Source organism: Mesorhizobium sp. WSM2561, from assembly GCF_000513915.1.
GTDB classification, from domain to species: domain Bacteria; phylum Pseudomonadota; class Alphaproteobacteria; order Rhizobiales; family Rhizobiaceae; genus Mesorhizobium; species Mesorhizobium muleiense.
Map to the genome: position 1 here is coordinate 169868 of NZ_AZUX01000004.1, position 55825 is coordinate 225692.

Sequence of the window (55825 nt, forward strand, 5' to 3'; positions counted from 1 at the left end):
GGTGCCGTCGAAATTCGACGGCTGGAGCGCCATCGATTTCGAGAAGGCAGGTTTCCGCGCCGTGCCGTCGTCGATCGTGCGGCGCTCCGCCTACGTCGCGCCAGGTGCCGTGCTGATGCCGTCCTTCGTCAATGTCGGAGCCTATGTCGACAGCGGCACCATGGTCGACACATGGGCCTCGGTCGGCTCCTGTGCCCAGATCGGCAAGAATGTGCATCTGTCGGGCGGCGTCGGCATCGGCGGCGTGCTGGAACCGATGCAGGCCGGCCCCACCATCATCGAGGACAATTGCTTCGTCGGCGCACGTTCCGAAGTGGTCGAAGGCTGCATCGTGCGCGAGGGCTCGGTGCTCGGCATGGGTGTGTTCATCGGCCAGTCGACCAAGATCGTCGACCGCGCCACCGGGGAAATTTTCTACGGCGAAGTGCCGGCCAATTCCGTCGTCGTCGCCGGCTCGATGCCCGGCAAGCCTTTGCCCAATGGCGAGGCCGGTCCGAGCCTCTACTGCGCCGTCATCGTCAAGCGGGTCGATGCCAGGACCCGTTCCAAAACCTCGATCAATGAACTACTTCGCGATTGATCTTTTCAAAAAACGGACGTGCCCGCTTGCTCGACAGACCTCGATTTCTTTGGCTTTTCTTCAGCCTTTCCGGGCGAGTGAACCCCAGCGCCTATGTTTTGGCGGGTCTTCTGCCGCTCCTCACTCAGCTTTTCCTGCTCTACCAGTTCTCGCGAACGCCGTTGGGCACTGCTGCAAGTCAGTACTGGGCGCTCGCCTGGTGGATCGCTGTGGTTGTCTCGACATGGTCGACCTTTGCGCTAACGGCGAAGCGGTTCCATGATTTCGGCAAGCCCACCTACTACGCATTGATCTCTCTCATCGTCGGCGCCATTCTCCTTGTCATTCTGGCCTTTTTCAAAAGTGATCCCGGACCCAACCGCTACGGCAAACGCACCAATGCGCCGGCCGAATCCTGAGCGCCGGGCGGGTATCTAGCCATGCGCTACCGCACGCTTGATGCGAAACTGATCATCGAAACCGCCGAGCGACTGGAAAAACGCGTCGCCGAACGGTTTCCCGATGCCGGCTTGCGTGGCGTCGCCATCGAACTTGTGTCGCTGTCACGTGATCTGGCCAAGGCGGCGAAGGCGCTGGAAGCGCCGATCTGGTGGCTGCGCGGCGTCGTCATCACGGCCATTGCCGCCGGCGCGCTGATGTTCCTGTTCGTCGGCACCATCCTGCCGCTCGGCCGCATCTCGGGAACCCACGACGCCATCCAGTCGGTGCAAGGCATCGAATCCTTGATCAACATGATCATCCTCGCGATGCTCGGCTTTCTGGCCTTGATCCGGACCGAGGAGCGCATCAAGCGCAAGCAGGTGTTTCGCAAGCTTCATGGCTTGCGATCGTTGATACATGTCATCGACATGCATCAGCTGACCAAGGATCCGGCAGCGCTTTCAACCGATTTCAAGCCGACATCGCATTCACCGGCACGCATAACCGACCGTGCCGATCTCGCGCGCTACCCCGACTATTGCTCCGAAATGCTGTCGATCACCGGCAAGATCGCCGCGCTGTTCGCGCAATCGGTCAACGACGATGTGGTCGTCGATGGCGTCAACGATATCGAGTCCCTGGGCTCCAATCTGTCGCGAAAGATCTGGCAAAAGATCACGCTGATCGACGGTCCATTGCGGTCGGCTCGTCCAGGTACCTAAGCTAATCTTAATCACCTTGATCCAGCATGCCCTGTGAAGACTGTGTCGACCGGCACGGAGCACTCGACTGGCACACGACGAACCCCTGGCCAACCCGAAAACGCGCGGAAAGCGAAGCGCCGGCGCGCGGCTGTTCGCCCGGTTTTCTTCACCGATCAGAGCGGAACCGGAAGCTGTCCGCGCGCGGCTTCTCGACACCACTTTCGAGGCAAATTCGCTGTCCTGTTCGGCACCATCAGTGTCCTGGTGCTGGCAGTCGGCGCCACTGTCTTCACCGGCGACCGGTGGCCTTACGCCTGGATGGCGGCCGACCTCATTCTGTTTGCCGTCCGCTTCCTGCTGATGCGGGAATGTGAGCGGACCCGCATGCGCGGGGGAACGGGGCCGCTGGCAGGCCTTATGGCCGCCGGTGGGTCATGGTCGGTGATTTTCGGCCTCGGCTGCTATGGCTGCGTCGTCAGCGGGGATATGGCGCTTGCCGTGCTGGCTGCCTTGAACGTCGCAGGCGTCGTCGGCGTGGTGTCGTCGCGCAACGCAGCGACCCCGCGCTACGCCATATTCGTCATGCTGGCGGTAAGCCTGCCTTTCCTAGTTGGCGCGCTGTTATCTCCGGCGCCCGGAATGTCGATCGTCGGATTTCAAGTGCCTTTCTATGTGGCCGGCGTCATCATCGTGCTGCTTCAAAATCATGCGATCAACGCCCGCATGATCCGCGCCGAACTGGACAATCGCGATCTGGCGATCAAGGACGCGCTGACCGACCTGCCCAACCGCATCTTCCTTCAGGAGAAACTGCGCGGCATGTGCAGCGAGCTTGCGGCGCCGGCAGCAAACGGCGGCAGGCCGTTTGCCGTTCTCAGCATGGACCTCGACGGCTTCAAACACGTCAATGACCGCTTCGGCCACGCGGTCGGCGACATGCTGCTGCGCAAGGTGGCCGAACGATTGAAGCGCGCTTTCCGACCCGGGGATATGGTCTTTCGCATCGGCGGTGACGAATTCGTGATCCTGCTGCCCGACACATCCGAGATCGAAGCCACCCTCCTGGCAAAGCGCGCCATTGAGAAGATTTCGGTACCTTTCAACCTTGGCGTGGGCACCGCAATACCCATCGGGTTGAGCATTGGAAGTGCCTTCGCGCCTGCCGACGGCGGCGAGCCGGAACTTCTTCTCACCTGCTCCGATCACGCGCTCTATGAAGCCAAACGCACCGGAAAGGGCCGTTACCGGGCGCATGTGCGGGCCGCGAACTGACCACAGCGATTATTTGGGCCTTTTGTCGCTCAGTCCATGCAATATCTCGTATCCCGCCTAAGTGCGTCGCGTCTGAAGCGACTCCTGCGACGCACTTTAAGCCTTTGTTTGTTTTATGCGCATTTGCCCAAAACCGCTGCGCCCGCACCGGTCAAGCCCAGGGCCATGCCTTTTGGGCGACATGCATCAGGCCTGCGACAATACGCCATGAAAACCATAGTGTCGGCGGGATGGCTGGCCCTTATGTCTGGCCGTGACAGGCCTTGCGCTTTCGACTAACGCTTTTGCCCATGACGTTGCCGACCGATCCCGCTGGAAATCTCGCCGCCCTCATCCGCTGCCCCTCCGTGACACCTATCGAGGGCGGGGCACTGAGCACGCTGGAAACAATGCTGAAACCACTCGGCTTTTCCGTCGAGCGCCCGGTGTTCTCGGAGGACGGCACGCCCGATATCGAAAATCTCTATGCGCGGCGCTCCGGCAACGGTCCGCACCTGATGTTCGCCGGGCATACCGACGTGGTGCCGGTCGGCGACGAGACCTCATGGACGCATCCGCCTTTCGCTGCCGAGATCGCCAAGGGCGAGATGTTCGGTCGCGGTGCCGTCGACATGAAGGGGGGCATCGCCTGTTTCATCGCCGCCGTGGCGCGCCATCTCGAGTCGAAAGGCGGCCTGAAAGGCTCGGTCTCGCTGCTGATCACCGGCGACGAAGAAGGGCCGGCCATCAACGGCACGACAAAGCTGCTCGAATGGGCGGTCGCCAAGGGCGAGAAATGGGATGCGTCGATCGTCGGCGAGCCGACCAATCCCGATGCGCTGGGCGACATGATCAAGATCGGCCGGCGCGGCTCTTTGTCCGGCTGCATCATCGTCAACGGCCGCCAAGGCCACGCCGCCTATCCGCAGCTTGCCGACAATCCGGTGCGCGGCCTGATGACGCTGGTCGAAGCCTTGCTGCACCCAGTCTTCGACAAGGGCACCAAGGACTTCCAGCCGACCAATCTGGAGGTAACCTCGATCGACGTCGGCAATCCGGCCACCAATGTTATTCCGGCAAAGGCGACCGCCGCCTTCAACATCCGCTTCAACGACACATGGACCGCCGAGACCATCCAGGCGGAAATCCACAACCGTCTCGACAAGGCGGCGAAGCGAAAGAAATACCGGGCCGGCAAGACGACACCGGTCGATTACGAACTCGCCTGGCGCGACCGGCCGAGCCACGTCTTCCTCACCCGCGACGAGCGGCTGATCGAAGCGCTCAGCGGTTCGGTCAAGGCGGTGATCGGCAGGAAGCCGGCGCTTTCCACCTCCGGCGGCACCTCCGACGCACGCTTCATCAAGGATTATTGTCCGGTGGTCGAGTTCGGGCTGGTCGGCAAGACCATGCACATGGTCGATGAACGCGTCGCACTTGCCGACCTCGAGACGCTGACGCAGATTTATCTGCGCTTCATCGAAGACTGGTTCGAGCAAGGCGCATCGTAATCATGCTTTCGTCGGATGAAACCTATGCTTCGCTCAACGGCGCCTGGCGACTGATGCTCGGCAAGGCCGATGGGCTGCGCCAGTTCGACCTTTCGGCCGACGGTTTCTGGAATTCCTTCTTCGCCATCGTCGTCGCGGCACCGGCGCTGATCGTCGGTTGGGTCGGCCTCGCCAACGAGATCGGCGATCCGAATGCATTCGCCGGACGCTTCAGCATGCTGATCCGTCTGGCGACAGTCGACATCGGCGTCTGGGTGTTGCCGCTTGTCGGCCTTGCCCTCGTCGCGCCGCGCGCCGGCATCGGCGGGCGCTTCGTCCACTATGTCGTCGCCAGCAACTGGGCGTCGGCGATCATCGCCTGGATGATGCTGCCAGCGGCGTTGATCAGGCTTTTCCTGCCGTCCACCAACGAGTTCGCCGTACTGGCGTCGCTGCTTTTGTTCGCGCTGTCGATGATCCTGACCTGGCGGATGACAAACGTTGCCATCGGCAGGGGCGCGGCTGTCGGCAGCGCTGTCTTCGCCGGAATGTTCGTGGCGTCGCTGGTCGTTCTGTTCGCGCTGCAGGCCCTGCTCGGCATCGGTGCGCCGAGCGGAACCGGGACTTGAATAGCTTCGCATCATCGGATTCACACGCCGCGTCACCATCGCCTTCATTGTAGAGTCCGAGCGCGTGGTGATTGTGCGCGTGTTCTACGGCTGGGCCGATTGGCAGGACGACCTAGCCTAGTGACGCTGACTGATCGGCACATCTAGCCGCGTCATCGGGACGCCTTCGGATAATCTACCCCAACGAGAAAAAGCCCATCGGGCGGCGCCACCTGGCCACAGGCTGCACGGTCGCGCGCGTCGAGCGCCGCCTTCAGATCGGCAATTGTCCAGCCGCCTTCGCCGACGCGCTTCAGCGAGCCGACCATCGAGCGCACCTGATTGTGCAGGAACGAGCGCGCCGAGGCTCGCACTTCGATCATGTCACCCAGCCGACTGACATCCAGCCGGTCGAGCGTCCGGACCGGGTTGTCGGCCTGGCACTGGGTCGAGCGGAACGTGGTGAAATCATGCCGCCCCAGCAGCACCTTTGCCGCTTCGTGCATGGCCTCGGCGTCGAGCCGCTTCGGCACCCACCAGATCTTGCCCTTGTCGAGCGCCGCCGGCGCGCGCCGGTTGACGATGCGGTAGAGATAGTGGCGGCCGATCGCCGAGAAACGCGCATCGAAGCTATCCGGCACCACAGCCGCCTTGAGGATGGCGATGCGCGCCTTGGCCGTTTGCAGGTGGGCGTTGACGGCATCGCGAACCTTGTCATCAGGCCACGCCCTGACGAGATCGACATGCGCCACCTGACCGGTCGCGTGGACGCCGGCATCGGTGCGGCCGGCGCCGCGCAGCGAGACCTGTTCGCCGCAGAATTTCTCGATCGCCTGTTCGATCGCCTGCTGCACCGAAGGCTGGTCTGCCTGGCGCTGCCAGCCGGCATAGAGGCTGCCGTCATATTCGATGTCGAGGCGAAAACGCGGCATTCCTAAGAAGGATGAGGTTAGGCGGCGAGCGCGGTGCCGAAAGCCGAAGCGTAGACCAGCTTGCCGGTCTCAGGCGCTTCGCCCCAGACCAGCGCCTGCATCGCTTCGCCCTGGAACTCGCTTTCGAATTTTTCGGCGCGCGCGTGACTGTAGCCGAAGCGGCCATAATATGCGGGATCGCCAAGCACCACCGCCAGCACCTCGCCGGCATCCTTCAGGCGGATATGCGCCTCGCGGACCAGCGCACCGCCGATGCCGGTGCCATGGAATGACGGCTCGACCGCCAGAGGCGCCAGCGCCACTGCCGGAAAGCTCTTGCCGCCGTTCTGCACGTAAAGCCGCGAAAACAGAATATGGCCGACCACCTGTCCATCTTCTTCCGCCACCAGTTCGACGACGGCATCGCCGCCGCTGACCAGCGCGTCGACCAGTCCGGCCTCCGCCTGCTGGCCGAATGCGTGTTCCTCGACCAGGCGGATCGCCTCGCGGTCCCGCGGCGTCGCCGCGCGTATCGACATCATGCTCATGAGAATTTCATTCCTTTTTCGAGCTTGGCCCCGCGCAGAAATTCCTGCGCGGCAATGGGCCTTCCGCCCGCACGTTGAACTTCGACCAACCTGATCGCGCCTGATCCGCAGGCGACCGTCAGCCGGTCGTCGAGAATTCCTCCCGGCTCGCCCGCGCCTTGCGAAAGCGTCGAGCGAAGCAGTTTCAGCCGCTCCAGGCGGCCGCCAATTTCGATCTCGCACCATGCGCCGGGAAAGGGCGACAGGCCGCGAATATGATCGTGGACTTCGCCAGCAGGCCGCGTCCAGTCCACGCGCGTCTCCGCTTTATCGATCTTTTTGGCATAGGTCACCCCCTCCGTCGCCTGTGCGGTAAAAGTCAGGGCATCCCGTTCCAGACGAGCCAGCGCTTCCGCCATCAGCGCGGCGCCAATGTGCATCAACCGATCATGCAGTTCGCCGGCCGTCATATCGGGGCCGATGGCGCATTTTTCGGCCATCGCCACCGGGCCGGTGTCCAGGCCCTCTTCCATCCGCATCACCATCATGCCTGTCTCGGTATCGCCGGCCATGATGGCGCGCTGGATAGGGGCGGCGCCGCGCCAGCGTGGCAACAGCGACGCGTGACCATTGAGGCAGCCGAGCCGCGGCGCCTCGAGAATGGGTTTGGGCAACAGCAATCCATAGGCGGCGACGACGGCGACATCGGCCCGCAAGGCGCGGAACGCCTGCTGCTCGGTCTCGTTCTTCAGCGACACCGGCGTCCGCACCTCGAGGCCCAGCCGCTCGGCCTCGCGCTGCACCGGCGACGGCGTCAGTTCCAGCCCCCGGCGACCGGCGGCGCGCGGCGGCTGAGTGTAGACGGCTCCAATCTCATGTCCGGCATCCGCGATCGCCCGCAGCGTCGGCACCGAGAATTCGGGCGTACCCATGAAGATGACGCGCAAGGGCATTTTGTTCCGGGTCCGGTCTTCGTCTGGCCGTTAAGTCGGCTCAGTCGAAGTCGCGAACTTTGCGGGTCGGCGACCGAAGTCGCGTTTCCTTTCTGCTTCGATTTCGTTCATGATCTTGGCGAATTCATCGCCAATTGCGTTTTCAGCAGCGAAAGTGGCGCGAATAGCGTCCCATGCCGAAAGACCCGGCTCCAGCCTGGCTTGCCTTTCGGCGACCATGCCTTCGGGCAGAAGAGCTATCGCCTTGCCCGACAGGCTCTGGCCGCTCTTACGCGCCGCCTGCTCGATTTCCCGCTTCAAGGGTTCGGGAATATTTCTGATCAGCATGTCGCTCATAGGCGTCTCCATTTCCTGATCTGGAACAGGGTAGAGGGGCGCTGTCCCGCCAACATCTTCGAAAGGTTCAGCATCAAACTGCGCGAGTATCGCCCTATCCCACTAACTTACCCGGCGCCTTGCTGCCTGATGGTTTGTCCCTGGCGAGCTTCTTGAACTTCTTCACCACCATGTCGCGCTTCAGCTTCGAGATGTGGTCGATGAACAGAACGCCGTTGAGATGGTCGATTTCGTGCTGCAGGCAAGTCGCCATCAGCCCTTCGGCCTCGATCTCCTGCAGCTTGCCGTCGCGATCGAGATATTTCACCTGCACGGCGGCAGGGCGCTCGACCTCGGCATAGTAATCCGGGATCGACAGGCACCCCTCCTCGTAGACCGAGCGCTGATCGGCGCTCTCAAGAATCTCGGGATTGATGAAGACATGCGGCGCCGGCGGCTCGTCTTCCTTGGCGAGGTCGATCACCAGCATGCGCAGCGGTTCGCCGATCTGGATCGCCGCCAGACCAATGCCCGGCGCATCATACATCGTGTCCAGCATATCGTCGGCCAGTTTGCGCAAGGCGCCGTCGACGCGCTCGACCGGTTTCGAAACCTGGCGCAGGACGGGATCGGGAAGGATGATGAGCGGCTTGATCGACATGGCGTCTCACCTAAGACCTCGCACGAAAAGCGTCAACCGGGGCATTTGCAGCGGCGTTCACGTTTTGATCTGTGTCGTCAGGCCGAATCATCTATGCTGTCCGATATGAACGACCTGACCACCATCCTGTCCGAACCGATCGCCCGGCTCGGCGCCACCACGATCACGCTCGGCCACGTGCTGGCATTCGGCGCGGTCCTGTTCCTGGGCCTGTTCGTGGCGCTCGTCGTCGCGCTCTGGCGCTCGGCCAAGGCGCGTGCGGTGGCTGCCGCGGAAGCCGCCGACCACGCCCGCGACGCCGAGGCGCGGATGGCCGGCATCCTGGCAAGCCAGGCCGAGATGCAGGGCCGCATGGGCGCCATCGCCGAAGTGTTCGGGGCGCGGCAGGCCGAACTCACGCAGTCGATCGGCCAGCGTCTCGACGCGATGACCGGCCGTCTCGGCCAGACCATGACCGAGCAGACGAAATCGACGCATGAAAGCCTCGCCAAACTGCAGGAGCGGCTGGCGGTCATCGATACAGCGCAAGGCAACATCCAGTCGCTCGCCAGCCAGGTCGTGCAACTTCAGGCAATCCTCTCCAACAAACAGACGCGCGGCGCCTTCGGCCAGTCGCGCATGGAGGCGATCGTCGCCGACGGCCTGCCGCACGGCGCCTATGAATTCCAGGCGACCCTGTCGAACGGCAGCCGGCCCGACTGCCTGGTGAAGATGCCGAACGGCGCGCCTGCACTCGCCATCGACGCCAAGTTTCCGCTGGAAGCCTGGAATGCCATCCGTGCCGCCGAAGGCGTCGATTTGCAGAAGGTCGCCGCACAAGCGTTTCGGCGTGATATCGAGGTGCATGTCCGCGATATTTCCGACAAATACCTGATCCAGGGCGAGACGCAGGACACCGCCTTCATGTTCGTGCCGTCGGAATCGGTATTCGCCGAGATCCACGAGAATTTCGAGGGGATTGTCCACAAGGCGCACCGCGCTCGCATCGTCATCGTCTCGCCGTCGCTGCTGATGCTGTCGATTCAGGTCATCCAGGCGATTCTCAAGGACGCCCGCATGCGCGAGCAGGCGCATTTGATCCAGGGCGAAGTCATCCGGCTGATGGAGGATGTCTCGCGCCTTGACGAGCGGGTGCGCAAGCTGCAGAGCCATTTCGGCCAGTCGGCCAAGGATATCGACGATATTCTCGTCTCGACGTCGAAGGTGACCAAGCGCGGCCAGAAGATCGAGGCGCTGGAGTTCGGCGCGCAGCCGGCGGAAGGCGACGCCGGATCGGCGGCCAACGCGAAGACCGAAGCGGGTGCGCGCGTCGCCGACTCCAAGACCGGCCAATTGAGGCTAAGGGTGGTCGAAGGCGACGACTGAGAGGCTACTGCTCCTCGACGATCATTGTGCCTTCGAACTCCGGCAGCCAATGCAGCGCCGAGCGGTGCCAGATCTGCTTTCTCGGGATCAGTTGTTCGCGCTGCCGCGCCGTGCCGACCCTGATGCCATAGACTTTCGGCCCGTCGCCAACCGACGTGGCATAGAGGTGCGTACCGCACTCGCCGCAAAAGGCCTGGGCGCGCCTGGCGCCGCTCGCTGCGGTCTTGATGTAGATCTTCGGCGTGCCCTTGGTGATCCGGTAGCGCTCCTCCGGCGCCGGCACGGTCACCCGAAACGCTGTTCCGGTCAGCTGCTGACAATCGATGCAGTGACAAATACTGGTGTTGTCCGGATCGACCTCCGCCTCGTAGGTAATGGCGCCGCAATGGCACCCGCCGTCGATTTTCATCTTCGTTCCTCCCTTCAGCCGCGCCTCGACGTGTTGGAGCTTAACGGCGCAGCCGCCGAAGCTCCACACAGGCATTCACAACGCGGCAAACCATCCGCTGGTTCAAGGCTGCTGCGTCGACGCCTGTTCGATGACTTCCTCCGTCCAGACCTTGAAACCGGCCAGCGTGCCCGGCCCGAAAATATGGGTCAGCGGCACATCGGCTGCGTCGCGGCCGGAGGCGATCAGGATGCGGCCGATGCGCGGCGCATTGTTGCGCGGATCGAAGGCATGCCAGCGACCGCCGAGGTAGACCTCCATCCAGGCGGCGAAGTCCATGTCCGACCAAGGCTTCGGCAGGCCGATGTCGCTGATGTAGCCGGTGCAATAGCGCGTCGGGATGTTCAAGGCGCGGCAGAAGGCGACGGCGAGATGGGCAAAGTCGCGGCAAACGCCGCTTTGCTCTCGATAGGCCTCTGTCGCCGTGCGCGTCGGCCGCGCGTTGCCGTAGTTGAAGATGATGTGGTTGTGGACGAAATCGCAGACCGCCTGCACGCGTGGAATACCGAGCGGTGAGTGGCCGAACAGCCGCCACGCCTCGCTCGCCAGCACGTCGCTCTCGCAATAGCGGCTCGGCAGCAGGAACAGCAATGTCTCCGACGGCAGGTCGCGCACCTCGTGCTGCCACGCCACCAGATCGCCGATCTCGAAGGTTCCGGGATCGCGGATCACGGCGTCCGTGCCGAAGGTGAAGCGACCGGGCGGGGCGACAAGACGATTGCACCAATTGCCGAAACTGTCGCGGTAGCTCTCGATCGGCACCGGTGGGTTCGAAGTCAGGAAATCCGGCCGCTCGAGATCGGACGCGCGGGAATAGTGGACGTTGAGCATCGCGATCAGCGGCGTTTCCTGCGGAAAGTCGAAGCTCATCTCGCAGCCGATATGAATTCGCATTGTCGTCCTGACCGTCCTGCCGGATCACCACCCGGCGAAGGCACGGGCCGTTGCTGCAGTGCAAAAAGATCATCGCACGGACCAGCGTGGTTTACGAGCGAATTAGAAACGGTTGACAGCCGACGGCTGGCGCCGGCGCCAGATTATGCCTCTTGCGGTCGGGCGCTTCTCTTGGTTCATTTCGCTTGCCACAATTGGAGGAAACGAATCATGGCTAAAGGTGCGATGAAGGCGGGCAAAGAAGCCCGCAAGCCGAAGAAGGACGCGAAGAAACCTGCCGCTGCCCCGACCCTGAAAGCGCCGCCCGTCAAGGCGACCAAACTCAAGGACAAGTAAGCCTCGGCGTTTCGGCGCAGTCATGACCGACGGCATTTCAGGACCATCGACATTCAGCGACTGGTCCTGAAGTGTTGTCGGCGCTGCTGTTGATTGGGCATTTCTAAATCAATGCGGCGAAGACGACTTCGCGCTTTCCGAAAAGACCGGGACGACCCGCAATCCAATGGAGCGTTCCGATGTCGTGGATTCTTCTCTTCTTCGCTGGCCTGTTCGAGATCGGCTGGGCTATTGGCCTCAAATACACTGATGGCTTTTCGAAGCCGCTTCCGACCATCCTGACGGTTGCCTCGATGGTCGTCAGTCTCGCCTTGCTCGGACTGGCGCTGAAGACCCTGCCGGTCGGCACGGCTTACGCGGTGTGGACCGGCATCGGCACCGTCGGCACGGCGCTGCTTGGCATCTGGCTGCTCGGTGAGCCTGCGACCGCGATCAGGCTGGCCTGCATCGCACTCATCGTCTGCGGCATCATAGGATTGAAACTCGCGACCTAGGTTTGCAGCAAGGCCGCAGCACAAACGCCTTCAGGGCCGCTGCAAGGCGGCCCTGAATTTGATTGGTGAAATCGCGCTGTAGGAGCGCTAGCGAGCGGAAAAGCCCGGAGGCGTCCTGCCGGTGCGCTGCTTGCGCGCCGCATAGCGCGCGTCGCGCTTGGCTTTGCGCTCAGCCTCGTCGGCAAGCAAACGAGCGATGCGCTCGTTCTCTTCGGCTTCCCGGATCTTCGCTTCCGCCTGCGCCGCTTCTTCAGCAGCGATACGCGCCGCTTCGGCAGCAGCTTCGCGCTCGGCCTTTTCGGCCGCTTCGCGCGCCAGCTTCTCCTGCTTCAGCCTGGCCTTTTCGGCCTCGCGTATCGCACGGGCTTCGAGGATCGCCTTGCGTTCGGCCTGTCGTGCCAGCACCGCTGGATCGTCCGCTGCCGGCTTTGCCTTGAAGCGCTCGAGAAGCGCCTTCTTTGCCTCGTTTGCGGCATTGCGCCGCTCGAAAACGTCTTTTTCCCTATAGATAGCCAAGTCCACTTCCCTGGAGTCAATTTGCGAGGCTTACATACGCGTGAAAACCCAGAGTTCAAGCGCCAAAACGGTATGCCAGCCATGAAATTCTGAGCTGTTGCAGCCGGGAGACGCCTTTTCGGCTGAATTCGGCTGAAACGGACATGCACTGTTCACCATCCGACCCTCTGGCGGCGCGGCGGACTGGTCGCTACCTGTAGCGCGAAAACAAAACACCAGAACAAAACACCAGGATGACAGATGATGGAACTCGGTCTCTACACCTTCGCCGACGTCAGCCCGGAATCAGGCCCAGGCGCCATCGGTGCGCATGAGCGGCTGCGCAACCTGATCGAGGAGATCGAGCTGGCCGACCAGGTCGGCCTCGACGTGTTTGGGTTGGGCGAGCATCACCGTCCCGATTATGCGGCTTCAGCGCCGATCGTAGCCCTGGCCGCAGCCGCCGAACGCACCAGGCGCATAAAGCTGACCAGCGCGGTCACTGTACTGTCCTCCGACGATCCGGTCCGTGTCTTCCAGCAGTTTGCAACGCTCGACCTTCTATCCAGCGGCCGGGCCGAGATTATGGCTGGGCGCGGCTCGTTCATCGAATCCTTTCCGCTGTTCGGCTACGATCTTGAGGACTATGACGAGCTCTTTGCCGAAAAGCTCGATCTGCTGCTTGCCGTCCGCGATCATGTCAAGGTGAGCTGGTCGGGCAGGCTGCGCGCTCCGATCAACGATCGCGGCGTCTACCCCCGCCCGTTCCAGGACAGATTGCCGATCTGGATCGCGATCGGCGGCACGCCGCAATCCGCCGCGCGGGCCGGTGCGCTCGGCCTGCCGCTGGCGCTTGCCATCATCGGCGGCGAGCCGGCGCGGTTCGCGCCGCTGTTCGATATTTACAGGGAAGCGGCCAAACGGGCCGGCAACGATCCGGCTGATCTGGCCACCAGCCTGAACGTGCACGGCTTCATTGCCGCGACCACCGACCAGGCGGCCGACGATTTTTATGGGCCGCAGGCCGAGGTGATGAACCGCATCGGTCGCGAGCGCGGCTGGGGTCCGACGTCAAGAGCACATTTCGACCAGTCGCGCGGCCCGGACGGCGCGCTGTTCGTCGGCAACCCCGAACAGGTGGCCGAAAAGATCGTTGCCCAGCACAGGATATTCGGCAACGACCGCTTCCTGCTGCAAATGGCGATCGGCACCATGGCGCACGCCAAGATCATGAAGGCGATCGAACTCTACGGCACCAAGGTGGCACCGATCGTGCGCAAGGAGACGGCGAAGGCGATCCCTGCTGTGGCCGCGCCGGCCGCCTGATTCGCCGGCCAGGTAGGGCCCAAGGTCATCGTCAGCGCCGGCTAAACGCATCGGCCGAAAATCGGAATCGATTTTCGGGCCGATGGTAGATTCAAAGCGTTGGAGCGTACTTTGAGCGTCCAAGTGGACGCACGTCGCTCCAACGGAACTTTGAAGCCGCAAAGGCGTTTCCGCCAACAGCGTACACCAATCGCAGTGTGCCGCCGAGGGCCAGAATGAAAGCCGAACCCGCCGCTTCGGGCGCTGCCGAGAGCCCCGATCCGCGCGTCGAGGCGCGTGCGGACATGCACCTGATACGTTCGCTGCTAGTCGGCATCTTCATCCTTATGGCGATCTACTCGCTCTCCTTCGCCCGTGCCTTCTTCATGCCGGTCATCCTGGCTTTCCTGCTGGCGCTGACGCTGACGCCGATCGTCCGCTTCCTGCGCAAGCACGGCATGCCCGATGCGATATCGGCGACACTGCTGGTGGTGCTGTCGGTCAGCATCCTTGCCGTGGCCGGCTATCTGCTTAGCGGCCCGGTCATCGACCTCATCAACAACACCTCGGTGATTGGCCAGCAGCTGACCGAACGTCTCGCGCAACTGCGGCGTCCTTTCGAAAGGATCATGGAGATTTCGCGGCAGATAGAGGGACTGACGCAGACCTCCCAAGGGCCGGGCGTCCAGAGGGTAGCCATGGCGCAATCGGGCATCCTCTCGCAAGCCGCCGGCAATTTGCTGTCGGCGGGCACCAGCCTCATCATCGTCTTCGTCCTGTCGCTGTTCCTGCTCGCCTCCGGCACGATGTTTTATGAGAAGATCGTCGAATCCTTCCCCAGTCTCAGCGAAAAGAAGCGGGCACTGCGCGTCGTCTATGACGTCGAACGTGAAATCTCGCACTATCTGCTTACCGTCGCCGTCATCAATACATGCCTGGGCGTGGTCATCGGACTCGGCCTCTGGGCACTCGGCATGCCCAACTCGCAGGTCTGGGGCGCAGCAGCGGCTCTGCTTAATTTCCTGCCCTATATCGGGGCGCTGATTACCATCACGCTGGTCACGATCATCGCGCTGATCAGCTTCGACAGCATCTCCTACGCGCTGCTGGCGCCGGCCTTCGTGCTGTTGTGCGATACCGTCGAAGGCCAATTCGTGACGCCGACGGTGGTTGGCCGGCGCCTAGAGATCAACGCCGTGGCGATCCTCATCGCCATTGCCTTCTGGTCCTGGCTGTGGGGTTTCGTCGGCGCGCTGATGGCGGTGCCGCTGCTGGTCGTCATCAAGGTGTTCTGCGATCATTTCGACGAGCTCAGCCATGTCGGCAATTTCCTGGCGGCGCAACATACGGCGGTTGAGGACGAAGAGATTTCAGAAACCGACACGGCCGCGGGCGCATGATCCGAGAAGCGGGATAAGCTGCGGCAGGGAACCGTGGATTGTAAATTCCAGAGCGCCCCTTTTTGCTTGGGTGGACTCATGAGCGTCAGTTCAATTTTTTAAATTTGCGGCCGTCGCGGTCGGTTCCTACATCCCTCCCGTCCACACAGGATCCCCGCCCATGACCGCTCTTTCCGTTCTCGACCTGTCGCCGATCGTCGAAGGCAGCAACGCTTCGCAATCGCTCGCCAATTCGCTCGATCTCGCCCGCCAGGCCGAGCGGCTGGGATACAGGCGCTATTGGCTGGCCGAGCATCATAATATGCCGGGCATCGCCAGCGCCGCCACCTCCGTCGTCATTGCCCATGTCGCCGGCGGCACCACAACGATACGCGTCGGAGCCGGCGGCATCATGCTGCCCAATCATTCGCCGCTGGTCATTGCCGAACAGTTCGGCACACTCAACGCGTTGCATCCAGGCCGCATCGACCTCGGCCTCGGCCGGGCGCCGGGCACCGACATGGGCACGGCGCGTGCGCTGCGCCGCAACCTCGAGGCCGGCGCCGACAGTTTTCCGCAGGATGTCGTCGAGCTGATGGGCTATTTTCAGCCGGCCGAAGACGGTCAGCGTGTCCGCGCCGTGCCCGGCGAGGGCGAGCAGGTGCCGATCTGGATTCTGGGCTCGAGCCTCTATGGCGCGCAACTAGCCGCCATGCTCGGCCTGCCCTACGCCTTCGCCTCGCATTTCGCACCGGCCGAACTCGACCACGCATTGGAGATCTATCGCTCGCGCTTCCAGCCGTCGAAACAGCTCGACAAGCCCTATGTCATGCTCGGCCTCAACGTGTTCGCTGCACCCTCCGACGCCGAGGCGCGGCTGTTGTTCACCTCGCTGCAGCAGGCCTTCGTCAATCTGCGCACCGGCCGGCCCGGCCGCTTGCCGCCGCCGGTCGACGGCTATGAGCGCGACCTCGACCCGATGGCCAAAACCATGCTTGGCCAGGCGCTGTCATGCGCCGTCGTCGGCGCCCCGGAAACGGTCAGGCAAGGCATCGAGGCGTTCGTGCAGCGCACCGGCGCCGACGAGCTGATGGTTACCGCGCAGATTTTCGACCACGCAGTGCGGGTGCGATCCTTCGAGATCCTGGCCGACGTCCACAAATCGCTGTCGGAAGCGGCCTGACTTTTTGCGAGACTGCGAAGGCGCGTTACGCGCTGACGCTTTGTGCGATCGCGCCCAGTGGCCGGCGCGCCCAGTTCAACAAGGACATCCTGGCTGAGCCCGCCAAGCATCCGGAAGTCGAGCTGATCGTCACCGACGGCGAGGACAAGACGGAAAAGCAGGTCGCCGATGTCGAAAACCTGATCCGCCAGGACGACGCGCTGCTGGTGTCACCGAAGGAATCCGCCGGGTTGACCGGTGTCGTGCAGCAGGCGATCGACGCCAAGATCCCGGTCTTCGTGCTCGACCGCAACGTCGAGACCAAGGACTACACGCAGTTCGTCGGCGGCGACAACAAGCTGATCGGCCGGGCTGCCGGTGAATACGCCGTCGAATTGCTCGGCGGCAAGGGCAAGGCATCAGGCAATGTCGTCGAGATCTGGGGCGGCATGGGCACCCAGCCGGCACATGACCGCCATGACGGCTTCCATGAATTCACCGACAAGGAGCCGGGCATAAAATATTTCCTCGACCAGCAGTCGGGCGACTGGAAGCAGGACCAGGCCTACAACATCATGGCCACGGCGCTGCGCAACAACGAGAAGATCGACCTTGTCTATGGTCACAACGACCCGATGGCCTACGGCGCCTACCTTGCCGCTAAGGATGTCGGCCGCGAGAAGGACATCAAGTTCATCGGCATCGACGGCCTGCCCAATGAAGGCGTGCAGCTTGTTGCCAATGGTGAGCTGACGGCAACGTTCACCTATGTGACGCCGGGCGCCGAAGGGCTGCGGCAGGCAATCAAGTTCCTGAACGGCGAGAAGGTCGAAAAGACCATCACGCTGCCGACGCAGAAGATCACCAAGGAAAATGCCGCCCAGATCCTGAAGGAGCACGGGCTCTGAGACGAAGTCGTCGATGGCGGCGCCCCTCTCCCCGTTCTACGGGGGAGAGGATGCCGGCAGGCAGGTGAGGGGCAGCACTGACCAAGGCCGCGTTCACGCCAGCTTGGCCAAAAGCCTCATGAAAATCGCCGCCTCCTTGGCTGAAAGCGGCGCCAGCGTTTCCTGCGTGATCTCGCGGGCGATCGGGATCAGCCGCTCGACGGCATTGCGGCCTTCAGCGGTCAGATTGACCAGCAGGCGCCTTTTGTCGACCTCATGCTTGGAAAGCTCGACCAGGCCGCGCGCCTTGAGCCGGTCGATGACGCCTTTCACCGTCGCCGCGTCCATGGCGATCAGGCTGCCAAGCTGGTTCTGCGAGGTCTCGCCGACATCGTGCAACTTGGCCAGCGCGGCGAATTGCGGCGGTGTCAGGTCGGCGATGTGCGCGGCGAAGATCGAGACATGGCGCTGGTGCGCCTTGCGCAGGATGAAGCCGACCTGCTCCTGCAGGCGGTAATCGTGCTCGTCGGGCTCCTCGGCCTCGACCAGCTTGAGCTTGATGTCTTTGGCGCTCACCGCAGTCCGTCCCACGCCTTGATGTCCTTTGCCGCGAGGCCGCCCATGCGGTCGTGCACGCGCGGGCCGCAGGTCATGGCGAGGCAGAACAGGATCTCGTCGGGGCGAGGCCCGTCGCTGATGCCGACCTCCATGGCATCGAAATGACTGCGCACATAGGCGGCGTTGATATGACCGAGCGGCACGTCGAGCCGCGCGCCGAAGGCGCCGACCTTCTTTGCCGACGGCACGATCGCCTTGGCGTCGCCGAGCCGCTCGCGCATGGCATAGCCGCCAGGCACATGCCACAGCGCGCCATGCTCCAGCTCGCCGGCGATACCGACGATGGCGCCCTTGCCGTAGCCGTCGATCTGTTTCACGTCGCCGCCCAATGCGGCAATCAGCTTGTCGGAGAGCAGCAGCCCGAGCGGCTTCAGATCGTCCATGGCGCTCTGCAGGTCTTCCACGTAACGGCCGGCGAATGGGTTGTTCACCACCGCCATGGCGGCGGCGCGGCGGCGCGGCACCTTCGCCACCGGCCCGCCCTCATGAAATATCTCCTCGGTCAGCACCGCAATCTTGCGGATCGCAAACTCAGGCATGGGCAATTTCCTTCCTCGATTTCTCGTTGGGCGCAACGAGCGCCATGGGACCGGCGATCCGTGCCTGACCGGCAAGGAACAGCGCTGAAGCGGCAATCAGGCCATGTCGCCGAAAATCTTCGGCGACGGCGAGCCCTCGGTCCAGCGCGGCGGCTATTTCGCCCGATGAAAGCGCGCCGACGGCTTGCGTGACCAGGCGATCGCCAAGGTCGCTGTCGGGCGCCAGATCGCGCGCCGGCACGCGCTCAATGGCAGGGTGGCCGGGCAGGTCGACGGCGTTGGCGATCAGGGTCGCGGCGGCGTCGGCTTCAGCACCGGTCCGCGCCAGCACGGTGACTGCGTCGGCGATGCCGAGCGAAAAGGAACGGCCGCGCCAGCCGCTGGTCGCGATGCCGCGGATCCCGTCTTCGGCGCGGATCGTGATCCGGTCTGCCAGTCCATGGCCCGTCCCGGCAATGGCGACGGTCATGGACCGGCCGTTGCCGAGATGGATGGCGCTGTCGCCGCCATTGTTGACATAGGCGCGATCGAGCCGGCGCCCGGCCAGCAGCGCGCCAAGCATCTCGTCGGCTACCGAACCAGCAACCGCAGCCATCGGCGTGATGAATTGTTTCGCCAGCGGAACAACCGCTGTTTCCATGCGTCGCGCCGTCGGGCCAGCCAAAGCACGGGGTCGCGACGAGGCCGGCCGGCGCAGTTCCGGCAGTTCGTCGACGAGCTCCTGCAGGATTGTTTGAAACCGCGCCACCGCCTGGCCATAGGCGGCGCGGCGTTCGTCCGCTTCGCCAAATGCCTCGACGACCAGGTCGATCGGGCCATGATTGAGATGCAGCCGGCTGCCGTCCTCAAGCCAATGTGCCTGCGGGCCGTTCATCACTTGGCTCCGTTGCCCGCTGCACGCCGCAACTGTGCCAGCGGCGGCCACGGATTGCTGGCTGCCGCGCCAGTGCCGCGGCGCGGGTTGAGATACTCGCCGCCCTTGGCGAGAATGTCGTCAACGCTGCGGATCTCGGCTTCGTAGCCGCCGAGCCTGATATAATCGTCGCGGCGCAGGGTGAACTCGATCGGCGCCACCAGCGCCGGCGTCGGCACATAACCGAAGGCACCTTCCGGCACGCGGGTGACGTCGACCATCAGCGTGATGCCGCCGCCCGGCCAGACATAGACCGGCGCGCCGCCGACCGTCACATAAGTCGTCAGGCCCTGCACCGAGCGGGTCAGATTGACCGGGTTCTCGGTGACGCCGGCGCGCAGCGAGCCGCCGGCGCCGCCGACGAACAGCACGGTGCACAGCGCCGGCTCGCAATTGTCCTCGATCAGGCCGACGGATTTCTGCAGCCGCTCGGGGAATGGTTTCTGCACCGGCTTCAAGGCGTCGTCGAGCTCGTAATAGGCGAACTGCTCGCCGGTGGTCGAGACCATCAGCAGCGACAGGCCGGGACGCGCGCCCTTCTTCGCATTCCATTCGCCAAGGATCGACAGCGGGTCGGAAATGCTGGTGCCGCCCCAGCCGAGGCCGGGCTCCGACACCTTGAAATAGCGGCCCGGTGTCGAACGGCGGCCGATGATTTTTATCCCCGTATCCTGCCAGCCGAGCACCTTGCCTGCCTGATGCTCGGAAACGACGCCGGTGATGTGGTCGTCGACCACCACCACCTCGTCGACCAGGCCGCGCCACTGGGTGGCGAACATGCCGATGGTGGCCGAGCCGCAGCCGACCCGCATCCGCTGTTCAAGCTGACCGTCGATGACCGGCGGCTTGCCGGCTTCGACGATGACCGTGGCACCGCCGTCGATGGTGAGTTCGACCGGCTTGCGGTTGCATAGATTGAGCAGCGCATCGCAGGTGGCGCGACCTTCGGCCTTGGATCCGCCGGTCAGATGATGCACGCCGCCCAGCGACAGCATCTGCGAGCCGTATTCGCCTGTCGTGACATGGCCGATCGCCTCGCCTCCGGCGCGCACAGTCGCCGTTTCGGGGCCGATATGCCGGTCGGTGTCGATCTTCACCTTGACGCCGCAGTAGGAGAAGATGCCCTCGGTGACGACGGTGACGAGATCGACGCCTTCGACCTCCTGGCTGACGATGAATGGCGCCGGCTTGTAGTCGGGATAGGTGGTGCCGGCGCCGATCGCGGTGACGAAACGGCGGCCGGTGTTGACCAACTCGCCGTCCCATTCTTCGCCCTCGGCGACAAACGGCACGACCGCGACGCCGGCCTCAGTCGCGTGGTCGAGGATGGTCAGCGGATCCATCCGCACGATCCTGCCGCCAACATTGCCGTAGCGGTCGCAGGCGCCGGTGCGGCCGTCTGCTATGTAGCACATGACCGGGCAGGCATCGCAGCGGATCTTTTCCGCCACCTGCTTCTCGCCGGGATCATGCGTCTCGAAACGTTCGGCAAGCTCGCTCATCGGCGTGCCTCCTTGTCGCGGATCGCGGCGCGGATGCGGCTCGGCGTCGCCGGAATTTTGCTGACCAGGACACCGGTGGCATGGCGGATGGCATTGAGGATCGCCGGTGCCGTCGGGATCAGCACATGCTCGCCCAGGCCCTTGGCGCCAAAGGGTCCTTCCGGATCCGGAACTTCGATCAGGATGGTCTCGATCGGCGGCACGTCGCCGATCGTCGGGATCAGGTAGTCGTGCAGATTCTCGGTGCGGCCGGGGATGTATTCCTCCATCAGCGCCATGCCGATGCCTTGCGCGATGCCGCCCTCGATCTGGCCTTCGGCGAGCAGCGGATTGATCGCCTTGCCGACATCATGCGCTGCGGTGATCTTGATCAGCTTCACCGTGCCGAGCTTGAGGTCGACCTCCAGTTCGGCGATCTGCGCGCCGTAGCCATAGACGGCGTAAGGCTTGCCCTGGCCCCTGGCGTCGAGCGGCAGGGTCGGCGGGTCATAGCTTTCCTCAGCGCGAAAGACCAAGCCGTCGGCATCGGCCTTCAGCGTGGACAAATCGATATGCCGTGTCGCTTCGCCCTCGCGGATGACCAGGCTTGCGCCATCCAGAGCGATCGCCGCTCTCTCCGACACATTGGCGAAGCGCAGCATCGTCTCGCGCAAGGCACGGCCGGCCTTTTCGGCGGCCTTGCCGGTCACGAAGGTCTGACGCGAGGCGGACGTCTTGCCGGCGTCCGGCGTGATCGCCGTGTCGGCGCTTTTCAAGCGGAATTTTTCGAGCGGCAGGCCGAGCGCGTCGGCGCAGATCTGCGCAATAACCGTGTTCGAACCTTGCCCGATATCGACCGCGCCCTGATGCAGGACGACGTCGCCTTCAGCCGAGATGCCGACCCTGATGGTCGACGGATTGGGCAGCGAGGTGTTGCCGCAGCCGTACCAGCAGGAGGCGACACCGACGCCGCGTTTCCTGCTGTCATTGGCACTGTTGAACGCATCGGCATCGACAAGCGCACGCATCCAATGCGGGCGCAGCGCTTCGAGGCACTCGGCGATGCCGACGCCCGATTCCAGCCTCTGGCCGGTGACCGTTTCGGATCCGTTACGAAGGCAGCTTTTCAGGCGAAAATCGAGCCGGTCCAGCCCAAGCTTTGCGGCAAGCTCGTCATAGAGCGTCTCTTGCATGATCGTCGCCTGCGGCACGCCGAAACCGCGGAAGGCGCCGGAGATCGGGCCATTCGTGTGGATGGCGCGGCCCTCGGCCCGATAATTCGGCGTCGCATAGGGACCGGAGGCATGCACCGGCACGCGGTTGGCGACGGTCGGTCCCCAGCTCGCATAGGCGCCGGTGTTGAAATCGCCTGCGAAGACCATGCCGGTGACGCGACCATCGGCATCGGCGCCGATCGTCGCCTTCATCTCGGCGGGATGACGCTTGGTGGTTGAGATCATCGATTCATGACGGGTATAGGCGAGCGCTGCCGGCCGCCCGGTCTTCATCGCGACCAGACCGATCAGCGGCTGCAACGAAACGTCAAGCTTGGAGCCGAAGCCGCCGCCGGTGGCGGTCGGCACGATCCGCACCTTGTCGACGGCAAGGCCAAGCACTTTTGCGACGTCGTCGCGGTCCATATAGGGCGCCTGCGTGCAGGCGACGACGACCAGCGTGTCGCCGTCCATATAGGCATAGCCGGCCTCGGGCTCGATATAGGCGTGTTCGACATAGGACGTGTCGATGGCGCCGGAAACAGTGAAGGCGGCGCCGGCAAGGGCGGCGTCGGGGTCACCACGCTCGACAAAGCCTGATGTGAGCAGGTTTGCCGGCCGGTTCTCGTGGATCAACTGCACACCGCCGGCTTGCGCCTCGCCTGGCTGCAGGACAGGCGGCAACTCGGTCCAACGAGCAGGAAAATCCGCAAGGTCGAGATCGAGGATGGCCTCGCGCTCGCCGGCAACCAGCGCCACCGCCTCGCCACGAAAGCGCGAAAAAATTTCGGCCAGCGCCGGCTGGTCGGCAAAAGGCGCAATGACGCCGAAGCAGTTCTTTCCCGGAATATCGGCAGCGGTGAAGACGCCGACGATGCCGGGATGGACTTTCACCCAGGCGTCGAGATCGCCGAAGGCGAAGCGGGCGTGATGATGCTGCGAGCGAACCACCAGCACCGCCAGCGCTTCGGCCGGGAAGGAATCGCCGCCGAATTTTTCCCCGCCGGTGACCTTCGGCAGGCCGTCGAGCCTGATCGGGGACGAACCGACGGCGTGGCCGGACTGCGGCATGCGATGGTCGAGGTCATCGGCATGGCGCGACGCATCCATCACCGCCGCGACGATCTTGCGATAGCCGGTGCAGCGGCAGAGGACGCCGCCCAGGGCATCCAGGGTTTCGGCCTCGGTTGGATTGGGGTTGCTGTCCAGAAGCGCTGTCGCCGCGATGAGCAGGCCGGGTGTGCAGATGCCGCATTGCGCCGCGCCATGGTCGAGGAACGAGGCCTGCAGCGCCGACAATCTGCCGTTGGCGAGACCCTCGACCGTGGTCACCACGGTGCCAGCGGCAGAAGCCGCAGACATCAGGCAGGCGCAGACAGGTTCGCCGTCGACAAGCACCGTGCAGGCGCCGCAGTCGCCGGCGTCGCAGCCGACCTTGGTGCCGGTCAGCCGCAATTCGTCACGCAGCACCGAAGAGAGACGGCGAACCGGCGGCACGCAGACAGAGACGGCGGCGCCGTTGACCTCGAAGGCGATGTCGGCGCGCTCCATGCCCATGCCAGGCTGAGCTCCGCTCATGCCAGGCTGAGTTTTGGTCATGCCAGGTTGAGCTTGGCTCATGCCGCCGCTACCTTCTCGACCGACGCGTGACCCGCGGCACCGAAAACAGCGCGGGCGACAATCTCGCGCGCGGCGTCCAGCCGGTATTCGGCGCTGCCGCGCACGTCGTCGATCGGCGAAAGCTCGTCCATCGGTGCGGACTGGATCGCAGCGACGAGAGCGTCGTTGACCGGGAGGCCGCGCAAAGCTGCTTCGACACTTGCAAGACGCCTGGCGACCGCCGAACAGGAGCCGACGGCGACGGCGGCGTTGGCGACGATGCCATCCTCAATGGTCAAGCGAGCCGCCGCCATGGCTATCGAAATGACGAGATAGCGGCGCGCGCCGAGTTTTTCGAGAACCGACGTGCCGGTGGCCGCGTTTTTCGGCACGCGGATGGCGGTGACCATTTCGCCCGGCTGCAGTTCCGTGCGGCGGTTCCCCAGGATGAATTTTTCCAGCGGCAGATGGCGGACCATCGCCACCGCGCGCAGTTCGACCTCGGCGTCGAGGACGAGCAGCGCCGGCACGCCGTCGGCCGCCGGGGAGGCGTTGCAGAGATTGCCGGCGATGGAGGCGACGTTCTGGATCTGGACGGAGCCGACTTCCCGCGCCGCCTGCTTCAGCGCGTCGAAGGCCGCCGGCAGCGGATGACGGACAAGATCGGTCCAGGTCGTGCGCGCGCCGATGAGCCAATGGCTGTCGGTCTCAGCAATACCGCGCAGCGTCGCCAGGCCGTTGATATCGAGGACATTGTCGCGGAAAGGCTTGGCTCCTTGTGCCGGGTAGAAATCCGTACCGCCGGCAAGGATGCGCCACGGAGCCTCGCCAAGCAAAGCGAGCGCCTCGTCGACCGTGGTGGGTTTCGCGTAACGGATCACGCTTGCCTTCCCAAAATGGGCCTTCCCAAAAATAAGGGTTGCCGACGGAACCTGCCGGCCTCCGAGCCGGTCAAATTCATTCGTATGCAAATGATATCAAGCCGGCAGGAATTGTCAAAGCCAGAGTTTTGCGCCGGCGCCCGCATCGGCGCGACGGCACGCATTTGTTATGCCGTTGGAGTTGACGCAGCCGGCCATCTGGTCAAGTTTCTGCATCCGTTGCGTCAGCGGCATTTTCGGCGGGTTCGAACACCGGATTCCACGTTTCGGCAGACTTCATGCCTCCGGGACAAACAAGAGGGAGGCTCCATGGCCGACGAAGCGCTTGTCATCATCGACCTGCAGAACGATTTCTGTCCGGGCGGCGCGCTGGCGGTGGCCGGCGGCGACGAGATCGTGCCGCTGGTCAACGACCTGATCCGGCGGACCGAACATGTCGTGCTGACGCAGGACTGGCATCCCGCCGGCCATTCGAGCTTTGCCTCCAATCATCCCGGCAAGCAGCCGTTCGAAACGATCGAGATGCCCTATGGCTCGCAGACGCTGTGGCCCGACCACTGCATCCAGGGCAGCCTGGGTTCGGATTTCCATTCGGGCCTTGCCTGGACCAGGGCCGAATTGGTGATCCGCAAGGGTTTCCGCCCGGAGATCGACAGCTATTCGGCTTTCTTCGAGAACGACTATGCGACGCCGACCGGCCTTGCCGGCTATCTCAAGGAGCGCGGCATCGACACGCTGACCCTGGTCGGCCTGGCGACCGATTATTGCGTCGCCTTCTCGGCGCTCGACGCGGTCAAGCACGGCTTTCACACGACAGTGCGGCTCGACGCCTGCCGCGGCATCGATCTCAATGGCTCACTCGAGACTATGCTGAACCGAATGCGCGATGCCGGCGTGACGCTGGCTTGAACATCACCAATCGCATTCGACACAATTCCAGAGGGGGCATTATGCGGTTTGCGGCGGCTTTGACGGCGGGCGCTGTGGTGGCAATCGCAACCCTGTTTCCGGGAACAGTGCTCGCAGCCGAGGCCCACGAACTGCCGGGCGAAACAATGTCGCTGTGGTGGGCGCTGCCCTTTGCCGGCCTGCTTCTGTCGATCGCCACCGGGCCATTGCTCTTCCACCATGTCTGGGAGCATCACTACGGCAAGATCACCTTGTTCTGGGCGGCGCTTGCGGTCGTGCCTCTGGCGCTGGCGTTCGGCATGGCTTCGGCTGCAGAGGCAGTCCTGCATGCGCTGCTCACCGAATACATGTCGTTCATCATTCTTCTGTTTGCGCTGTTCACCATTTCGGGCGGCATCCTCGTAGCCGGCAACATCCACGGCACGCCGCTGGTGAATGCCGGACTGCTGCTGATTGGGGCGATGCTCGCCTCGCTCATCGGCACGACCGGCGCCTCGATGATCCTGATCAGGCCGATCCTGCGCGCCAACGACAACCGGCCGTTCAACGCCCATGTCGTCATCTTCTTCATTTTCCTGGTGTCCAACATCGGCGGCTCGCTGACGCCGCTCGGTGATCCGCCGCTGTTCGTCGGCTTCCTGCGCGGCGTCGATTTCTTCTGGACCACCACCAACCTCTATCAGGTGACGTTGTTCGTCGGCGGCCTGGTGCTGGCCGTCTTCCTGGCCATGGACATCATCCTGCATCGCCGCGAGGCCGGTGCGCCGAAGATCAAGGATCCGACACCGGACACCAAGGTGCGCATCCGAGGCCTGGCCAACGTCCCGCTGCTGGCCGGGGTGATCGGCGCGATCCTGCTTTCCGCGACCTGGAAGCCGGACGTGGCTTTCTCCGTCCAGGGCGTGAGCCTTGAATTGCAGAACCTGGTGCGCGACGCCATCATCCTGGCGCTCGCCTTCCTTTCGCTCGGCGTCTCGCCCAAGAGCCACAGGCAGGCGAACAACTTCCATTGGGAGCCGATATCAGAGGTGGCGAAACTGTTCGCCGGCATCTTCATCTGCATCGTGCCGGTCATCGCCATTCTCAGAGCCGGCCCCGACGGCGCGCTGGCGCCGCTGGTCTCGCTGGTTACTTCGCCAACGGGTGAACCCAACGACCTGGCGTATTTCTGGATGACTGGAACGCTGTCTTCCTTCCTCGACAATGCGCCGACCTATCTGGTGTTCTTCGAGCTCGCCGGCGGCGATCCGCAGCGTCTGATGACCACCTTCGCCTCGACGCTGGCGGCGATCTCGGCCGGCGCGGTGTTCATGGGCGCCAACACTTATATCGGCAATGCGCCGAATTTTATGGTTTACGCCATTGCCAGGCATCGCGGCGTAAAAATGCCGGGCTTCTTCGGCTACATGGCTTGGTCGGGCGCGGTGCTGATCCCGATATTCCTGATCGCGGGTTTTCTGTTCTTTCGCTGATCAGCCGACGCCGACATAGCGGCGAACCGCCGACGGATCGGCGCGAAGCTCCTCGACATCGACGGTCTCGCGGTTGCGGCCGTTTTCGATGAACGAGACCCGGTCGGCGACGGACAGCACGGCATCGACGCGCTGCTCGACCAGGATCGTCGAGACGCCGAGGCCGCGCAGCTTCGCTACCGTCTCGCGAATTTTTGCAATCATCGACGGCATCAGCCCTTCGGTCGGCTCGTCGAGCAGAAGCACCTGCGGCTCGAGACACAGGGCCCGCGCCATGGCCAGCATTTGCTGCTCGCCGCCCGACAGCGTGCCGGAACGTTGCCTCAGCCGCTGGCGCAGCAGCGGGAAAAGGTCGAGCACGTTTTCGCGCGTCGTCTTGCCCTTGCCGCGGGCCATCAGGCCGATCTCGATGTTTTCGGCCACCGTCATCTCGGCGAACAGCCGCCGGCCCTGCGGCACATAGGCGACGCCGGCCTTCGGCACGTCATGCGCCGGCAGGCCGGTCAATTCCCTGCCGTCGAGCCTGATCGAGCCGGCGCGTGAGGGAACGAGGCCCATGATCGCCTTCAGCGTCGTCGTCTTGCCGGCGCCATTGCGGCCGAACAGGCAAAGCACCTCGCCCTTGTTCAGCACGAGGTCGAGGCCGTAGAGCACCTGGACCTCGCCGTAGAAGCAATCGAGCCCGGAGATGGTCAGTGCTTCAGCCCGCGGTTGTGTCATGGGGTCGTCCCCAAATAGGCGTCCTGCACCTCGGCATTGGCGCGGACCTGCTCGGGCGTGCCTTCGGCCAGGATCTTGCCGGCGTTGAAGACGGTGATGCGGTCGGCAAGCTGCATGACCACCGGCATGTTGTGTTCAATCAGCAGCACGGTGGCGCTTTTGGCGATCTCGCGCACCAGCCCGATGAAATTGTCGATCTCGCTGTCGGCCAGCCCCTGCGTCGGCTCGTCGAGGATCAGCAGGCGCGGTTTCAGCGCCAGCCCCATCGCCACTTCGAGCAGGCGCTGATGGCCATAGGACAATTGCCCGGCCGGCATGTGGGCGCGGCCGGCAAGGCCGGTGCGCTCCAGCGCCGCCATGACGCTGGCATGCACGGCACCTTTCGAGCGGCCGTCGGTCAGCGTGCGCTGCACCGGCAGCGCGACATTGTCGTAAGCGGTGAGATTGGCGAAGACGCTGGTGATCTGGAAGGTGTAGGCGATGCCGAGGCGGACCCTGGCGTAGGCCGGCAGGTTGGTGATGTCGGCGCCGTCGAAGACGATCATGCCCGACGACGGCTGGATGCGGCCGCTGACCAGGCTGACAAAGGTGGTCTTGCCGGCGCCATTGGGGCCGATGACGGCGCGGATCTCGCCCGGCATGAGGGCGAAATCGACACCATCGACGGCGCGCAGGCCGCCGAAATTGCGGGACAGGCCCTTGGTCGTCAGCAGCGGCATCATGGCAGCCATCCGAGCCAGCGCTGGCGGATGGTGCCGAGTATGCCCTTGGGGAAGAACAGCACCAGCAGGATGAGGGCGATGCCGACGATCAGCAGATAGGCCGAGGTGTAGCCGCTGGCGATGTCGACGACATAGTACATGAACAGCGTGCCGATCAGCGGACCGAGCGTGGTGGCAGCACCGCCGAGCAGCACCCAGAGCAGCGGCAGGATGGAATATTGCACCGAGGCGAAGGTCGAGCCGACATAACCGAACAGCAGCGCGTAGGCGGCGCCCGATGCCGCGCAGATGGTGCCGGAGATGACAACCGCGGCAAGCTTGTTGGAAAAAGTGTCGTAGCCAAGCATTTTGGTCCGCTCCTCGTTTTCGCGGATGGCGACCAGCACACGGCCATGCCTGGAGCGGACTATGCCGAGCGTCACCAGCAGCACGATCGAGAACAGGACCAGCGCGCTCATGTAGCGCACGGTCGGATTGGTGAGGCCGAGCGAGGTGTCGCCCAAAACAAGCACACGCGCCGACTGTGGCACCACCAGGCCCTGATCGCCGCCGGTCCAGGCCGCGAGATAGAGGATTATGAGATAGAACACCTGCGCGAACATCATGGTGACGATCATGAAGGCGACACCGGAAGTGCGCAGCGCCAGCAGCCCGATCACCAGCGCGAGAAGCGCGCCGCAGGCAAGGCCGGCGGCGAAGGCGGCCGGCACGCTCCAGCCGAGGTGGATGACGGCAAGGCCTGCGCCATAGAGCCCAGCCGAAAAGAACATGGCGTGGCCGAGGCTGAGCAACCCGACATAGCCGAACAGCAGGTTGTAGCCCATGGCGAAAACCGCCAGCACCATGATGCGGGCGAGCAGCCCGTGGTGATATTCCGGCAGGACGAAGCTTAGGGCGAACAGCAGGACGATGACGCCGAGATGCAACGCATAGGCTTTTGACGGTGAAGCCTCCTTCATCGCGATGCCGTCCCGAACAGGCCTTGCGGCCGGAACACCAGCACCATGGCGACCAGCAGCGTGGCGATGATCTTGGCCAGCGTCGGCGAGAAGAACACCGAGATGATGCCGTCCGACAGGCCGATGAGCACGGCAGCGACGACGGTGCCGCGCAGCGAGCCGAGGCCACCGATGATGACGACGATGAAGGACAGCAGCAGCGGGTCCTGTCCCATCAAATAATGCGCCTGGCTGATCGGCACGATCAGCACCGCGGCCACCGCCGCCAGCATCGCGCCGAGCGCGAAGACGCCGGCATAGACGCGGTCGACCGGAATGCCAAAGGCCTGCGCCGTTTCGCTGTCATATTGCGTGGCGCGCATGACGAGGCCGATTTTCGTACGCGTCAGCACGAACCAGGTCGCCACCAGCAGAAGCGCGGATGCGGCGATGATCGACAGCTTGTAGCCGGAGTAGCCGAACCACGGCAAAAGGATGCGGTAGCTGAAGGGTGGCTCCACCGGCCGTGCCTCCGGACCATAAAAGGTCAGCGCCAGTTGCTGGATGATGTAGAGCATGCCGATGGTGGCGACGATGGTGGCTTCCGGATTGTAATTCAGCCGGCGCAGCACCAGCCGTTCGGAGACCAGCGCGATCAGGCCGACGATCAGCGGCGCCAGCGCCAGGGCTGCCACGAAGCCGAGCGCCGGATGGCCTGATATCGCCGTGGAGATCGCCCAGGCAAGCACCGCGCCGAGCATGAAGAACTCGCCATGGGCGACATTGACGACGCGCATGACGCCGAACACCAGCGACAGGCCAAGCGCCGTCAGCGCCAGCACGGCGGAGGTGACGAGGCCTTCGAGGGCGGCGAGGAGAAGGTGGGGTCCGAAGTGCATCGGCTATACGCTGGCGGGGTGCAAGCTCACAGCGGCTGCGTCGTGTAATCCCCTTCCGGCTCGTAGAGGCCGTCCTCGATCTTGGTCTTGTGGACGACGTTCAGCCGGCCGCCTTCGACCTTTGAGATGTTCTGGATGCCAAAACACTGGTGGATCTTGCCGTTGAAGGTCTTCGGCCCTTGCGGATGCTCGGGGCCCTCGGCGAACTCGGTCAAGGCCTCGGTCGCCTCGACCAGCTTGGCACGGTCTTCCGGGCCCTTGTAGCCGGCGTCCTCCATCGCCTTCTTGACGACATAGAGCGTTTCCCAGCAGCCGAACATGTGCGCGGCGGTGGAGACGTCCTTCGGATCGCCGACGGCGGCGCCATTGTCGTCGATGCCGACAGCGGCGCGATAGGCCTTCTGCGCAGCGGAATCATCTGGCTGCGCGTAACGCGGCGAGCCTTCCCAGAAATGGCTGCCGTCGAGGAATTCGAGGCCGGGGCTGTTGATGTCGGTGGCTTCGAGCGAATCGATGAAGCCGAACAGCTGCGGCCGGCTGGAGCCGTAGAATTCGCCGAGTTCCTTGACGAAGGTGAGTACCGCCGGGCCGACCATGACGTGGTAGATCACCTCGGTTTCGGCCGGGATCTGCGGAAAGTATTTGGTGAAGGACGATTCCGTCGGCGGGATGGCGATCTGGGCGATGACCTCGGCGCCCTGCGCCTTCAGCGCCGGCGGCAGGTAGTCGCGATGGTCGTAGCCGAAGGCAAAATCGGGGAAAATCTGCGTCACCTTCTTGCCGGCATTCGCCGCGATCCACGGCGCCATCGCCTGGATCTGGCTCTTCACGTCGGTGATGCCGGGCTGGAAGACGTAGCGGTTGAGCTTGGTCGAGGCGACGTGGTGGCCTTCACTGACGACAAAATAGGGTATCTTGGCCTCGCCGGCGGCCGGCGCCGAGCCGATGACGACATGCGAAAACAGCGTGCCGTAGACGATGTCGGTCTTGTGCTGGGTGGCGAACTTGCCGACCACTTCGGCGCCGCGGCCGGGATCGGTGCCGTCATCCTCGATGATCACCTCGACCGGCCGGCCGTTGATGCCGCCGGCTTCGTTGATCGCCTTGACCGCGGCTGCGGTGGTCCGCTCGTACCAGCGGCCATAGGCGGCGCCGATGCCGGTGCGGTGGCACTGGAAGCCTATCTTTATCGGAGCCGAGCTTTGCGCCTGGCTGTAACGCACGAACCCAGGCGCGACGGCGAGACCGGCGCCCGCGGCCAACCCCTTCAGCGCAGTGCGGCGGGTGAGACCGGTCTTGGAGAGATCGAAAAACCCATTCTTGTCAGTCACGGCAGTTCCCCTTGTTTTTGAGTTTTGACCAATGGCTGTAGCGAGACGGGCCACTCCTGGTAAGAGCGCCGAAATTGCATGTGTACAAACTAAATCACCAAAGCCCTGATGTGGCAAGCAGGCTTTCCCCAGGGGGGTTCAATCGACGCCGTCGAAGCGGGGTTTTGTCTCACCCGACCGAAGGCGTGGCAAGCAGCCACAGGCCGAAGACCGTATAGGCGATCATCAGTACGGTGAGCGGAAACTGGCTGAGCGCGGCGCCGGCGGGACGCGGGTGCAATCGCCAGGCGAGGCCATGCGCGACGAGCACGGCGAGCATGTGGCCAATGATGATGACACCGGCCTGAAAATTCCACAGCCACCATGCCGAGCCGGCGCCGGCGGCCGCGCCGGCTTCGATCCGCATGTCGGCGGTGCCGAACAGGTTCCAGCCCAGCGCGAACGGGTCGGAAAGCGCAGCCATGGCGTATTGGCCGTCGACGAGCAGCGCCGTCAGATAGTGCGCAACATGATAGGCGAGCGCGATCGGCACGATCGACCAGACCAGCAGCCCTGCGGCCTGACTGAGGGAATGCGGGCTGCCGGCAAGATGCTGGCCAAGGACAATGGCAATGATGAACGCGGCTGCAAGCAAGACGAACGTCAAAACGAGCCCGAAGCTGCCGATGCCGATCACCGCCGTGCGGCCCGGGACTTCCAGCGGATTGATGCCGAACAGGCCGAGCCAGAAGAAGGTTTTCGACAGGCCGTCGAACGACACCGACGACAGTGCCAGCAGCAGGAAAGCAATGCCGCTGAGCGACAGCGGCGCGGCATTGCTGAGCTTGGCGCCCGGCCAGCACAGACTGAGCCGACCGCCTTCTTTGCGCTCGACTTCATTGCGCCCGCCTTCATTGCGCTTGCCTTCATTGCGCTCAAGGAGGGCGAATCGCGCCACCATGGCGAGGAAGACGGTCAGGAACTCACCGCGCCGGGTCCAGTCGCGGTAGCCGAACACCAGCATGGCGGCAAAACTCAGCAACCAATAAAGGCCGGCGGCCCAGGCGAGCCGCGCCGGGTCGTCGGGCGCCGGGTCGATCAACTCGAACCAGGCGAAGGCGAAGAACAGCGCGAAAGCCGGCCAGCAGCCGAGCCACGCAGGCGGTCGCCATGTCTTGCGATTGCCGAACAGGCGGGAAATGACACGCCAGGGCCCGTACCAGGGGTTGAGCCATGACCAGAGATTGCCGAACAGCCCCTGCAGCAGAACCAGGCCAACCCAGAGCAGCGTCCAGATCGCCAGCGGCAGCGGGTTGGAGAGCGGATCACGGCTGCCGAACAGGCCGGCCGCAACCAGAATTGCAAAGCCGGCAAAGGATATCAAGCTGACGACCGCCCGCGCGCCGTCGCCGAATGCAAAAAGCGGCAGGCGCCGCCGCCAGAAGCGGGCAGGAAAGTCTGGCGGCAGCAGCGCCAGGACAAGGAAACTGGCGGCGACCGCGAGCGCGCCGCCGGCGACGTAGTAGCCGGTGGGCAGAAGCAGGACGTGGCCGCGATCGGAGGCATGGGCGAAGGCGGGGGTGGGTGATGCGAAACACAGGGCTGCAAGCAATAGAGCCAGCGAAAGACGACAGCGCTCTACGGCGCCCCCCTCTGTCCTGCCCTCTTTGCCAAAACTTGGCATCTCCCCCACTTGGGGGGAGATCGCCTGGCCGCACGGCCGGCGCCTTCCATGCGACGTTGGAGATTGGCGAAGGTGTAGATGACGGCCAATCTCCCCCCTCGTGGGGGAGATGTCCGGCAGGACAGAGGGGGGCGCGAAGGAACTCGAATTATCCAAGAGTTCCCTCACACCTCACACCTTGACCAATTGCTCCACGCGGTCTTTCTCGCCAAATATGCGTAAATAGCGCTCGATCATCTCTTTTTCGTCGCCCGTGGCTTTGGCGGGATTGTCGGAGAGCTTGACCGCCGGGCGGCCATTGGCTTCGGTGACCTTGCAGACCAGTGAGATGGCGTCGAGCCGGTTGGTATCGGTCGGCGCGCAGCCCTCGAAATCATTGGTCAGGTTGGTGCCCCAGCCGAAGGACATGCGCACCTTGCCGTGGAAATGGCGGTAGGTTTCCTCGATGGTCTCGACCTCGAGCCCGTCGGAGAAGATCAGCAGCTTCTGTCTGGGGTCCTTGCCCTTTCCGCGCCACCAGGAAAGGATCTTTTCGCCGCCTTCGATCGGCGGCGCGCTGTCGGGGCGAAAACCGGTCCAGTCGGCGATCCAGTCCGGCGCGTCACGCAGGAACGCCGCGGTGCCGAAGGTGTCCGGCAGCACGATCAGCAGATTGCCGCCATAGTAGCGCTGCCAGTCCTGCAGCACCTTGTAGGGCGACTGCTTCATTTCCTTTTCCGAATTGGCGAGCGCGGCGAACACCATTGGCAGTTCATGCGCGTTGGTGCCGAGCGCCTCGAGGTCGTTGTCCATGGCCAAAAGCACGTTGGAGGTGCCGGTGAAAGCCTCGCCGATGCCTTCCTTCAGCGCTTCGACGCACCAGCGCTGCCACAGGAAGGAATGGCGGCGGCGGGTGCCGAAATCCGAAATGCGGATATCCGGCAGCGCTTTCAGCCGCTCGGTTTTGGCCCACATCTTGGCCTTGGCGCGAGCATAGAGCACGTCGAGCGCAAAGGGCCCGAACGCCCGCATGGCGGCGCGAGATCGAAGTTCATTGATAATGGCCAGCGCCGGGATCTCCCAGAGTGTTGTGTACATCCACGGACCGCTGAACGTGAGCTCGTACTGGCCATCGCGCTTGGAAAGCTCGTATTCCGGCAACTGGAAATTCTCGAGCCAGGCGAGGAATTCCGGTTCAAAAATCTGCTTGCGGCCATAGAAGGTGTTGCCGCCAAGCCAGATCATCTCTTTCTTGGAGAAGCGCAAGGTGCGGGCATGGTCGAGCTGATCGCGCAATTCTGCCTCGTCGATCTCCTCGGCCAGGCGAACCGAGGTGGTGCGGTTGATCAGCGAGAAGGTGGTGTCGATCTTGGGATACATGCCCCAGATCATCTGCAGCATCAGCAGCTTGTAGAAATCGGTGTCGAGCAGGCTGCGGACAATCGGGTCGAGCTTCCAGGTGTGGTTGTAGACGCGCCGCGCTATATCGGTCTTGGTCATGTCTCGATGCCGCCTTCGCTGCTCGCCCTAGCTTTTTATTTAGCGCAATTTCCTAGGGAAAGCGCTATGCGCTTTTCCCGGGAAAACCGCTGCGCACTTTTCCTGGAATTGCTCCAAATGCCTCTTAGCATTGAATTTTTGAATGCGCCTCCCGCTTTGCGGGCTGGTCCGACAAAAAGAAACCGCTGCGGCAAGCGCGCTGCTTCGGCTGCAGCAACTTCAGGACGCGGTCTTGGCGCCGATCACCCTCAGCGCCGGACGCTTCCTGCGGATGCCGATGCGGCCCGCCACCGGCGCATCGGCGCGGCCGTCGGCCTGCTCCTTTTCGGCAAACAGCCAGTCGATGAACAGCTGCACGATCGGTGCCGACCTCATCTCGTTGCGGCAGACGACGTAGAAATCGTCGACCGCCGGCACCGACAGGCTGAACGGCGCGACCAGCAGTCCCCTGGCAAGCAGTCCGCTTGCCGTCACCGTATCGCCCAGCGCCACGCCATGGCCGTGGACCGCAGCCTCGCTCGCCATGCGCGCGTCGCCGAGATGGTGGCGGCGGCCGCGCTCCAGATCCAGCGCATCGGCGGCGGCCAGCCAGGTGTGCCATTCGCGGCCGTCGTCGCCGTGCAGGAAGACGTGATCGGCAAGGTCGCGCACGGTGCGGATCGGACGGTTGTTGATCAGCGTCGGGCTGACCACCGGGAACAGTTCGAGGCCCGACCATTTGCGCATCCAGCAATCGGTCCAGCTGCCATCGCCATAATGCACGCAGATATCGATATGCGGCGCGCGGACGTCCTTGGCATCATTCGACGGGATCAGCGTCAGCCTGATATCGGGATACTGCGAGGTGAAGCTGCCGAGCCGCGGGATCATCCACAGCAGCAGCAGTGCCGGCACGCAGGAGACCGACAGGGCGCCGGTGCTCGCCGGCCTTGTCATGCGCTGCGTGGCGGCGGCGATGCCTTCGAAGGCGGTCGACACCGCCGGCAGCAATTCGGCGCCGTGCGGCGTCAGCTTCACCCGCTGACCGGCGCGCTCGAACAGCTTGACGCCCAGCGACTGTTCGAGCGCCTTGATCTGATGGCTGACGGCGCCGTGGGTGACGTTGAGCTCAGCCGCCGCCTTGGTCAGCGAGGCATGGCGCGCCGTCGCCTCGAAGGCCCGCAATGGATTCAGGGGAGGCAGACGCTTGGCCATCGGAGCCTCAAAGGAGCACGATCCCCAGAAGTGGGACCCCGTTTTCGGATAAGATCGTGCTCGACATTAATGTGAGATTTTCTCACAGCAAAGACCCTAACAATATCAATTGATTTTTCAATGCAGCTGCAAGACACTTTGGCGCGTACAGCATCAAGACGTGAAATCCGCAGGCAGCCGGCGCGACCGTCATTGATGGCCGCTCTGCACCAGCCATGGAGGACCGACATGGGTTATGATCGCGGCAAGCTCGAGGCGTTGAGCCGCAAATACGGCGAAAGCCATGGCGGCGAGATGTTCGACCCAAAATTCCGCCGCGTCGCCGACAAGATTTTTTCCAAGAGCGGCACGCGGCTGGCGCCCTATTCCGGCATCCCGACCTTCCTCAGCGCGCCTTACCGGGAAATAGCCGCCGACAATCCTGATTTCGGCGATCTGCAGGTGGCGATGATCGGCGTGCCGATGGACCTTGGCGTGACCAACCGGCCGGGCGCCCGCTTCGGGCCAAGGGCGCTACGCGCAATCGAGCGCATCGGTCCCTACAACCACGTGCTGGAATGCGCGCCGACACACGAACTGAAGGTGGCCGACATCGGCGACGTGCCGTTCCAGAGCCGCTACCGGCTGGAGACCAGCCATGACGACATCGAGCGCCGGACGAACCAGATCGTCGACGCCGGCGTCATTCCGCTTTCGGTCGGCGGCGATCACTCGATCAGCCACCCGATCCTGAAGGCTGTCGGCAAAAAGGCGCCGGTCGGCATGATCCACATCGACGCCCATTGCGACACCAGCGGCCTGTTCGACATGACCAAGTTCCACCATGGCGGGCCGTTCCGCAACGCGGTGCTGGACGGGGTGCTGGACCCGTCGCGCACCATCCAGATCGGCATCCGCGGCTCGGCCGAATATCTGTGGGAGTTCACCTACGAATCCGGGATGACCGTCGTGCATGCCGAAGAGGTTACCGGCCTCGGCATCCCAGCCATCATCGCGAAGGCGCGCCAGATCGTTGGCGACGGCCCGACCTATGTGTCCTTCGACATCGACAGCATCGACCCGGCCTTCGCGCCCGGCACCGGCACGCCGGAAGTCGGCGGGCTGACGACGCGGGAAGTGCTTGAACTCTTGCGCGGCCTGAAGGGCCTCAACATCGTCGGCGGCGACGTCGTCGAGGTGGCGCCGCAGTATGACGCGACCACCAACACCGCCCATGCCGGCGCGCAGGTGCTGTTCGAGATCCTCAGCCTGATGGTGTTCAGCCCGGCGCTCTCAGGCAAGCGAGCCTGACGCATCAGGCAAGAACTTCCAAGGCGAGCGCCGCGCTGGAGCCGGCGGCCGCATTCAAACAAAACAGCTTCCAGCAGGGGAACGACAATGGCACTTCACATGAAATCATCCATCGCCGCCGTGCTGATGCTCGCCGGCCTCGGTCTTGCCACCCAGGCCGCCAATGCCGACGCGCTCGACGACATCACTAAGGCCGGCGCGATCAATGTCGGCATTTTCTCCGACTTTCCGCCCTTCTCCTCGGCCAGTGCCGATATGAGCATCAAGGGCTATGACATCGACGTGGCGCAGTTCATCGCCGACCAGCTCAAGGTCAAGCTCAACTTGGTCAGCGTGACCGGGCAGAACCGCATCCCGTATCTTACCGACAAGCGCGTCGATATCCTGATGAGCGTCGGCTACTCCAAGGAGCGCGAGCAGGTGATCGATTTCGCCGCCGCCTACGCGCCCTATTATATCGCCGTCATCGGCCCGGCCGCGCTCAAGGTCGAAGGCAAGGACGATCTCGCCGACAAGTCGATCGCCGTCAACCGCGGCACGCTGGAAGATACGTCACTGACCGAGGCAGCACCCGCCTCGGCCGACATCCGCCGTTTCGACAACTATAATTCCGTCATCCAGGCCTTCATCTCGGGTCAGACCCAGCTGATGGTCGTCGGCAACGATGTCGGCGCCCAGGTGCTCGCCCGCCAGGAGGCACTGAAGCCGGAGCAGAAGTTCCAGCTTCTCACCTCGCCGTCACATATCGGCCTCAACAAGAACGAGGACCGCCTGAAGCAGGCGGTCAACGACGCGGTCGCCAAGATGCTGGCCGACGGCAAGCTGGACGAAAGCTCGAAAGCCTGGCTCAAAACACCGCTCAATCCCGACAACCTCAAGGATTGATCTCCGGGGTAAGGACCTATCATGGGCTACAGCCTCGACTTCGGCTGGCTTGCCGATGCGACAGGTGCGATCGCGCGCGGGGCGGCCATGACGATCCTTTTGATCGCCGTGACCACGCTCGCGGGAACGTTCCTCAGCATCCTCGGCGCAGCAGGGCGGCGAAACGGCCCCTTGCTGCTCAAGCGGGCAATCGGCGTCTATGTCGAAATTATCAGAAACACGCCGTTCCTTGTGCAGCTGTTCTTCATCTTCTTCGGGTTGCCCAGCATCGGCGTGAGGCTCGATCCGCTGCTGGCCGCCATGCTGGCAATGACGCTCAACATGGCGGCCTACACGATCGAGATCGTCGGCGCCGGGCTCGACGCGGTGCCGCGCGGGCAGACGGAAGCAGCCCTTGCGCTTGGGCTCAGGCTGCGTCAGGTCTTCGTCAAGATCGTGCTGCCGCAAGCGCTCAAGGTGATCTTTCCGGCGCTGACCAGCCAGATCATCATCATGATGCTGGAGTCCGCCGTGGTGTCGCAGATCGCGGTGCGCGAACTGACCTACGAGGCCGACATGCTGCAGGCGCGCACCTTCCGTGCTTTCGAGACCTATTTCGTGGTGACGATGGTCTATCTCGTCCTGTCGATGGGGCTGCGCCGGCTGCTGGTCAGCGGCGGCCGCCGCGCTCTGGGAGCCGGCGTGTCATGATCGAATTTACCTTCTGGGATATCGTCCGCAACCTTCTGCTCGCCGCGCGCTGGACGGTGCTTCTGTCACTGGCGGCCTTCGTCGGCGGCGGCGTGGTCGGCATGCTCGTGCTGTTCTTCCGGATCGCCAAGAATAAATGGGCGCGGCGCCTGGCCTCGGGCTACATCGCGCTTTTCCAGGGCACGCCGCTGCTCATGCAGCTCTTCCTGATGTTCTTCGGCCTGCCGATGCTGGGCTTGCGCATCGAGCCGTGGACCGCTGCAGCGCTTGGCCTGACCTTCTTCGCCAGCGCCTATCTCGCCGAGATCTGGCGCGGCGGCGTCGATGCGCTGCCGCGCGGCCAGTGGGACGCCGGCGCCAGCCTCGGCCTTCACTATCTGCAGGAACTCAGGCTGATCATCCTGCCGCAAGCGTTTTCGATCACCCGCGCCCCGACCGTCGGTTTCCTGGTGCAGCTGATCAAGTCGACCGCGCTGACCTCGATCATCGGTTTCGAGGAACTGGTCAGGACATCCAACGCCATCAACAATGCGACCTTCGAGCCGTTCACCGTCTATGGGCTGGTCGCCTTGATCTTCTTCGTCATGTGCTTCCCGCTGACGCAATATGCACGCTCGCTTGAACGACGGGCGACTTCAAACTAGCAAGCCGCCTCTGCGCTTGGCGTTCGAACGCCTTCTTCGCTTCTTCGGAGCTATCTCCTTGTTGGAAGAAGAGTTCTGTGTACTCTCGCAATGCTTAATCAAGGGCTTGGGATGAGAATTGCAATGTTGGTCGCGTTGGCCGCGACAGTGGCTGGATGCGCGACCTCTCCGGTCGACTATGGAGCGTCGCTTTCGAATCAAGACCGGAAATGGGCGTCGCCGGAATGCCAGCAAGCCCGCATGGAGGCTTCGGACTACGACGCTCGGGAAAAAAAGCAGCCAGGCTGGGGAACCGGCGTCTTTCTTGGCCCGTACGGATTAGGGCTCGCAGCAGCCATCAAGGAGCACCAGCAGAAGCAACGAAAATTGTTCGCACGCGCGGTGCACTTGCGGTGCTCAAGCCTTCCACTGCCAAAGGAGTTGCAAAGCGACTTAAGCCCACAGGCCGCGCGTGCAAATCAGACGAAATATCCATAGACGTCACGACCCTCCTCGTGACGAAGCCGCTTTCATCAATGCCCAAAGGAGAGCGGCGGCGCGATCCGATCGCGCCGCAGCCAGCGCGCCAGGAGCAGCGCCGCGACCACCGCCAGCCCCAACGACAGGCCGATCCAGATGCCGACGCCGTCGAGCCCGGAATGGAAGGCAAGCAGCACGCCGAGCGGCAGGCCGATGCCCCAATAGCCGATCGCTGCATAGATCATCGGAACCTGGGTGTCGTGCAGGCCACGCAGCATGCCGGCGGCCACGGCCTGGGCGCCATCGAAAATCTGGAACAGCGCGGCAAAGGCCAGGAACGACACGGCAAGCCCGATCACAGTGGCATTGGCCGGGTCGCCGAGATCGATGAAGGCGCTGATCAGCAGTTGCGGCCACAGGATCATCACCAGCCCCATCAGCGCCATGAACGAGACGCCAATGACAAAGGCGGTCCAGCCGGCGCGGGAAACACCTTCCGGATTGCCGGCGCCATGGGCGAGCCCGACACGCACAGTCGCCGCCTGGTTGAGGCCGAGCGGCACCATGAAGCTGATCGAGGCGATCTGGATGGCGATGGCATGCGCCGCGAGCGAGGCGGCGTCGATCAGGCCCATGAGAAGGGCCGCCGCGTTGAAGATCGTCACCTCGAAGGCAAGCAGGCCGGCGATCGGCAGGCCGAGCTGCAGCAGGCCCTTGAAGCGCGGCCAGTCGGCCCGCCAGAAGCGCCCGAACAGCTGATAGCGGCGAAACTTCGGCTCAAGCATCACCACCGCCGCCATGCCGGCGAACATCAGCATGCTGGACAGCGTGGTGGCGAGGCCGGAGCCGGCAATGCCCATCGACGGAGCGCCGAGATTGCCGAACATGAACACCCAGTTGAAGAAGACATTGCAGGCGACGGCAACGAAGACGATGACCAGCGCCCAACCCGGCCGCTCCAGCGCCGAGATGAACGAGCGCAGGACGATATAGCCATAGAACGGCAGCACCGCCCATTCGAGCCAGCGCAGGTAGATGCCGGCCTGATGCGCCAGCGCCGGTTCCTGGCCCATGGCCAGCAACACGGCCTCGCCGTACCAGAGAAATATCCAGATCGGGATTGAGATGAGGATCGCCAGCCACAGGCCCTGCCGCACGGTGCGGCGCAGATCGCGCACGGAGTGGCGACGGCGGCCGAGTTCCGTGGCGATCATCGGCGAGGTCGCCAGCATCAGGCCGAGCCCGAAGATCAGCGGCATGAAATAGAGGTTGGCGCCGAGCGCGCCGCTGGCCAGCGTGTCCGGACCCAGCCGCCCCATCATCATGACATCGGTGGCGGTCATCGCCGTCTGGCCGAGATTGGTGAGCACCATCGGCCAGGCGAGCGCCAGCGTCGCCCTGATTTCCTGACGCCAAAGATTTTCCGGCGCGCGCGCGCCGGCTTCGATCGCAGACATTTTTTCGCCTATCCGATTGCGGCGCGTCGGCAAACACCGGAAGCCGCGTCTCAGCGCGGAAATGGCCTGATCGGCCCGGATTCCGCATCAACGGCACGGCTTGTTCACGATATTGGCAGCTATGGCAAGAGGCTGACTCAAGGAAGAGTTGAGCCAGCAAATGTGGACGGCGCTGTGCCCTGTCATTCAAATGGACGATGACAGTGCTTGCCTGGAGAAGCGAGAATGTCGGGTTCATCAAGAATTTCGCGGCTAGTGCATATCGCCCAAAAGCGTGCCCCGGGGCTTGACCCTAAGGTGTGCAGCGGTCTTGGGACAACAGCATGCACAAAAACAAAGACTTCAGGCGCGTCGCATGAATCGGTTCAAACGCGACGCGCCTTAAGCGGGAACGAGGAAACGCCCTATGTCTCATGCAACGCTGCGGAGCCTCCGCAGCCTCGTTTCCGGCGTTTGCTTGCTTGCCGCCACTGTCCTCTTCCCTGGCGCGAGGGCCTGGGCAAACGATGTCGACGCGGCGATCGTCTTTGCGGTCGACAAGTCCGCCTCAATGAACATCGAGCATGCGACTCTGCAGCGACAGGGCATGTCGGCGCACTCCGTTCGAAAGAGGTGGCGTACGCCATCGCCGGCGGGCTGGTCGGATGTATTGCCATCACTTACATCCAATGGTCGAGCGTTGGACGCCTCCAGACGGTGCTGCCGTGGACGACAATATGCGACAGTGGGCAGGCTGCGGCCGCGGCCTCAACCATCGACAGGGCGGGCGACACGGGTCAAGGGCGCAGCTCTCGCGGAAGAACGTCTCTTTCCTTCGCGATCGACGTAAGCGGCCAATTGCTCGACAGGTTTCCAGGAACTGCAAGAAAGAACATCATCGATGTCTCCTCGAATGGAACCAACAATGACGGGTTACCAGTGACGGAAAGCCGCCGGCGAGCGGTTACATCATCAATGCAATCGCAGTGGAGCGAACTGAGCCTGGCGTTACCACCGACCTTCCCGGCTACTTCAGGGAGAATGTCATCGGCGGGGCAGGATCATTCGTCATCGCTCCCGCATCACCCGCCGACTATTCGGTCGCCATTCGCAGAAAGCTCGTTCTGGAGATCAGCAGCGCTGCTCCAAGGAATGATCGCACGACCCGGTAGCAGATCCCGCTGTCTCTTCTCTGGATATCTCTGGATCATCCGCCTCCGCCGGCGCATTTCGAAAAGTTGCGATGATCGTCGCCGACCCTCGTGAGATCCGGTCGCGCCGCTTGCAATACCGTCGGAAGCAGCGACTGTAGAAGTCGATGAGGTCTGCTCTTCAGGCGGTTTCTAGCCGGGCAGGCTGTATACCCAGTGTCTCGAAAGGGCATGCGGATGGGCGCGTTTCCCGAAATCCATCTGGTTCGGCATGGCGAGACGGAATGGAGCGCGTCGGGAAAGCACACCGGCCTGACCGACATACCGTTGACGCCAGCCGGCGAGGCGGCCGCCGGGCGGGTCGCTGAGCGGTTGCAGGGGCTTTCGTTCCAGGCAGTCTGGTCGAGCCCGTCGCAGCGCGCCTTCAAGACCTGCGCGCTTGCCGGCTTCGGTTCGGCCGGCATGAAGAAGGCCGATCTGGCGGAATGGGATTACGGCGCTTACGAGGGACTGACCACGAAGCAGATCCTCATCGAGCGTCCCGGCTGGCGTCTGTTTCGCGACGGCTGCCCTGACGGCGAGGCGGCAGAGGATGTCGGCGCAAGGGCCGATCGGATCGTCAATGAATTGCGCGAGGTCAACGGCAATGTCCTGGTGTTCTCAAGCTCGCATTTCCTGCGGGTGCTGACGGCGCGCTGGCTCGGCCTGCCGCCGCAAGATGGCGCGCTCTTCGTGCTGGATACCGCCAGCACAAGCGTGCTCGGTTATGAGCACGACCTTGGCGAGCCAATTATCCGGCGCTGGAACCAGAGGTAGCGGTACAAGCCATTCGAGCCTACCTGATCGCGTCCAGCGCCTGCCGCTGCCGGTGCATCTCCAAAAACACGCGGTAGTCGCGGTCGAACCGGCCGGCGGTCGCCGAATTGGGCTCTCGCGTCTTGCCGCCTTGCTGCATGGCGACGCAGGCGGCGTTCAAATCGGGAAAAAGCCCGGCGGCAGTGGCGGCGATCATGCCGGTACCGAGCAGCACCGCCTCATCGGCCAGCGGCTCGACCACCGTGCAGCCGGTAGCGTCGGCATAAAGCTCCATCAACAGCGGGTTCTTGGTGTGACCGCCGGTGACATGCAGCGTGTCGATCAGATAGCCGTTCTCGTTCAGCGCTTCCAGCACATGCCGCACGCCGAGCGCAATGCTGACGGCGGTGCGCCAATACAGCTTGCACAGGCTGTCGAAGGAGGAATCCAGCGTCAGGCCGCTGATGACGCCGACGGCATGCGGGTCGGCGAGCGGCGAGCGGTTGCCATGGAAATCCGGCAGCACATGCAGCCTTCCGGCCAGATTTTCGCCCTCTATGGCGCGCAACTCGACAACGCGTCGGGCAATCCTGGCGTGCATGGCGGCGTCCGGCTCGCCGCCGGCGCCGTGCCAGCGGATGATGTGATCGAGCAGCGCGCCAGTGGCCGATTGGCCGCCTTCCGACAGCCAAAGCCGGGGAAGCGCCGCGCCGCAATACGGGCCCCAGACCCCGGCAAAGGGTTGTGGGTCGGGCGACATCGCCATGACGCAGCTCGAAGTGCCGGCGATCAGCGCCAGATGCCGGCCGATGTTGGTTTCATCGCCGGCGAAGCCGCCGAGCACGCCGAGCGCGCCGGCATAGGCGTCGATGACGCCGGCGCCGACCCGGCATTGTTCGGTCAGGCCAAGCTCGGCTGCGGCTTGCGCGCTCAGCCGGCCGATATCGGCGCCCACCGGGCTGGCCTTGTCAGGCAGATTGCCATGCTCGAAAAGATCGCCGAGCCCGACGGCTTTGAAGAAGTCGCGCCGCCAGCCGGTCTCTTCATGCGCCAGATAGGTCCATTTGGCGGTCAGCGTGCATTGCGAGCGGGCAAGCGAACCTGTTGCCTTCCAACTGAGAAAGTCGGCGAGGTCGAATAGATAGCCGGCTTCGTTCCATGTTGCGGGCAGGTTGCGCTTCAGCCACATCAGCTTCGGCGTCTCCATTTCAGGCGACATGACGCCGCCGATATAGTCGAGCACGGCGTGGCCGCTTTCGGTGCATTCATCGGCCTCGGCAATGGCGCGGTGATCGAGCCAGACTATGGTGTCCCAGCGCCTTTCGCCTGTCACCGAGACACTGAGCTGGCCACCATCCTTGCCCCGCACCACCAGCGAGCAGGTGGCGTCGAAGGAGATGCCGACGATGTCCTGCGCTGCCACGCCGGCTTTTTCATTGGCCGCGCGCACCGCAATGCAGACCGCCGACCAGATATCCTGCGAATCGTGCTCGGCGTGATCGGCCTTCGGCCGGTTCATGACGATCGGGTGCTCGGCGCGGCCGAGCAAGGTGCCTCCGGTGTCGAGAATGCCCGCACGGGCGCTCCCGGTGCCGACATCGACCGCGCAAACGAAACTGTTCGTCAAGATGTTCTTACTCTCGCTCCCAGGCCTGCAATCAGATCGGGCAGTTGCAGCATGTCGGCGAATATAAAGTCCGGTTCACTCGACGCAAGCCGCGCTTTCAGTGCCAGGTTGCCGGCATGCGAGCCGCCGGTGAAGGCGAGGACGCGCATTCCCGCCGCCCGTGCCGCCGCGACGCCGACGGGGCTGTCCTCGACGACGACGCAATTTTGCGGGATCGCTCCCATTTTGGCGGCTGCGTGGAGAAAAAGGTCCGGCGCCGGCTTGCCCCGCGCCACCATGGCGGCGCTGAACAGATGCGGCTCGAGCAGCCCGAGCAGCCCGGTGACGTCGAGCGCATAGCGGATGCGATCCAGCGTGCCGGAGGAAGCAACGCAGCATGGCACGGTAAGCTTCGGAAGAACCTGGCCGATGCCGGGGATCGGCTTCAGCTCGTCGCGAAATTTGCGCATCAGCCCGACGCGCATCTCGCTCAGATGCAGGTCGGTGATATCAAGTCCGAAGTCGCGACCGAGGATTTCGCGAACGCTTTTCATGCTTTTGCCGAGGAAATGCTCATAGGCGGCATCCTCGCTGACACTGCCGCCGGCAAGCGTGATCATGCTAAGCAGCGCCGAAACGGACAGCCCCTCGCTGTCGACCAGCACGCCGTCGCAGTCGAAAATGACCAGGTCAGGCGTCATTGCAGGGCCCTCATCGGCGGGGACATGCATTGAGCCGATCTTAGAGGTTGCCGGCGAGGTAGCGCGTCAGCGTCGTACGTGCGCCATCGGCCCAGAGCGCCTCGAGCGCCTTGGCAAAGGCTTCAACGAACGGCGTCGAGCGGGCGACCTCGCCATAGATGTCCTCCATGGCCAGCCAGGCGGCAGGCGCAGCCTTTGCCGCCCTGGCGGTCGTCTGCAGCCGGTCCCAGCTTGGATCATTGGGCTCGATGACGGCGCCGCTATCGGTCGTGCCGAAGCAGTAGCGGCACCAGAGCGCCGATTCCAGCGCCAGGCCGGCGACGCCCTTGCCGGCCTTCAGCCGGTCGGCGATGGTCGGGATGATGAATTTCGGCTGCCGGTTGGAGCCGTCGAGGCAAAGCCTGCGGATGGTGTCGCCGATCTTCGGATTGGAGAAGCGGTGCTCGATGAGCTGGTAATAATCCTCCAGCACGGTACCCGGCACCGGCGGCACCGTCGGGATGATCTCGTCGTGCTCCAGTTTTTCGAGAAAACCGCGCACCAGCGGCTCCTGCATCGCCTCGTCGACGAAATGGATGTCCATCAGCCCGGCCGGATAGGCGATGGTCGCATGGCCGCCATTGAGGATGCGGATCTTCATCAGCTCGTAGGGTGCGACATCGCTGACGAACTGCACGCCGACCTTTTCCAGCGGCGGGCGGCCGTCGGTGAAATGGTCCTCCAGCACCCATTGCCTGAACGGCTCGCAAAATACCGGCCAATTGTCGTCGAGCCCGAACTCGCTCGACAGAATGCCGCGCTCGCGGTCGGTGGTGGCCGGCGTGATGCGGTCGACCATGCCGTTGGGAAAGGCGACGTTCTCGCTCACCCAGGTCGCCAGTTTCTCGTCGATCAGCCGCGCGAGCCCGATGACGCCATCGGCGGTGACATGGCCGTTGTGGGGGATGTTGTCGCAGGACATGATCGTGAAGGGCACGATGCCGTCGTCGCGGCGGCGCAACAGCCCGGCAAGAATGATGCCGAACACGGTCTTCGGCATTGCTCCCGGCTCAGCATCGGCGACGATGTCGGGATGGGTCGGGTTGAACACGCCGGACGCCGGATCGATGAAATAGCCGCCCTCTGTTATGGTCAGCGAAACGATCCTTATCGCCGGGTCGGCAAGCCGCTCTATGATCGCGACCGCGTCGCCCGGCATCAGGAAGTCGATCATAACACCGGTGACGCGGGCGCTCATGTGGCCAGAATCCTGCTCGACCACGGTGGTCAACCAGTCCTGTTCCTGCAACTTGCCGCGGCCGACCTTTTCGCCCTCAAAAACGCCGGCGCCGACAATTGCCCAGTCGTGGCCGACGCCCGCATTGAACAGGTCGTCGAGATAGACGGCCTGATGCGAGCGATGGAAGTTGCCGACGCCGAAATGCACGATGCCGGCTTTGAGTGCCGCGCGATTATAGTTCGGGCCGGCGACCTCAGGCGGAAGCTTGGCGAGGATGGAAGAAGAGAGTTTCACGGTCATCTGCTTTACCCTTTAGCGGGACGGCTCTTCCCCCCGTGGAGGAGACGGGGAGAAGAGCGCCTTCGCCCCCTCAACTCATCCACTGGCCGCCATCGACATTGTAGGTCTGGGCGACGATGTATTCGGCGTCGTCGCTGGCCAGGAACACCGCCATGCCGGTGAGGTCTTGCGCCGTGCCCATGCGGCCATAGGGCACGGCCTCGCCGACCAGCCGCTTCTTTTCGCCCTTCGGCCGGTTTTCGTGTTTGGCGAACAGGGCATCGACATGGTCCCAGTGCTCGCCGTCGACGACGCCGGGCGCGATGGCGTTGACGTTGATGCGGTGCTTGATCAGGTCGAGGCCGGCCGACTGGGTGAGCGAGATGACGGCTGCCTTGGTGGCGCAATAGACGGCAACCAGCGCCTCGCCGCGGCGGCCGGCCTGGCTCGCCATGTTGATGATCTTGCCGCCCCGGCCTGCCGCGATCATCGAGCGGGCGGCTGCCTGCAGCATGAACAGCGTGCCGGCGACATTGACGGAAAACAGCCTGTCGTAGCTCGCCTTGCGGATCTCGACGATCGGCGCCAGGTCGAACAAAGCGGCGTTATTGACCAGGATGTCCAGGCCGCCGGCCCTTGTCTCGACCGCTTTGACCGCCGCCTTGATCGAAGCGAGATCGGTGACGTCCAGTTTCACGGCGTAAGCCTTGCCACCGATCTCCGAAGCGGCTTTTTCCGCGGCTTCGAGGTTGATGTCGCCGATGGCGACGGTGGCGCCCTCGCGAACATAGGCTTCGGCGAACGCTCGGCCGATGCCGCGCGCCGATCCGGTGATCAGCGCCGATTTACCCTCGAGCCTCATTGCAACATCGCCTTTCCGTCGGCGCCGAAGCGGTGCAGCTTGGTCTGGTCCGGCGTCAGATAGATCGTGTCGCCGTGATGGGCGGCCAGTTCGCCGTCGGCGCGCACCGTCAGCGGCCCGACACCGTCGGCCTGAACGTGCAGAAACGTGTCGGAGCCGAGATGCTCGGCAACACCGACCGTGGCTTTCCATTCGCCTGAAGTCGTCGAGATGTTCATATGCTCGGGACGGATGCCGACGGTCTTGGCGCCATGTTTGGCCGCCGGCGCGCCTTCGATCAGGTTCATCCTGGGCGAACCGATGAAGCCGGCGACGAACAGGTTCTTCGGCGTCTTGTAGAGCTCCATCGGCGAGCCGACCTGTTCGATGTTGCCGGCGTTGAGCACGACGATCTTGTCGGCCATGGTCATCGCCTCGACCTGGTCGTGGGTGACGTAGATCATCGTCGTCTTGAGCTGATGATGCAGTTCGCTGATCTCCAGCCGCATGGTGCCGCGCAGTGCTGCGTCGAGGTTGGACAGAGGTTCGTCGAACAGGAAGGCCGATGGCTGGCGCACGATGGCGCGGCCGATGGCGACGCGCTGGCGCTGACCGCCGGAGAGCTGGCCGGGTCGGCGATCGAGATAGTTGGTGAGGTTCAGGATGCGCGCCGCGTCCTTGACCTTCCGATCGATGGTGGCCTGGTCCTCGCCCGCCATCTTCAGCGGGAAGGCGATGTTCTTGGCCACCGTCATATGCGGGTAGAGCGCATAGGACTGGAACACCATGGCCAGCTTGCGCTTGGCCGGCGCCTCGCCGGTGACGTCGCGGCCGTCGATGTTGATGGTGCCGGCGGTGGTGTCCTCCAGCCCGGCGATCAGCCGCAGCAGCGTGGACTTGCCGCAGCCCGACGGGCCGACGAAGACGACGAACTCGCCGTTCTCGATGGCCAGGTCGATGCCCGGAATGATGACCGTCGACCCAAACGACTTGGAGACGTGCTTGAGCGTGATATTTCCCATGGTTTCCTCCCCGAGGGGTTATTGTCCGTCGTTCATCGCTTGCGGCGGTGTTACTTCACGGCGCCAAAGGTCAGGCCGCGCACCAGCTGCTTCTGGCTGAACCAGCCCATGATCAGGATCGGTGCGATCGCCAGTGTCGAAGCCGCCGACAGCTTGGCCCAGAACAACCCTTGAGGGCTGGAGAAGGAACTGATGAAGGCGGTGAGAGGGGCGGCCTCGGTGGTGGTCAACCGGATCGTCCAGAACGCCTCGTTCCATGCCAGGATGATGTTGAGCAGCATCGTCGAAGCGATGCCCGGCACCGCCATCGGCGTCAGCACATAGACGATCTCGTTCCAGAGCGATGCGCCGTCCATGCGCGCCGCTTCCAAGATCTCGCCGGGAATCTCGCGAAAATAGGTGTAGAGCATCCACACCACGATCGGCAGGTTGATCAGCATCAGCATGATCATCAGGCCGATGCGGCTGTCGAGCAATCCGGTATCGCGGAAGATCAGGTAGATCGGGAACAGCACGGCAACCGCCGGCATCATCTTGGTGGAAAGCATCCACATCAGGATGTCCTTTGTCCACTTGCCCGGCGAGAACGCCATCGACCAGGCCGCCGGTATGGCGACGAGCAAAGCCAGGATGGTCGAGCCGACCGACAGGAACACCGAGTTGAGGAAGAACTTGAAGTAGCCGCTCTGCGCCTCGACCGCGGTGTAGCTCTCCGTGGTTCCCGACGGGAACAGGTTGAAGCCCTGGATGGCCTCCTGCTCCGATTTGAACGAGGTGATGATCGTATAGAGGATCGGGAAGAAGATCAGCAGGGCGACGATCCAGGCGGCCGCGGTCGCGATCGTCTTGTGCTGGGTGCTGACTGCACGTGCCATCGTTTCCTCCCTTATCTGTCCAGGTTCTTGCCGACCGCGCGCATGGCGAAGAAGGCGACGATATTGGCTAAAATGACGGCAATGATACCGCCGGCGGAGGCCTGGCCGATTTTGAACTCCAGCAACGCCTTCTGATAGACGAGGAAGGGCAGGTTGGTGGAGGCGTAACCCGGGCCGCCATTGGTGGTGACGAGGATCTCGGCATAGACCGACAGAAGGAAGATCGTCTGGATCAGGATGACGACGGTGATGGCGCGCGACATATGCGGCAGCGTCAGATAGATGAAGCGGCTGACAAAACCGGCGCCGTCCATCTCGGCGGCTTCCTTCTGCTCGCCGTCGAGCGATTGCAGGGACGTCAAGAGGATCAATGTCGCAAACGGCAGCCATTGCCAGGCGACGATGATGATGATCGCCAGCATTGGATATTGGCCAAACCAGTCGATCGGCAGCCCGCCGAAGAAGCGCGCAATGTCGGCAAAGACGCCGTATTGCGGATGCATGATCATGTTCTTCCACACCAGCGCGGCGACCGGCGGCATAACGAAGAACGGAGAGATGACGAGGATGCGGACGATGCCCTGTCCCCACATCGGCTGATCGATCAGCAGCGCCAGCAGGATGCCGCCGATCACCGTGATCAAAAGCACGCTGGCCACGAGGATTAGCGTGTTGAGGATCGACTGCAGGAATGCCGGATTGGAATAGAAAAGCGCGTAATTCGAGAAGCCGACGAAGCCGTCGCGGATCGGGTTGAGCGGATTGTACTGCTGGAAGGAGAACCACAGGGTGAATGCCAGCGGCACGATCATCCAGACGAACAGCAGCACCACGGATGGCGCCATCATGAAGCGGGCAAGCGAACGGGTCTGCTGAGTAGCCATGACGGTCACCCTTCAAAGGTCAGCCAAATTTTTCAGTGTTGTGAAGGTGGCCGCCCGAACTGGGATTCGGGCGGCCCCTGCCGGTTAAGATGGGCAACCGGCGTTCGGCACCGGGAGGAGCCTACTGGATATAACCGCCCTCGGTCATCGTTGCGGTGGCAGCGTCCTGGGCCTGCTTCAAGGCGTCGTCGACGCTGGTCTGGCCGGCGAGTGCCGCCGAGAACAGCTGGCCGACGGTGGTGCCAAGGCCCTGGAACTCGGGGATGGCAACGAACTGGACACCGACATAGGGCACCGGCTTGACGGTCGGATGCGTCGGATCGGCGGCGTTGATCGAGTCCAGCGTCATCTTGGCGAACGGCGCCGCCTTCTGGTACTCGGGGTTGGCGTAGAGCGAGGTGCGCGTTCCCGGCGGAACATTGGCCCAGCCTTCCTTCGATGCGACGAGCTCGAGATAGGCCTTGCTGGTTGCCCAGGATACGAATTTTTGGGCGGCGTCAGCCTTTTGCGTGCCGGCGGGAATGGCCAGCGACCACGCCCACAGCCAGTTGCCGCGCTTGCCCAGGCCATTGTCGGGCGCCAGCGCATAACCGACCTTGTCGGCGACCGTGGAGTTCTTCGGGTCGGAGACGAAGGAGGCAGCGACGGTGGCGTCTATCCACATGCCGCACTTGCCCTGCTGGAACAGCGCCAGGTTTTCGTTGAAGCCGTTCGAAGATGCGCCCTCCGGGCCATTGGCCTTCATCAGGTCGACATAGAACTGCAGCGTGTTCTTCCACTCGGGCTGGTCGAACTGCGGCTTCCAGTTCTCATCGAACCAGCGTGCGCCGAAGGAGTTCGACATGGCGGTCAGGAAGGCCATGTTCTCGCCCCAGCCGGCCTTGCCGCGCAGGCAGACGCCGTTCACGCCATTGGCGCGATCGGTCATCTTCTCGGCGGCCTGCTTGACGAAGTCCCAGGTCGGCGCGTCGGGCATGGTCAGCCCGGCCTTCTCCATCAGGTCCTTGCGGTACATGACGAACGAGCTTTCGCCATAGAACGGTGCTGCATAAAGCGTGCCATCGACCGACAGGCCACCGGCAATGGCCGGGATGATGTCCTTGACGTCATAGTCGTCGCCGAGCTTGTCGAGCGGCAGCAGCCAGCTCTGCTTGGCCCAGATCGGAACTTCGTAAGTGCCGATGGTCATCACGTCGTACTGGCCGCCCTTGGTGGCGATGTCGGTGGTGACGCGCTCGCGCAGCACGTTCTCCTCGAGCGTGACCCACTGGAGCTGGATATCGGGGTTCTTGGCGGTGAAATCGTCGGTCAGCGTCTGCATGCGGACCATATCGCCATTGTTGACGGTGGCGATGGTGATGGATTCGGCATGCGCGGCGAACGCGAGGGTGCTGGCCGACAACAGACCCAGGGTGAGCGTGCGAAGTTTCATCAAATTCCTCCCATAGACCAAGCTGAGCATTTGCTTTGGCTGTGAGCAATTACTCACCTCGCGTGATTTATGTCAAGCCGGATTCGTTGCTGCAGTGCAGCACGCAGCCTCGTGCGGGATCTTGCTCCGGAGGATTAGGGCGCGCGAAAATGCCGAATTTCGGTGCCCGCTTGACCGGATGGATTATCAACTATTGGCCGGCAATCTCAGCCAGGATCCATTCGCGAAAAGCGCGGATCTTCGGCACGTTGCGCCGCGCCTGGGGATAGACCAGCCAATAGGCGTGGCCGTCGTCGCCAACCAAATTGAAAGGCTGGATCAGGCGGCCATCGGCAAGCTCGGCCTTGAAAAGAGCGGCCGTCACGATCGCCACGCCCTGCCCGGCGATCGCGGCGTTTGCCTCATAGGCCTGCGCCCCCATGCTGGAGCCGGGGCGCTTGGCCAGTTCCTCGACCGGCAGGCCGGCGGCGATAAACCAGTCCCGCCACCAGATGTCGCCGGGGTCGAGGATCGGCAGGCGCAACAGATCGGCCGGCTCCTTCACCCCGCCGATGGTCGCCGCGAGTTTCGGGCTCAGCATCGGCGTGAAGTCCGCATTGAAAAGCTTGTGCACCTCCACGCCCGGCCAGTTTCCGCCGCCCGAACTGATGGCGATGTCGATGTCCTCGCGGGCGAAATCGACGAGGCGGTTCGATGTATCGAGACACCGCCAGCGACGGATGCGCGACCTGGAACGAACCGAGATGCTGCGCCAGCCAGTTCGAGGCAAAGGTCAGCAGCGTCGAGACACAAAGTACGCCGTCGGCGCCGCTGCGCGCCGCGGCATAGGCTCCACCCAACAAGGCGAACGCCTCGCTGACCGCAGGCGCCAGGCGTTGCCCCGCCTCGGTCAGCACGATCTGCCTTGGCCGGCGCAGGAACAACGGCGCACCGACGCGCTCTTCCAGAAGCTTGATCTGATAGCTCGCCGCCGCCTGCGTCATGCCAAGCTCGCCGGCGGCCTTGGTGAAGGAAAGATGCCGCGCCACCGCCTCGAACACCCGGATCGCCTGAAGCGGAGGGAGTTGTGAGACCTGCCGTGACTTGAGTTCAGGCATAAGCCCTCCTTATGGGCCGTGATCGACTTTGATTGGCAGCAAGGGCCGAGCCGGCCGATATTTGAGGTCGACGATCACTCTCGTCTAGAGATAACGAAGGCTGATGATCATGACCATTGTACAGGAAAAGCTATTTCTGACGCCAGGCCAAGGCTGGTTTTTGCGGCTGGCGCGTGGATTGGCGCGGCACGGAGCCAGGAAACGGGCCTATCTCGACATCAGGGAATTGCCGCCGCATCTGCAGCGCGACATGGGTTTTCTCGACGGCAACGATCCTTATGGCCGGCGCAAATAGCCTTGCTGGGCTTATCGCAAATCAGCTGGCCGCCAGCAAGGCGGCGGCGGTCCGCTCGTCGGTGATGAGGCCGTTGACCAGCCGCCGATTGACAGCCGCAAGGATGCCCGGCAGCTTCCGCTCGCCCATGGCGAGCGCGATCACCAGCGATTTTTCACGCGACGGCAACGATGCCGACGACACCCGGTCATTGGTGATGCCCTCGATCATCCGGCCCTCGCGATCGAACACCCAGCCCACGATCTCGGCGACGCCGCCTGCCTTTTGCAGCGCTTTCAATTCACTCTCCGAAATGAAGCCGTCCTCGTAAAGCGGCGCCTTGGGGCCGAGATCGCCGATGCCGACGAAGGTGACGTCGGCTTCCGCGGCAAGCGCCAGCGTCGGTTGGATCATCGGCTGGCTGAGCAGCATCTCGCGCTCCTGCGGCGAGGAGGCGATGACCGGCAGCGGCATCGGAAAAGAGCGTGCCTTGACCCTGTCGGCCATGGTGAAGATGACGTTGTAGAAGGCGGCCGAACCGTCGGGCGAGATGTTGCCGGTCAGCGACACCACCTTGTGCTGCGGGCATTCCATCGGCGGCAGCTGCTCGATTGCCGCCTTCAGGGTGCGGCCGGTGCCGATCGCCATGACGATCGGCGTCGGCGAGCGCAGCCGCCTCTCGATCTCGGCGGCCGCCGCCACGGCGACCCCAATAGTCGAGGAGGAGGAGGGATCGCTTGGAACCACCTCGACCAGATCGAGCGCGAAGCGCGATTTCAGCCGGGCCGCGAGGTCGAGGCAATTGGCGATCGGGTGGTCGACACGCACCTTGATCAGCCCTTCCGACACCGCCAGCGACACCAGCCGCTGCGCCGTCTGCCGTGAGATGCCGAGCGTCGAGGCGATCTGGTCCTGCGTGTTGCCGGCGACATAATAGAGCCAGCCGGCGCGCGCCGCGTCGTCCAGCCTGTTGCTGCCGCTGTCCTGCCGGGAATTCAACTTGCTGCCTCCCTGCCCCCGAGCACGGAGCACTAGCACCGAGCGGGAGCGCTTAGTTTTACCGGGGAATGCGCTTGTAAGCAATTGCCTGTAGCCGGAGCAATTGCTTAGGTAAGCTCCCGAGGAGCCTGCAGTGTTTCGAGTGGATGATTATAGCCAGGCAATCCTTTGAAGTCCCGCAATGTTGGTGCAGTCAAGGCGCGGCGGTTTATCTCCCGACGCAAACCCTTTAAGGGATTTCGGACAAAGGAGCCTTGCATGACGCCGAAAGCGGTTTTCTGGGACATGGACGGCACGCTGGTCGACAGCGAGCCGTTGCATGAGGCGGCGCTGATAGCGGCGCTGCACAGCGTCGGCATCGCGGCGCCGGCCAACCTGCATGAGCGGGTGCTCGGCATTGCCGCATGGCCGGTCTACGAGATGCTGCGCGACGAGTTCGGCCTCGACCTGGCCTTCGACGACTGGATCGTGCGCAAATACGACCACTATCTGCCGATGGCCGAGACGCTGAAGCCGCGTCCCGGCGCCATCGAGGTCTACAACGAGCTGCGTGCCCTTGGCGTGGCGCAAGCGGTGGTGTCCAATTCCGACCGGCTGGTCGTCGACGCCAATCTGCGCATGGTCGGTCTTTTCTATCCCGGCATGAAGACGATCAGCCGCAACGATGTGCGCGAAGGCAAGCCGCACGCCGAACCTTTTCTGCGCGCCGCCTGGCTGGCCGGTGTCGATCCAGCCGATGCCATGGCCGTCGAGGACAGCGTGACCGGCGCTACGGCAGGGCTGGCGGCGGGGATGAGGACGATCTTCTGGCCGGAAGCGCCCAGGGCAGGGCCGCCCGGCGCGATCGTCATCAACAGCGCCGACGAATTACGGGCTGAACTCGGGCTTTAAGATTGGCGAAACCGGCGATCAGAGCATCCTTCTCCCCGTATAGTGACGGAGAGAAGGAGGCATCAGTTCCGGTAGACCGGCTCCTGCTCGTCGAGGATCGCCTTCAATTCGGACAGGTGCCGTTCGGCCTGACCGGGATAATTTTCCTGCTCCGCTGCTGCCTTCTCGGCGATTTCGTCCGACAGGATCCGCAGCGGACGGCCGGTCCACAGCGCCTTGATGTAGGTCTCGGCGGCGCGTTCGAAATAGAACATGCGGTTGAAGGTGTCGGCGACGGTATCGCCGATGACCAGCACGCCATGGTTGCCCATGACCATCACCTTGACCTTCGGATCGGTGAGCAGCTGCGAGCAGCGTTCGCCCTCTTCCTCGAAGGCGAGCCCACCATAATGGCCGTCGACGACGTGGCGGTTGAAGAAGATCGCCGAGTTCTGATCGATCGGCGGCAACGTCGAGTCGGCGAGCGAAGCGAGCACCGTGGCGTGGATCGAGTGCACATGCATGACGCAGCGCGCATGACGGACATTGCGATGGATGGCGCCATGCAGCCCCCATGCCGTCGGGTCGGGCGCATCCGGGCCGGAGAGCGTATCGGGAT

The 55825-nt window shown here is 63.5% G+C and carries 56 protein-coding genes and 2 pseudogenes (2 of these 58 cut by a window edge); 24 read left to right on the forward strand and 34 right to left on the reverse strand.

The genetic code is table 11. From position 1 onward, the window contains the following. From dapD to M727_RS0107360, 6 genes are all read left to right on the forward strand, one after another. Window positions 1-580: the 3' portion of a 2,3,4,5-tetrahydropyridine-2,6-dicarboxylate N-succinyltransferase gene (dapD, locus tag M727_RS0107335; RefSeq protein WP_027152132.1), read on the forward strand. 275 nt of this gene lie to the left of the window's left edge; the window shows 580 of its 855 coding nt (coding positions 276-855); the start codon falls outside the window, past its left edge; it ends in the stop codon at window positions 578-580. Between the two features lie 26 nt (window positions 581-606). Continuing rightward, the gene (locus tag M727_RS0107340; protein WP_027152133.1) at window positions 607-978 is read left to right on the forward strand and encodes a DUF805 domain-containing protein; all 372 of its coding nucleotides are present in this window, start codon (window positions 607-609) and stop codon (window positions 976-978) included. Window positions 979-999: 21 nt separating this feature from the next. Next, window positions 1000-1722 (forward strand): hypothetical protein, encoded by a 723-nt coding sequence (locus tag M727_RS35985; RefSeq protein WP_036261710.1) that lies wholly within the window; start codon window positions 1000-1002, stop codon window positions 1720-1722. Between the two features lie 246 nt (window positions 1723-1968). Then, the gene (locus tag M727_RS35990; protein ID WP_051505548.1) at window positions 1969-2976 is read left to right on the forward strand and encodes a GGDEF domain-containing protein; all 1008 of its coding nucleotides are present in this window, start codon (window positions 1969-1971) and stop codon (window positions 2974-2976) included. Window positions 2977-3266: 290 nt separating this feature from the next. Beyond that, window positions 3267-4466 (forward strand): succinyl-diaminopimelate desuccinylase, encoded by a 1200-nt coding sequence (gene dapE, locus M727_RS0107355; protein ID WP_027152134.1) that lies wholly within the window; start codon window positions 3267-3269, stop codon window positions 4464-4466. Window positions 4467-4468: 2 nt separating this feature from the next. Further along, on the forward strand, window positions 4469-5074 hold the full coding sequence (locus M727_RS0107360; RefSeq protein ID WP_027152135.1) for a hypothetical protein: 606 nt from the start codon (window positions 4469-4471) through the stop codon (window positions 5072-5074). 152 nt (window positions 5075-5226) lie between these two features. Here the strand turns inward: M727_RS0107360 and truA are convergent, their stop codons facing one another. The 5 genes from truA to def all read right to left on the reverse strand — a co-directional run bounded on the left by truA (window position 5227) and on the right by def (window position 8420). Next, complete coding sequence (gene truA / locus M727_RS0107365; protein ID WP_027152136.1) at window positions 5227-5985, reverse strand: tRNA pseudouridine(38-40) synthase TruA; 759 nt, start codon at window positions 5983-5985, stop codon at window positions 5227-5229. 17 nt (window positions 5986-6002) lie between these two features. Further along, complete coding sequence (locus M727_RS0107370; RefSeq protein WP_027152137.1) at window positions 6003-6512, reverse strand: N-acetyltransferase; 510 nt, start codon at window positions 6510-6512, stop codon at window positions 6003-6005. Beyond that, the gene (gene fmt / locus M727_RS0107375; protein WP_027152138.1) at window positions 6509-7444 is read right to left on the reverse strand and encodes a methionyl-tRNA formyltransferase; all 936 of its coding nucleotides are present in this window, start codon (window positions 7442-7444) and stop codon (window positions 6509-6511) included. The genes M727_RS0107370 and fmt overlap by 4 nt, the downstream gene beginning before the upstream one ends. A gap of 30 nt (window positions 7445-7474) precedes the next feature. Beyond that, a complete protein-coding gene (locus M727_RS0107380; protein ID WP_027152139.1) occupies window positions 7475-7780 on the reverse strand; it encodes a hypothetical protein in 306 nt (101 codons plus the stop codon). A 94-nt stretch (window positions 7781-7874) separates the two neighbouring features. Beyond that, window positions 7875-8420: a peptide deformylase gene (gene def / locus M727_RS0107385; protein ID WP_027152140.1), complete on the reverse strand. Its 546-nt coding sequence runs from the start codon at window positions 8418-8420 to the stop codon at window positions 7875-7877. Between the two features lie 105 nt (window positions 8421-8525). On the opposite strand from def, the gene M727_RS0107390 reads away from it, so the two are divergent. Next, the gene (locus M727_RS0107390; protein ID WP_027152141.1) at window positions 8526-9785 is read left to right on the forward strand and encodes a DNA recombination protein RmuC; all 1260 of its coding nucleotides are present in this window, start codon (window positions 8526-8528) and stop codon (window positions 9783-9785) included. 4 nt (window positions 9786-9789) lie between these two features. On the opposite strand, the gene M727_RS0107395 is transcribed toward M727_RS0107390, so the two are convergent. Both M727_RS0107395 and M727_RS0107400 read right to left on the reverse strand, forming a co-directional pair. Further along, on the reverse strand, window positions 9790-10194 hold the full coding sequence (locus M727_RS0107395; protein WP_027152142.1) for a GFA family protein: 405 nt from the start codon (window positions 10192-10194) through the stop codon (window positions 9790-9792). Between the two features lie 102 nt (window positions 10195-10296). Further along, window positions 10297-11127, reverse strand: coding sequence for a transglutaminase family protein (locus M727_RS0107400; protein WP_027152143.1), 831 nt, complete (start codon window positions 11125-11127; stop codon window positions 10297-10299). A gap of 210 nt (window positions 11128-11337) precedes the next feature. Between M727_RS0107400 and M727_RS43755 the strand changes: the two genes are divergently transcribed. Beyond that, entirely contained in the window at window positions 11338-11463 is a 126-nt protein-coding gene (locus M727_RS43755; protein ID WP_023801558.1) for a hypothetical protein, read from the forward strand. Window positions 11464-11642: 179 nt separating this feature from the next. Next, window positions 11643-11957, forward strand: coding sequence for a quaternary ammonium compound efflux SMR transporter SugE (sugE, locus tag M727_RS0107410; protein WP_027152144.1), 315 nt, complete (start codon window positions 11643-11645; stop codon window positions 11955-11957). Window positions 11958-12044: 87 nt separating this feature from the next. Here the strand turns inward: sugE and M727_RS0107415 are convergent, their stop codons facing one another. Continuing rightward, window positions 12045-12473 carry a DUF6481 family protein gene (locus M727_RS0107415; protein WP_023801556.1) on the reverse strand — a complete coding sequence of 143 codons (429 nt, stop codon included), beginning with the start codon at window positions 12471-12473 and terminating at the stop codon, window positions 12045-12047. A 243-nt stretch (window positions 12474-12716) separates the two neighbouring features. Here M727_RS0107415 and M727_RS0107420 point away from each other — a divergent pair, with 243 nt between their 5' ends. The 4 genes from M727_RS0107420 to M727_RS35995 all read left to right on the forward strand — a co-directional run bounded on the left by M727_RS0107420 (window position 12717) and on the right by M727_RS35995 (window position 17206). Continuing rightward, complete coding sequence (locus M727_RS0107420; RefSeq protein WP_027152145.1) at window positions 12717-13778, forward strand: LLM class flavin-dependent oxidoreductase; 1062 nt, start codon at window positions 12717-12719, stop codon at window positions 13776-13778. Between the two features lie 215 nt (window positions 13779-13993). Then, window positions 13994-15157, forward strand: coding sequence for an AI-2E family transporter (locus M727_RS0107425; protein ID WP_027152146.1), 1164 nt, complete (start codon window positions 13994-13996; stop codon window positions 15155-15157). A gap of 160 nt (window positions 15158-15317) precedes the next feature. Beyond that, on the forward strand, window positions 15318-16319 hold the full coding sequence (locus M727_RS0107430; protein WP_027152147.1) for an LLM class flavin-dependent oxidoreductase: 1002 nt from the start codon (window positions 15318-15320) through the stop codon (window positions 16317-16319). Further along, window positions 16316-17206 (forward strand): substrate-binding domain-containing protein, encoded by an 891-nt coding sequence (locus tag M727_RS35995; protein WP_348627155.1) that lies wholly within the window; start codon window positions 16316-16318, stop codon window positions 17204-17206. The genes M727_RS0107430 and M727_RS35995 overlap by 4 nt, the downstream gene beginning before the upstream one ends. Window positions 17207-17299: 93 nt before the next feature. On the opposite strand, the gene M727_RS0107440 is transcribed toward M727_RS35995, so the two are convergent. From M727_RS0107440 to M727_RS0107465, 6 genes are read right to left on the reverse strand one after another with little or no spacing between them, the layout of a single operon-like run. Next, complete coding sequence (locus M727_RS0107440) at window positions 17300-17761, reverse strand: MarR family transcriptional regulator (protein ID WP_027152148.1); 462 nt, start codon at window positions 17759-17761, stop codon at window positions 17300-17302. Further along, on the reverse strand, window positions 17758-18342 hold the full coding sequence (locus tag M727_RS0107445; protein ID WP_023801548.1) for an amino acid synthesis family protein: 585 nt from the start codon (window positions 18340-18342) through the stop codon (window positions 17758-17760). Before M727_RS0107445 ends, M727_RS0107440 begins: the two co-directional genes overlap by 4 nt. Then, window positions 18335-19216, reverse strand: coding sequence for a thiamine biosynthesis protein ApbE (locus M727_RS0107450; protein WP_027152149.1), 882 nt, complete (start codon window positions 19214-19216; stop codon window positions 18335-18337). Before M727_RS0107450 ends, M727_RS0107445 begins: the two co-directional genes overlap by 8 nt. Beyond that, window positions 19216-20757 carry a hypothetical protein gene (locus M727_RS0107455; RefSeq protein ID WP_027152150.1) on the reverse strand — a complete coding sequence of 514 codons (1542 nt, stop codon included), beginning with the start codon at window positions 20755-20757 and terminating at the stop codon, window positions 19216-19218. The genes M727_RS0107450 and M727_RS0107455 overlap by 1 nt, the downstream gene beginning before the upstream one ends. Next, window positions 20754-23528, reverse strand: a complete 2775-nt coding sequence (locus M727_RS0107460; protein WP_051505549.1) for a molybdopterin-dependent oxidoreductase — start codon at window positions 23526-23528, stop codon at window positions 20754-20756. The genes M727_RS0107455 and M727_RS0107460 overlap by 4 nt, the downstream gene beginning before the upstream one ends. 38 nt (window positions 23529-23566) lie before the next feature. Continuing rightward, window positions 23567-24430: a xanthine dehydrogenase family protein subunit M gene (locus M727_RS0107465; RefSeq protein WP_027152152.1), complete on the reverse strand. Its 864-nt coding sequence runs from the start codon at window positions 24428-24430 to the stop codon at window positions 23567-23569. A gap of 309 nt (window positions 24431-24739) precedes the next feature. On the opposite strand from M727_RS0107465, the gene pncA reads away from it, so the two are divergent. Both pncA and M727_RS0107480 read left to right on the forward strand, forming a co-directional pair. Beyond that, window positions 24740-25339, forward strand: a complete 600-nt coding sequence (pncA, locus tag M727_RS0107475) for a bifunctional nicotinamidase/pyrazinamidase (RefSeq protein WP_027152153.1) — start codon at window positions 24740-24742, stop codon at window positions 25337-25339. Between the two features lie 41 nt (window positions 25340-25380). Next, window positions 25381-26811 carry a sodium:proton antiporter gene (locus tag M727_RS0107480; protein ID WP_027152154.1) on the forward strand — a complete coding sequence of 477 codons (1431 nt, stop codon included), beginning with the start codon at window positions 25381-25383 and terminating at the stop codon, window positions 26809-26811. On the opposite strand, the gene M727_RS0107485 is transcribed toward M727_RS0107480, so the two are convergent. From M727_RS0107485 to gcvA (M727_RS0107520), 8 genes are all read right to left on the reverse strand, one after another. After that, window positions 26812-27531: an ABC transporter ATP-binding protein gene (locus M727_RS0107485; RefSeq protein WP_027152155.1), complete on the reverse strand. Its 720-nt coding sequence runs from the start codon at window positions 27529-27531 to the stop codon at window positions 26812-26814. Continuing rightward, window positions 27528-28253 carry an ABC transporter ATP-binding protein gene (locus tag M727_RS0107490; protein ID WP_027152156.1) on the reverse strand — a complete coding sequence of 242 codons (726 nt, stop codon included), beginning with the start codon at window positions 28251-28253 and terminating at the stop codon, window positions 27528-27530. The genes M727_RS0107485 and M727_RS0107490 overlap by 4 nt, the downstream gene beginning before the upstream one ends. Continuing rightward, entirely contained in the window at window positions 28250-29212 is a 963-nt protein-coding gene (locus tag M727_RS0107495; protein WP_027152157.1) for a branched-chain amino acid ABC transporter permease, read from the reverse strand. The genes M727_RS0107490 and M727_RS0107495 overlap by 4 nt, the downstream gene beginning before the upstream one ends. Beyond that, a complete protein-coding gene (locus M727_RS0107500) occupies window positions 29209-30090 on the reverse strand; it encodes a branched-chain amino acid ABC transporter permease (protein ID WP_027152158.1) in 882 nt (293 codons plus the stop codon). The genes M727_RS0107495 and M727_RS0107500 overlap by 4 nt, the downstream gene beginning before the upstream one ends. A 26-nt stretch (window positions 30091-30116) precedes the next feature. Further along, the gene (locus M727_RS0107505; protein ID WP_027152159.1) at window positions 30117-31421 is read right to left on the reverse strand and encodes an ABC transporter substrate-binding protein; all 1305 of its coding nucleotides are present in this window, start codon (window positions 31419-31421) and stop codon (window positions 30117-30119) included. Window positions 31422-31590: 169 nt separating this feature from the next. Beyond that, window positions 31591-33084 carry a hypothetical protein gene (locus M727_RS0107510; protein WP_036261718.1) on the reverse strand — a complete coding sequence of 498 codons (1494 nt, stop codon included), beginning with the start codon at window positions 33082-33084 and terminating at the stop codon, window positions 31591-31593. A 171-nt stretch (window positions 33085-33255) separates the two neighbouring features. Then, window positions 33256-34563, reverse strand: a complete 1308-nt coding sequence (gene pncB / locus M727_RS0107515) for a nicotinate phosphoribosyltransferase (RefSeq protein ID WP_027152161.1) — start codon at window positions 34561-34563, stop codon at window positions 33256-33258. Window positions 34564-34782: 219 nt separating this feature from the next. Next, complete coding sequence (gcvA, locus tag M727_RS0107520) at window positions 34783-35757, reverse strand: transcriptional regulator GcvA (RefSeq protein WP_027152162.1); 975 nt, start codon at window positions 35755-35757, stop codon at window positions 34783-34785. Window positions 35758-35985: 228 nt separating this feature from the next. On the opposite strand from gcvA (M727_RS0107520), the gene speB reads away from it, so the two are divergent. The 5 genes from speB (at window position 35986) to M727_RS42950 (ending at window position 39743) form a co-directional block, all read left to right on the forward strand. Beyond that, window positions 35986-37047, forward strand: coding sequence for an agmatinase (speB, locus tag M727_RS0107525; RefSeq protein ID WP_027152163.1), 1062 nt, complete (start codon window positions 35986-35988; stop codon window positions 37045-37047). Between the two features lie 87 nt (window positions 37048-37134). Then, window positions 37135-37932 (forward strand): transporter substrate-binding domain-containing protein, encoded by a 798-nt coding sequence (locus M727_RS0107530; RefSeq protein ID WP_027152164.1) that lies wholly within the window; start codon window positions 37135-37137, stop codon window positions 37930-37932. A 21-nt stretch (window positions 37933-37953) separates the two neighbouring features. Then, a complete protein-coding gene (locus M727_RS0107535; protein ID WP_023801531.1) occupies window positions 37954-38622 on the forward strand; it encodes an amino acid ABC transporter permease in 669 nt (222 codons plus the stop codon). Then, a complete protein-coding gene (locus M727_RS0107540) occupies window positions 38619-39266 on the forward strand; it encodes an amino acid ABC transporter permease (protein ID WP_027152165.1) in 648 nt (215 codons plus the stop codon). The genes M727_RS0107535 and M727_RS0107540 overlap by 4 nt, the downstream gene beginning before the upstream one ends. Window positions 39267-39377: 111 nt before the next feature. Further along, complete coding sequence (locus tag M727_RS42950) at window positions 39378-39743, forward strand: hypothetical protein (RefSeq protein WP_027152166.1); 366 nt, start codon at window positions 39378-39380, stop codon at window positions 39741-39743. Between the two features lie 35 nt (window positions 39744-39778). Here the strand turns inward: M727_RS42950 and M727_RS0107550 are convergent, their stop codons facing one another. After that, complete coding sequence (locus tag M727_RS0107550) at window positions 39779-41182, reverse strand: MATE family efflux transporter (protein WP_027152167.1); 1404 nt, start codon at window positions 41180-41182, stop codon at window positions 39779-39781. Window positions 41183-41407: 225 nt separating this feature from the next. On the opposite strand from M727_RS0107550, the pseudogene M727_RS39770 reads away from it, so the two are divergent. Continuing rightward, window positions 41408-42333 (forward strand): annotated as a pseudogene (locus tag M727_RS39770) (DUF1194 domain-containing protein). Window positions 42334-42549: 216 nt separating this feature from the next. Next, window positions 42550-43128: a histidine phosphatase family protein gene (locus M727_RS0107560; RefSeq protein WP_027152168.1), complete on the forward strand. Its 579-nt coding sequence runs from the start codon at window positions 42550-42552 to the stop codon at window positions 43126-43128. Between the two features lie 19 nt (window positions 43129-43147). Here the strand turns inward: M727_RS0107560 and M727_RS0107565 are convergent, their stop codons facing one another. The 9 genes and pseudogenes from M727_RS0107565 to gcvA (M727_RS36000) form a co-directional block, all read right to left on the reverse strand. After that, a complete protein-coding gene (locus tag M727_RS0107565; protein WP_027152169.1) occupies window positions 43148-44734 on the reverse strand; it encodes an FGGY-family carbohydrate kinase in 1587 nt (528 codons plus the stop codon). Continuing rightward, entirely contained in the window at window positions 44731-45414 is a 684-nt protein-coding gene (locus M727_RS0107570; protein ID WP_027152170.1) for an HAD-IA family hydrolase, read from the reverse strand. Before M727_RS0107570 ends, M727_RS0107565 begins: the two co-directional genes overlap by 4 nt. Window positions 45415-45454: 40 nt before the next feature. Next, a complete protein-coding gene (locus tag M727_RS0107575; RefSeq protein ID WP_027152171.1) occupies window positions 45455-46933 on the reverse strand; it encodes a mannitol dehydrogenase family protein in 1479 nt (492 codons plus the stop codon). Window positions 46934-47003: 70 nt separating this feature from the next. After that, the gene (locus tag M727_RS0107580) at window positions 47004-47774 is read right to left on the reverse strand and encodes an L-iditol 2-dehydrogenase (RefSeq protein ID WP_027152172.1); all 771 of its coding nucleotides are present in this window, start codon (window positions 47772-47774) and stop codon (window positions 47004-47006) included. Next, window positions 47771-48775, reverse strand: a complete 1005-nt coding sequence (locus M727_RS0107585) for an ABC transporter ATP-binding protein (RefSeq protein WP_023801522.1) — start codon at window positions 48773-48775, stop codon at window positions 47771-47773. The genes M727_RS0107580 and M727_RS0107585 overlap by 4 nt, the downstream gene beginning before the upstream one ends. Before the next feature lie 50 nt (window positions 48776-48825). Then, on the reverse strand, window positions 48826-49650 hold the full coding sequence (locus tag M727_RS0107590) for a carbohydrate ABC transporter permease (protein ID WP_023801521.1): 825 nt from the start codon (window positions 49648-49650) through the stop codon (window positions 48826-48828). An 11-nt stretch (window positions 49651-49661) separates the two neighbouring features. Then, window positions 49662-50534: a sugar ABC transporter permease gene (locus M727_RS0107595; protein ID WP_027152173.1), complete on the reverse strand. Its 873-nt coding sequence runs from the start codon at window positions 50532-50534 to the stop codon at window positions 49662-49664. 121 nt (window positions 50535-50655) lie between these two features. Next, complete coding sequence (locus tag M727_RS0107600; protein WP_027152174.1) at window positions 50656-51966, reverse strand: sugar ABC transporter substrate-binding protein; 1311 nt, start codon at window positions 51964-51966, stop codon at window positions 50656-50658. A gap of 190 nt (window positions 51967-52156) precedes the next feature. Further along, a pseudogene (gene gcvA, locus M727_RS36000) lies at window positions 52157-53063 on the reverse strand (transcriptional regulator GcvA). Window positions 53064-53172: 109 nt separating this feature from the next. On the opposite strand from gcvA (M727_RS36000), the gene M727_RS0107610 reads away from it, so the two are divergent. Continuing rightward, complete coding sequence (locus M727_RS0107610) at window positions 53173-53358, forward strand: hypothetical protein (RefSeq protein WP_027152175.1); 186 nt, start codon at window positions 53173-53175, stop codon at window positions 53356-53358. A gap of 21 nt (window positions 53359-53379) precedes the next feature. On the opposite strand, the gene M727_RS0107615 is transcribed toward M727_RS0107610, so the two are convergent. Then, on the reverse strand, window positions 53380-54336 hold the full coding sequence (locus M727_RS0107615) for a sugar-binding transcriptional regulator (RefSeq protein WP_027152176.1): 957 nt from the start codon (window positions 54334-54336) through the stop codon (window positions 53380-53382). Between the two features lie 258 nt (window positions 54337-54594). On the opposite strand from M727_RS0107615, the gene M727_RS0107620 reads away from it, so the two are divergent. Then, the gene (locus M727_RS0107620; protein WP_027152177.1) at window positions 54595-55227 is read left to right on the forward strand and encodes an HAD family phosphatase; all 633 of its coding nucleotides are present in this window, start codon (window positions 54595-54597) and stop codon (window positions 55225-55227) included. 62 nt (window positions 55228-55289) lie between these two features. On the opposite strand, the gene M727_RS0107625 is transcribed toward M727_RS0107620, so the two are convergent. After that, window positions 55290-55825: the 3' portion of a class II aldolase and adducin N-terminal domain-containing protein gene (locus M727_RS0107625; protein ID WP_027152178.1), read on the reverse strand. It continues 232 nt past the right edge of the window; only the last 536 of its 768 coding nucleotides appear in the window; its start codon lies off the right edge, out of view — the gene reads right to left on this strand; its stop codon occupies window positions 55290-55292.

Excerpts from the sequence above, each read along its gene's own strand:
- M727_RS35985 (WP_036261710.1), top strand. The coding sequence starts at position 1,000 with ATGCGCTACCGCACGCTTGATGCGAAACTGATCATCGAAACCGCCGAG.
- dapE (WP_027152134.1), top strand. The coding sequence starts at position 3,267 with ATGACGTTGCCGACCGATCCCGCTGGAAATCTCGCCGCCCTCATCCGC.
- M727_RS0107360 (WP_027152135.1), top strand. The coding sequence starts at position 4,469 with ATGCTTTCGTCGGATGAAACCTATGCTTCGCTCAACGGCGCCTGGCGA.
- truA (WP_027152136.1), bottom strand. The coding sequence starts at position 5,985 with ATGCCGCGTTTTCGCCTCGACATCGAATATGACGGCAGCCTCTATGCC.
- M727_RS0107370 (WP_027152137.1), bottom strand. The coding sequence starts at position 6,512 with ATGAGCATGATGTCGATACGCGCGGCGACGCCGCGGGACCGCGAGGCG.
- fmt (WP_027152138.1), bottom strand. The coding sequence starts at position 7,444 with ATGCCCTTGCGCGTCATCTTCATGGGTACGCCCGAATTCTCGGTGCCG.
- M727_RS0107380 (WP_027152139.1), bottom strand. The coding sequence starts at position 7,780 with ATGAGCGACATGCTGATCAGAAATATTCCCGAACCCTTGAAGCGGGAA.
- def (WP_027152140.1), bottom strand. The coding sequence starts at position 8,420 with ATGTCGATCAAGCCGCTCATCATCCTTCCCGATCCCGTCCTGCGCCAG.
- M727_RS0107390 (WP_027152141.1), top strand. The coding sequence starts at position 8,526 with ATGAACGACCTGACCACCATCCTGTCCGAACCGATCGCCCGGCTCGGC.
- M727_RS0107395 (WP_027152142.1), bottom strand. The coding sequence starts at position 10,194 with ATGAAAATCGACGGCGGGTGCCATTGCGGCGCCATTACCTACGAGGCG.
- M727_RS0107400 (WP_027152143.1), bottom strand. The coding sequence starts at position 11,127 with ATGCGAATTCATATCGGCTGCGAGATGAGCTTCGACTTTCCGCAGGAA.
- M727_RS43755 (WP_023801558.1), top strand. The coding sequence starts at position 11,338 with ATGGCTAAAGGTGCGATGAAGGCGGGCAAAGAAGCCCGCAAGCCGAAG.
- sugE (WP_027152144.1), top strand. The coding sequence starts at position 11,643 with ATGTCGTGGATTCTTCTCTTCTTCGCTGGCCTGTTCGAGATCGGCTGG.
- M727_RS0107420 (WP_027152145.1), top strand. The coding sequence starts at position 12,717 with ATGGAACTCGGTCTCTACACCTTCGCCGACGTCAGCCCGGAATCAGGC.
- M727_RS0107425 (WP_027152146.1), top strand. The coding sequence starts at position 13,994 with ATGAAAGCCGAACCCGCCGCTTCGGGCGCTGCCGAGAGCCCCGATCCG.
- M727_RS0107430 (WP_027152147.1), top strand. The coding sequence starts at position 15,318 with ATGACCGCTCTTTCCGTTCTCGACCTGTCGCCGATCGTCGAAGGCAGC.
- M727_RS0107445 (WP_023801548.1), bottom strand. The coding sequence starts at position 18,342 with ATGCCTGAGTTTGCGATCCGCAAGATTGCGGTGCTGACCGAGGAGATA.
- M727_RS0107450 (WP_027152149.1), bottom strand. The coding sequence starts at position 19,216 with ATGAACGGCCCGCAGGCACATTGGCTTGAGGACGGCAGCCGGCTGCAT.
- M727_RS0107455 (WP_027152150.1), bottom strand. The coding sequence starts at position 20,757 with ATGAGCGAGCTTGCCGAACGTTTCGAGACGCATGATCCCGGCGAGAAG.
- M727_RS0107460 (WP_051505549.1), bottom strand. The coding sequence starts at position 23,528 with ATGAGCGGAGCTCAGCCTGGCATGGGCATGGAGCGCGCCGACATCGCC.
- pncA (WP_027152153.1), top strand. The coding sequence starts at position 24,740 with ATGGCCGACGAAGCGCTTGTCATCATCGACCTGCAGAACGATTTCTGT.
- M727_RS0107480 (WP_027152154.1), top strand. The coding sequence starts at position 25,381 with ATGCGGTTTGCGGCGGCTTTGACGGCGGGCGCTGTGGTGGCAATCGCA.
- M727_RS0107485 (WP_027152155.1), bottom strand. The coding sequence starts at position 27,531 with ATGACACAACCGCGGGCTGAAGCACTGACCATCTCCGGGCTCGATTGC.
- M727_RS0107490 (WP_027152156.1), bottom strand. The coding sequence starts at position 28,253 with ATGATGCCGCTGCTGACGACCAAGGGCCTGTCCCGCAATTTCGGCGGC.
- M727_RS0107495 (WP_027152157.1), bottom strand. The coding sequence starts at position 29,212 with ATGAAGGAGGCTTCACCGTCAAAAGCCTATGCGTTGCATCTCGGCGTC.
- M727_RS0107500 (WP_027152158.1), bottom strand. The coding sequence starts at position 30,090 with ATGCACTTCGGACCCCACCTTCTCCTCGCCGCCCTCGAAGGCCTCGTC.
- M727_RS0107510 (WP_036261718.1), bottom strand. The coding sequence starts at position 33,084 with ATGCCAAGTTTTGGCAAAGAGGGCAGGACAGAGGGGGGCGCCGTAGAG.
- pncB (WP_027152161.1), bottom strand. The coding sequence starts at position 34,563 with ATGACCAAGACCGATATAGCGCGGCGCGTCTACAACCACACCTGGAAG.
- gcvA (WP_027152162.1), bottom strand. The coding sequence starts at position 35,757 with ATGGCCAAGCGTCTGCCTCCCCTGAATCCATTGCGGGCCTTCGAGGCG.
- speB (WP_027152163.1), top strand. The coding sequence starts at position 35,986 with ATGGGTTATGATCGCGGCAAGCTCGAGGCGTTGAGCCGCAAATACGGC.
- M727_RS0107530 (WP_027152164.1), top strand. The coding sequence starts at position 37,135 with ATGGCACTTCACATGAAATCATCCATCGCCGCCGTGCTGATGCTCGCC.
- M727_RS0107535 (WP_023801531.1), top strand. The coding sequence starts at position 37,954 with ATGGGCTACAGCCTCGACTTCGGCTGGCTTGCCGATGCGACAGGTGCG.
- M727_RS0107540 (WP_027152165.1), top strand. The coding sequence starts at position 38,619 with ATGATCGAATTTACCTTCTGGGATATCGTCCGCAACCTTCTGCTCGCC.
- M727_RS42950 (WP_027152166.1), top strand. The coding sequence starts at position 39,378 with ATGAGAATTGCAATGTTGGTCGCGTTGGCCGCGACAGTGGCTGGATGC.
- M727_RS0107550 (WP_027152167.1), bottom strand. The coding sequence starts at position 41,182 with ATGTCTGCGATCGAAGCCGGCGCGCGCGCGCCGGAAAATCTTTGGCGT.
- M727_RS0107560 (WP_027152168.1), top strand. The coding sequence starts at position 42,550 with ATGGGCGCGTTTCCCGAAATCCATCTGGTTCGGCATGGCGAGACGGAA.
- M727_RS0107570 (WP_027152170.1), bottom strand. The coding sequence starts at position 45,414 with ATGACGCCTGACCTGGTCATTTTCGACTGCGACGGCGTGCTGGTCGAC.
- M727_RS0107575 (WP_027152171.1), bottom strand. The coding sequence starts at position 46,933 with ATGACCGTGAAACTCTCTTCTTCCATCCTCGCCAAGCTTCCGCCTGAG.
- M727_RS0107580 (WP_027152172.1), bottom strand. The coding sequence starts at position 47,774 with ATGAGGCTCGAGGGTAAATCGGCGCTGATCACCGGATCGGCGCGCGGC.
- M727_RS0107585 (WP_023801522.1), bottom strand. The coding sequence starts at position 48,775 with ATGGGAAATATCACGCTCAAGCACGTCTCCAAGTCGTTTGGGTCGACG.
- M727_RS0107590 (WP_023801521.1), bottom strand. The coding sequence starts at position 49,650 with ATGGCACGTGCAGTCAGCACCCAGCACAAGACGATCGCGACCGCGGCC.
- M727_RS0107595 (WP_027152173.1), bottom strand. The coding sequence starts at position 50,534 with ATGGCTACTCAGCAGACCCGTTCGCTTGCCCGCTTCATGATGGCGCCA.
- M727_RS0107600 (WP_027152174.1), bottom strand. The coding sequence starts at position 51,966 with ATGAAACTTCGCACGCTCACCCTGGGTCTGTTGTCGGCCAGCACCCTC.
- M727_RS0107610 (WP_027152175.1), top strand. The coding sequence starts at position 53,173 with ATGACCATTGTACAGGAAAAGCTATTTCTGACGCCAGGCCAAGGCTGG.
- M727_RS0107620 (WP_027152177.1), top strand. The coding sequence starts at position 54,595 with ATGACGCCGAAAGCGGTTTTCTGGGACATGGACGGCACGCTGGTCGAC.